Annotated in this window: 56 protein-coding genes (1 of these 56 running past the window's edge); 39 read left to right on the forward strand and 17 right to left on the reverse strand. The window is 63.9% G+C overall.

Annotation, left to right across the window (positions count from 1 at the left end; all coding sequences use genetic code 11):
- Positions 1-310 precede the first annotated feature (310 nt).
- Positions 311-1,747, reverse strand: a complete 1,437-nt coding sequence (locus BMZ69_RS15790) for an ATP-binding protein (RefSeq protein WP_092158243.1) — start codon at positions 1,745-1,747, stop codon at positions 311-313.
- A complete protein-coding gene (locus BMZ69_RS15795; protein ID WP_348272476.1) occupies positions 1,744-2,532 on the reverse strand; it encodes a response regulator in 789 nt (262 codons plus the stop codon). Before BMZ69_RS15795 ends, BMZ69_RS15790 begins: the two co-directional genes overlap by 4 nt.
- A gap of 149 nt (positions 2,533-2,681) precedes the next feature.
- Between BMZ69_RS15795 and BMZ69_RS31170 the strand changes: the two genes are divergently transcribed.
- The 8 genes from BMZ69_RS31170 to BMZ69_RS15830 all read left to right on the forward strand — a co-directional run bounded on the left by BMZ69_RS31170 (position 2,682) and on the right by BMZ69_RS15830 (position 8,984).
- Entirely contained in the window at positions 2,682-2,897 is a 216-nt protein-coding gene (locus BMZ69_RS31170; RefSeq protein ID WP_139219064.1) for a hypothetical protein, read from the forward strand.
- 53 nt (positions 2,898-2,950) lie between these two features.
- Positions 2,951-4,417, forward strand: coding sequence for a TolC family protein (locus BMZ69_RS15800; protein ID WP_244543392.1), 1,467 nt, complete (start codon positions 2,951-2,953; stop codon positions 4,415-4,417).
- Positions 4,418-4,437: 20 nt separating this feature from the next.
- Positions 4,438-5,874, forward strand: coding sequence for a multicopper oxidase family protein (locus tag BMZ69_RS15805; RefSeq protein WP_092158249.1), 1,437 nt, complete (start codon positions 4,438-4,440; stop codon positions 5,872-5,874).
- 38 nt (positions 5,875-5,912) lie between these two features.
- The gene (locus BMZ69_RS15810) at positions 5,913-6,395 is read left to right on the forward strand and encodes a cupredoxin domain-containing protein (protein WP_092158251.1); all 483 of its coding nucleotides are present in this window, start codon (positions 5,913-5,915) and stop codon (positions 6,393-6,395) included.
- 27 nt (positions 6,396-6,422) lie between these two features.
- Positions 6,423-6,701: a copper-binding protein gene (locus BMZ69_RS15815; RefSeq protein WP_044450591.1), complete on the forward strand. Its 279-nt coding sequence runs from the start codon at positions 6,423-6,425 to the stop codon at positions 6,699-6,701.
- 244 nt (positions 6,702-6,945) lie between these two features.
- Entirely contained in the window at positions 6,946-7,179 is a 234-nt protein-coding gene (locus BMZ69_RS15820) for a hypothetical protein (RefSeq protein WP_139219065.1), read from the forward strand.
- A 74-nt stretch (positions 7,180-7,253) separates the two neighbouring features.
- Complete coding sequence (locus tag BMZ69_RS15825) at positions 7,254-7,613, forward strand: hypothetical protein (protein ID WP_092158255.1); 360 nt, start codon at positions 7,254-7,256, stop codon at positions 7,611-7,613.
- Positions 7,614-7,691: 78 nt separating this feature from the next.
- Positions 7,692-8,984: a multidrug ABC transporter ATPase gene (locus BMZ69_RS15830; RefSeq protein ID WP_175506823.1), complete on the forward strand. Its 1,293-nt coding sequence runs from the start codon at positions 7,692-7,694 to the stop codon at positions 8,982-8,984.
- Positions 8,985-9,053: 69 nt separating this feature from the next.
- Here the strand turns inward: BMZ69_RS15830 and petA are convergent, their stop codons facing one another.
- The gene (gene petA / locus BMZ69_RS15835) at positions 9,054-9,686 is read right to left on the reverse strand and encodes a ubiquinol-cytochrome c reductase iron-sulfur subunit (RefSeq protein ID WP_092158527.1); all 633 of its coding nucleotides are present in this window, start codon (positions 9,684-9,686) and stop codon (positions 9,054-9,056) included.
- Here petA and BMZ69_RS15840 point away from each other — a divergent pair.
- The 10 genes from BMZ69_RS15840 to BMZ69_RS15890 all read left to right on the forward strand — a co-directional run bounded on the left by BMZ69_RS15840 (position 9,673) and on the right by BMZ69_RS15890 (position 21,852).
- Positions 9,673-10,251: an ABC transporter permease subunit gene (locus BMZ69_RS15840; RefSeq protein ID WP_244543393.1), complete on the forward strand. Its 579-nt coding sequence runs from the start codon at positions 9,673-9,675 to the stop codon at positions 10,249-10,251. The genes petA and BMZ69_RS15840 overlap by 14 nt on opposite strands.
- A 40-nt stretch (positions 10,252-10,291) precedes the next feature.
- Positions 10,292-11,359: an amino acid ABC transporter permease gene (locus BMZ69_RS15845; protein ID WP_244543394.1), complete on the forward strand. Its 1,068-nt coding sequence runs from the start codon at positions 10,292-10,294 to the stop codon at positions 11,357-11,359.
- Between the two features lie 98 nt (positions 11,360-11,457).
- A complete protein-coding gene (locus tag BMZ69_RS15850; RefSeq protein ID WP_092158529.1) occupies positions 11,458-12,174 on the forward strand; it encodes an amino acid ABC transporter ATP-binding protein in 717 nt (238 codons plus the stop codon).
- A 116-nt stretch (positions 12,175-12,290) separates the two neighbouring features.
- Entirely contained in the window at positions 12,291-12,557 is a 267-nt protein-coding gene (locus BMZ69_RS15855) for a heavy-metal-associated domain-containing protein (protein ID WP_092158259.1), read from the forward strand.
- A gap of 78 nt (positions 12,558-12,635) precedes the next feature.
- Positions 12,636-15,014: a heavy metal translocating P-type ATPase gene (locus BMZ69_RS15860; RefSeq protein ID WP_092158261.1), complete on the forward strand. Its 2,379-nt coding sequence runs from the start codon at positions 12,636-12,638 to the stop codon at positions 15,012-15,014.
- A gap of 94 nt (positions 15,015-15,108) precedes the next feature.
- Positions 15,109-15,630, forward strand: coding sequence for a cytochrome b (locus tag BMZ69_RS15865; protein ID WP_175506824.1), 522 nt, complete (start codon positions 15,109-15,111; stop codon positions 15,628-15,630).
- 570 nt (positions 15,631-16,200) lie between these two features.
- On the forward strand, positions 16,201-16,599 hold the full coding sequence (locus tag BMZ69_RS15870; protein ID WP_092158265.1) for a FixH family protein: 399 nt from the start codon (positions 16,201-16,203) through the stop codon (positions 16,597-16,599).
- Positions 16,596-18,014 (forward strand): efflux RND transporter periplasmic adaptor subunit, encoded by a 1,419-nt coding sequence (locus BMZ69_RS15875; RefSeq protein ID WP_092158267.1) that lies wholly within the window; start codon positions 16,596-16,598, stop codon positions 18,012-18,014. Before BMZ69_RS15870 ends, BMZ69_RS15875 begins: the two co-directional genes overlap by 4 nt.
- The gene (locus tag BMZ69_RS15880; protein ID WP_092158269.1) at positions 18,011-21,217 is read left to right on the forward strand and encodes an efflux RND transporter permease subunit; all 3,207 of its coding nucleotides are present in this window, start codon (positions 18,011-18,013) and stop codon (positions 21,215-21,217) included. Before BMZ69_RS15875 ends, BMZ69_RS15880 begins: the two co-directional genes overlap by 4 nt.
- 143 nt (positions 21,218-21,360) lie before the next feature.
- A complete protein-coding gene (locus tag BMZ69_RS15890) occupies positions 21,361-21,852 on the forward strand; it encodes a DUF411 domain-containing protein (RefSeq protein WP_092158273.1) in 492 nt (163 codons plus the stop codon).
- A gap of 121 nt (positions 21,853-21,973) precedes the next feature.
- Here the strand turns inward: BMZ69_RS15890 and BMZ69_RS15895 are convergent.
- Positions 21,974-23,112 (reverse strand): IS3 family transposase gene (locus BMZ69_RS15895; protein WP_092158531.1). Its coding sequence is split into 2 segments (ribosomal slippage): positions 21,974-22,854 and positions 22,854-23,112, totalling 1,140 coding nucleotides; the frame shifts between segments, so codons are not numbered across the junction.
- A gap of 95 nt (positions 23,113-23,207) precedes the next feature.
- Here BMZ69_RS15895 and BMZ69_RS15900 point away from each other — a divergent pair.
- Together BMZ69_RS15900 and BMZ69_RS15905 are read left to right on the forward strand one after the other, a co-directional pair.
- Complete coding sequence (locus BMZ69_RS15900; protein ID WP_175506825.1) at positions 23,208-23,768, forward strand: Crp/Fnr family transcriptional regulator; 561 nt, start codon at positions 23,208-23,210, stop codon at positions 23,766-23,768.
- Positions 23,769-24,105: 337 nt separating this feature from the next.
- The gene (locus BMZ69_RS15905) at positions 24,106-24,477 is read left to right on the forward strand and encodes a thiol-disulfide oxidoreductase DCC family protein (RefSeq protein WP_092158277.1); all 372 of its coding nucleotides are present in this window, start codon (positions 24,106-24,108) and stop codon (positions 24,475-24,477) included.
- A 139-nt stretch (positions 24,478-24,616) separates the two neighbouring features.
- Here BMZ69_RS15905 and BMZ69_RS15910 read toward each other — a convergent pair whose 3' ends face one another.
- From BMZ69_RS15910 to BMZ69_RS15920, 3 genes are read right to left on the reverse strand one after another with little or no spacing between them, the layout of a single operon-like run.
- Positions 24,617-25,801 carry an aminotransferase class V-fold PLP-dependent enzyme gene (locus tag BMZ69_RS15910; RefSeq protein WP_244543395.1) on the reverse strand — a complete coding sequence of 395 codons (1,185 nt, stop codon included), beginning with the start codon at positions 25,799-25,801 and terminating at the stop codon, positions 24,617-24,619.
- A 27-nt stretch (positions 25,802-25,828) separates the two neighbouring features.
- Positions 25,829-26,323 (reverse strand): Cu(I)-responsive transcriptional regulator, encoded by a 495-nt coding sequence (gene cueR, locus BMZ69_RS15915; protein WP_092158281.1) that lies wholly within the window; start codon positions 26,321-26,323, stop codon positions 25,829-25,831.
- Positions 26,324-26,350: 27 nt separating this feature from the next.
- Entirely contained in the window at positions 26,351-28,891 is a 2,541-nt protein-coding gene (locus BMZ69_RS15920) for a heavy metal translocating P-type ATPase (protein ID WP_210188036.1), read from the reverse strand.
- A 264-nt stretch (positions 28,892-29,155) separates the two neighbouring features.
- Between BMZ69_RS15920 and BMZ69_RS15925 the strand changes: the two genes are divergently transcribed.
- The 5 genes from BMZ69_RS15925 to BMZ69_RS15945 all read left to right on the forward strand — a co-directional run bounded on the left by BMZ69_RS15925 (position 29,156) and on the right by BMZ69_RS15945 (position 33,617).
- The gene (locus tag BMZ69_RS15925; RefSeq protein ID WP_244543396.1) at positions 29,156-29,362 is read left to right on the forward strand and encodes a heavy-metal-associated domain-containing protein; all 207 of its coding nucleotides are present in this window, start codon (positions 29,156-29,158) and stop codon (positions 29,360-29,362) included.
- Between the two features lie 86 nt (positions 29,363-29,448).
- A complete protein-coding gene (locus tag BMZ69_RS15930) occupies positions 29,449-30,480 on the forward strand; it encodes an amino acid ABC transporter substrate-binding protein (protein ID WP_092158285.1) in 1,032 nt (343 codons plus the stop codon).
- A gap of 55 nt (positions 30,481-30,535) precedes the next feature.
- Positions 30,536-31,735, forward strand: coding sequence for an amino acid ABC transporter permease (locus BMZ69_RS15935; RefSeq protein WP_092158287.1), 1,200 nt, complete (start codon positions 30,536-30,538; stop codon positions 31,733-31,735).
- On the forward strand, positions 31,732-32,838 hold the full coding sequence (locus tag BMZ69_RS15940; RefSeq protein WP_092158289.1) for an amino acid ABC transporter permease: 1,107 nt from the start codon (positions 31,732-31,734) through the stop codon (positions 32,836-32,838). Before BMZ69_RS15935 ends, BMZ69_RS15940 begins: the two co-directional genes overlap by 4 nt.
- Positions 32,838-33,617, forward strand: coding sequence for an amino acid ABC transporter ATP-binding protein (locus BMZ69_RS15945; RefSeq protein WP_092158291.1), 780 nt, complete (start codon positions 32,838-32,840; stop codon positions 33,615-33,617). The genes BMZ69_RS15940 and BMZ69_RS15945 overlap by 1 nt, the downstream gene beginning before the upstream one ends.
- A gap of 6 nt (positions 33,618-33,623) precedes the next feature.
- On the opposite strand, the gene BMZ69_RS15950 is transcribed toward BMZ69_RS15945, so the two are convergent.
- The 3 genes from BMZ69_RS15950 to BMZ69_RS15960 form a co-directional block, all read right to left on the reverse strand.
- A complete protein-coding gene (locus BMZ69_RS15950) occupies positions 33,624-34,013 on the reverse strand; it encodes a DUF305 domain-containing protein (RefSeq protein ID WP_244543397.1) in 390 nt (129 codons plus the stop codon).
- Between the two features lie 142 nt (positions 34,014-34,155).
- Positions 34,156-34,539, reverse strand: a complete 384-nt coding sequence (locus BMZ69_RS15955; protein WP_092158293.1) for a CopM family metallochaperone — start codon at positions 34,537-34,539, stop codon at positions 34,156-34,158.
- 35 nt (positions 34,540-34,574) lie between these two features.
- The gene (locus tag BMZ69_RS15960; protein ID WP_092158295.1) at positions 34,575-34,907 is read right to left on the reverse strand and encodes a four-helix bundle copper-binding protein; all 333 of its coding nucleotides are present in this window, start codon (positions 34,905-34,907) and stop codon (positions 34,575-34,577) included.
- A gap of 356 nt (positions 34,908-35,263) precedes the next feature.
- Between BMZ69_RS15960 and BMZ69_RS15965 the strand changes: the two genes are divergently transcribed.
- The 6 genes from BMZ69_RS15965 (at position 35,264) to BMZ69_RS15990 (ending at position 41,023) form a co-directional block, all read left to right on the forward strand.
- Positions 35,264-36,457 carry a DUF932 domain-containing protein gene (locus tag BMZ69_RS15965; protein WP_092158297.1) on the forward strand — a complete coding sequence of 398 codons (1,194 nt, stop codon included), beginning with the start codon at positions 35,264-35,266 and terminating at the stop codon, positions 36,455-36,457.
- Positions 36,458-36,634: 177 nt separating this feature from the next.
- Complete coding sequence (locus tag BMZ69_RS15970) at positions 36,635-38,794, forward strand: ParB/RepB/Spo0J family partition protein (RefSeq protein ID WP_092158299.1); 2,160 nt, start codon at positions 36,635-36,637, stop codon at positions 38,792-38,794.
- 96 nt (positions 38,795-38,890) lie between these two features.
- Positions 38,891-39,367, forward strand: a complete 477-nt coding sequence (locus BMZ69_RS15975) for a hypothetical protein (protein ID WP_092158301.1) — start codon at positions 38,891-38,893, stop codon at positions 39,365-39,367.
- Entirely contained in the window at positions 39,364-39,771 is a 408-nt protein-coding gene (locus tag BMZ69_RS15980) for an antirestriction protein (RefSeq protein WP_139219066.1), read from the forward strand. Before BMZ69_RS15975 ends, BMZ69_RS15980 begins: the two co-directional genes overlap by 4 nt.
- 151 nt (positions 39,772-39,922) lie before the next feature.
- Positions 39,923-40,486, forward strand: coding sequence for a hypothetical protein (locus tag BMZ69_RS15985; RefSeq protein WP_092158303.1), 564 nt, complete (start codon positions 39,923-39,925; stop codon positions 40,484-40,486).
- 81 nt (positions 40,487-40,567) lie between these two features.
- Complete coding sequence (locus tag BMZ69_RS15990; protein ID WP_175506826.1) at positions 40,568-41,023, forward strand: hypothetical protein; 456 nt, start codon at positions 40,568-40,570, stop codon at positions 41,021-41,023.
- Between the two features lie 2 nt (positions 41,024-41,025).
- Here BMZ69_RS15990 and BMZ69_RS15995 read toward each other — a convergent pair whose 3' ends face one another.
- Together BMZ69_RS15995 and BMZ69_RS16000 are read right to left on the reverse strand one after the other, a co-directional pair.
- Positions 41,026-41,421 carry a type II toxin-antitoxin system VapC family toxin gene (locus tag BMZ69_RS15995; protein ID WP_092158305.1) on the reverse strand — a complete coding sequence of 132 codons (396 nt, stop codon included), beginning with the start codon at positions 41,419-41,421 and terminating at the stop codon, positions 41,026-41,028.
- A complete protein-coding gene (locus BMZ69_RS16000; RefSeq protein WP_092158307.1) occupies positions 41,418-41,675 on the reverse strand; it encodes a type II toxin-antitoxin system Phd/YefM family antitoxin in 258 nt (85 codons plus the stop codon). Before BMZ69_RS16000 ends, BMZ69_RS15995 begins: the two co-directional genes overlap by 4 nt.
- 172 nt (positions 41,676-41,847) lie before the next feature.
- Between BMZ69_RS16000 and BMZ69_RS16005 the strand changes: the two genes are divergently transcribed.
- From BMZ69_RS16005 to BMZ69_RS16020, 4 genes are all read left to right on the forward strand, one after another.
- On the forward strand, positions 41,848-46,191 hold the full coding sequence (locus BMZ69_RS16005) for a strawberry notch family protein (protein ID WP_092158309.1): 4,344 nt from the start codon (positions 41,848-41,850) through the stop codon (positions 46,189-46,191).
- A complete protein-coding gene (locus BMZ69_RS16010; RefSeq protein WP_092158311.1) occupies positions 46,191-47,252 on the forward strand; it encodes a DUF7146 domain-containing protein in 1,062 nt (353 codons plus the stop codon). The genes BMZ69_RS16005 and BMZ69_RS16010 overlap by 1 nt, the downstream gene beginning before the upstream one ends.
- Before the next feature lie 319 nt (positions 47,253-47,571).
- Complete coding sequence (locus tag BMZ69_RS16015; RefSeq protein WP_092158313.1) at positions 47,572-48,504, forward strand: DUF2493 domain-containing protein; 933 nt, start codon at positions 47,572-47,574, stop codon at positions 48,502-48,504.
- Between the two features lie 149 nt (positions 48,505-48,653).
- Positions 48,654-48,998 carry a hypothetical protein gene (locus tag BMZ69_RS16020; RefSeq protein ID WP_210188037.1) on the forward strand — a complete coding sequence of 115 codons (345 nt, stop codon included), beginning with the start codon at positions 48,654-48,656 and terminating at the stop codon, positions 48,996-48,998.
- On the opposite strand, the gene BMZ69_RS16025 is transcribed toward BMZ69_RS16020, so the two are convergent.
- Complete coding sequence (locus tag BMZ69_RS16025; RefSeq protein WP_092158315.1) at positions 48,949-49,647, reverse strand: IS6 family transposase; 699 nt, start codon at positions 49,645-49,647, stop codon at positions 48,949-48,951. The two genes, BMZ69_RS16020 and BMZ69_RS16025, sit on opposite strands and share 50 nt — an antisense overlap.
- Before the next feature lie 1,199 nt (positions 49,648-50,846).
- On the opposite strand from BMZ69_RS16025, the gene BMZ69_RS16035 reads away from it, so the two are divergent.
- A complete protein-coding gene (locus BMZ69_RS16035; protein WP_092158319.1) occupies positions 50,847-51,248 on the forward strand; it encodes a single-stranded DNA-binding protein in 402 nt (133 codons plus the stop codon).
- Positions 51,249-51,386: 138 nt separating this feature from the next.
- Here the strand turns inward: BMZ69_RS16035 and BMZ69_RS16040 are convergent, their stop codons facing one another.
- On the reverse strand, positions 51,387-52,586 hold the full coding sequence (locus BMZ69_RS16040) for a DUF1173 domain-containing protein (RefSeq protein WP_092158321.1): 1,200 nt from the start codon (positions 52,584-52,586) through the stop codon (positions 51,387-51,389).
- 419 nt (positions 52,587-53,005) lie between these two features.
- Between BMZ69_RS16040 and BMZ69_RS31610 the strand changes: the two genes are divergently transcribed.
- A complete protein-coding gene (locus tag BMZ69_RS31610; protein WP_175506827.1) occupies positions 53,006-53,170 on the forward strand; it encodes a hypothetical protein in 165 nt (54 codons plus the stop codon).
- Positions 53,171-53,203: 33 nt separating this feature from the next.
- Here BMZ69_RS31610 and BMZ69_RS16045 read toward each other — a convergent pair whose 3' ends face one another.
- From BMZ69_RS16045 to BMZ69_RS16055, 3 genes are all read right to left on the reverse strand, one after another.
- The gene (locus tag BMZ69_RS16045; RefSeq protein ID WP_092158323.1) at positions 53,204-53,482 is read right to left on the reverse strand and encodes an HU family DNA-binding protein; all 279 of its coding nucleotides are present in this window, start codon (positions 53,480-53,482) and stop codon (positions 53,204-53,206) included.
- Between the two features lie 233 nt (positions 53,483-53,715).
- A complete protein-coding gene (locus BMZ69_RS16050) occupies positions 53,716-54,150 on the reverse strand; it encodes a hypothetical protein (protein ID WP_092158325.1) in 435 nt (144 codons plus the stop codon).
- Positions 54,150-54,842 (reverse strand): ParA family protein, encoded by a 693-nt coding sequence (locus BMZ69_RS16055; RefSeq protein ID WP_244543398.1) that lies wholly within the window; start codon positions 54,840-54,842, stop codon positions 54,150-54,152. Before BMZ69_RS16055 ends, BMZ69_RS16050 begins: the two co-directional genes overlap by 1 nt.
- Before the next feature lie 384 nt (positions 54,843-55,226).
- Between BMZ69_RS16055 and BMZ69_RS16060 the strand changes: the two genes are divergently transcribed.
- Together BMZ69_RS16060 and BMZ69_RS16065 are read left to right on the forward strand one after the other, a co-directional pair.
- Positions 55,227-55,634 carry a hypothetical protein gene (locus BMZ69_RS16060; RefSeq protein WP_175506828.1) on the forward strand — a complete coding sequence of 136 codons (408 nt, stop codon included), beginning with the start codon at positions 55,227-55,229 and terminating at the stop codon, positions 55,632-55,634.
- Positions 55,631-55,796, forward strand: partial view of a relaxase/mobilization nuclease domain-containing protein gene (locus BMZ69_RS16065; protein WP_092158329.1) — the 5' end (the start) only. The gene runs 2,093 nt beyond the window's last position; the window shows 166 of its 2,259 coding nt (coding positions 1-166); its start codon is at positions 55,631-55,633; the stop codon falls past the right edge of the window. The genes BMZ69_RS16060 and BMZ69_RS16065 overlap by 4 nt, the downstream gene beginning before the upstream one ends.

The following is a 55,796-nucleotide window of genomic DNA, read 5'->3' on the forward strand; positions in this document are numbered from 1 at the left end:
GTCGAAATGGCGGCCTTTGAACATCGAACGACTCCCACAATGCGGAGCAGCCATCATACCACAGCCAATCTCGTGCAGCAGTTTGCGACAGAGCCTCAACGGCTACCCTCAAAGCACCGTCGAAGACCTCATGCCATGGCGCTTCCGCAAAACCTCAACCCCAAATCCGTAGGGCACCGGCGGGGCGCTTACGGTCGACCTTCTCCAGGCGCGCCTGATCGGCGCGCAATGACCGCAAGCGTCAGCAGAAATGCGTCAGACCCGCTTTTCGTGACCGAAGCCCGCTTGTCGGCTTTTGCAGGGGGGCTAGCTAGGCAATCTGCCGCTGATGATCAGCTTGACCGACTGACTGGCCAGGCGAGGAACCACTCGGCTGGGCTCCGGTATCGCCCACTTTCGACATGGTGATCGTGACACATAGACCGCCGGTCGCGCGGTTGGCCAGTTTGATCTGTCCGCCGTGAGTTTGGATCACGGATGCTGCGATGGTGAGCCCCAAGCCGGTGCCGCCAGTCTGGCGGCCGCGGGATTCCTCAAGACGAACGAAAGGATGAAACACACGTCCCATATCGGCTTCCGGGATGCCGGGCCCTTCGTCCTCGACCGTGATGACGAGTTGATCATTGGCCTCGGCAATCATGACGCTGACTGTCTCGCCATATTTGATGGCATTGCCGATGATGTTGGAGAAGGCGCGCTTCAGGGACAGCATGCGTCCCAGAACCGGGGCGGATGTAAGCCCCGCCAGCGCGACGCAGTGCCCTTGGTCAATATGATCGTCGACGATCGTCTCGATGACCGAGGCGAGGTCAATCCGTCGGATCGCCTCGCTAGAGACCCCACCGCGCAGATATTCGAGCGTCGAATCGATCATAGCTTCCATCTCGCCGAGATCGCCATCGATGAGTACACGCGTAGGCTCATCGTCCAAGAGCTCGGAGCGGAGCCTGAGGCGCGTGATCGGCGTGCGCAGATCGTGCGAGACCGCTGCCATGGCTTGCATGCGCTCGGTGACGAGGCGCTGGATGCGTTCGCGCATGGTGTTGAAAGCGCGGGCTGCCCGGCGCACCTCAATGGGACCGTTCTCGGGAAGTGGTTGGGGCGTCTGATCAAGGCTGAAGCGCTCGGCCGCGACGGCGAGATCGCGCAGTGGTCGCGTCGCCCAGCGCAGCAGCAACAAGGCGACGACGACGATTCCGACGCCGAAGCAGATAGTGATTGCGACTACACTCCAGTCGATATGCTGGCTTGCTCCGAGGGCGGAGGACGAGAAGTTCACCCAGGAGCCGTCGGCCAGCCGGACTGAGACCAGCATCATGTGCCGGTAGGCATCAGCCTTTCCGCTTCCCAAAGCTCCGTCATCCGCAAAGCCGACCCGGAATGACTCCGTGGCGAGTTCGGGAGCCAGCTCCTTGAGCCGCGCCTCCATCATCTTGGCTCGCTCTGTCGCCTGTGCGTTGCCGAGCACCAGGCTGACCTTGCTCCAGTGCACTTCGAGGCTGGCGCTCGACAGATCATGCGCGACGCGATCGCGCTCCGGCGCGTCAGGAGTGCTCGCGATCGCTCGCTTGATCGAGACGACGCGCTCGGCAAGGCCGCGGTCGCGCGCCGCCGTCGCGAGGCTCTCGAAGCCGACACGATAGGCCCAGAAGCCGAGCAGGTGAAAAGCCAGCAGCGCCGCAACCAGGATCAGGATGGCGCGGCTGGCGACGGTGTCGGGCCAGACTCGTTGGGTGAGCGTCTTCAAGCGGAATGTCCTTCCCGCACGCGGACGTCGGACGCAAACAAATAGCCGGAGCCACGAACGGTTTTTATGAGGTGACCACCATTCGTCACGGCTTCAAGCTTGCGGCGCAGGCGGCTGATCTGGACGTCGATCGTGCGATCGAAGTGGGCACCGCTGGTCCGGGCCTTGGCGAACTGCATCAAGCTTTCTCGCGACAGGACGCGGTTGGCATGTTCAGCGAAGGCAACCAACAGGTCGAACTCACCGGTTGAGAGATCGATCAGCGTTCCCGCAGGCGACTGGAGCTCGCGCCGCCGCAGGTCCATCGTCCAGCCATCGAAGGTAATGACCTCGGTGGGTCGAGGCTCAGTCGCGCCGCGCGCCGTCCGGGACCGACGTAGGACGGCTCGAATGCGTGCCAGCAGCTCACGCGGACTGAACGGTTTGGTCACATAATCGTCAGCTCCGCCCTCAAGCCCGATGATCCGATCGCTCTCTTCGCTGCGGGCCGTCAGCATCACGATCGGCACCTGCGAGGTCGCGCGCACGTCGCGGCAGAGCTCGACGCCGGATCGGCCCGGCAGCATCAGGTCGAGGACGATCAGATCGATGGTTGTGCGAGCCAGGACATCCATCATCACGCGGCCATCCGGCGCTCCGGTGACCTCATAGCCGTGGCGCTGGAGAAAGCGGGTGACGAGGAGCCTGATCTGTGGATCGTCATCCACCACCAGAATATGCCCGTGATCATCGGCTACAGTCTTGATCGGATCCTGATCCATCTCGCGCGTGAGTTTCCTGAACAAACTTGTGTCTTCATGCTTTTGCCGTCTCGGCGATCGCAGAATAGCGCGCTTGTCGCGCCGCCGCCCGCGTTGCTTTGATACAATTTGTAACGGACACGGGCGGAAGAGCGCTGCTACCCCTATCTCGTGGAAACATAGGGAGCCGAATCGTGACGTTCGTGAAGGTGCCGTTCTTGGCAGGCATAGGATTGGCGTTGGGCGCCTGCTCCGCCACGGTCCCGGATCATCTGGCAAGACCGGCCGATCCGAACGTCCGCGTCCCCGCTGTCGCCTACCGCAGCGTGACCGCCGGCGCCGCGACTTTTCGTCCAACCGATCCGAAGGATTGGCGCGAACTCAACCGCCAGGTCGGGCCGAAATCATGACGCTGCCTGTTCGTCCAACCACTTCCCTTGCGCCATCGATCGAAAGGCCAGCCTTGACTGCTCCGACTGTGCCGAACGCCCGCCATCTGCTGCGTTGGGGCCTGCTCGCCGGCACGGCGGCCCTGCTCGGCGGCTGCGCCGGCTTCTCGCCCGATGGCGGCATGGCGCCGATCCAGGCCGCGGCGTATGCCGAAATCGGCAAGGACGTGACCAAGATCGGAGACGATCAGGCGGCGCTGACGGCCAAGGCGCGGGTCGACCAGCTCCTGCGCAAGCCGCTGACGGCTGACAGCGCCGTGCAGGTCGCGCTGCTCAACAATCGCGGCCTGCAGGCCGCCTTCAACGAGCTCGGCATCGCCGAGGCACAGATGGTCGCCGCCAGCCTGCCGCCCAATCCGCGCTTCGGGATCTCCAAGCTCTCCGGCCGTTTCGAGGTCGAGGTCGAGCGCCAGATCGTCGGCAGCCTGCTCGCGCTCATCACCTTGCCGGCCAGGGCCGAGATCGCCGGCGACCGCTTCAGGACCGCGCAGTTGCGGGCGGTCGAGGCGGTGCTGCGGCTCGCTGCCGACGCGCGGCGTCAGTATTATCGCTCGGTCGCCGCCAACGCCCAGGTCGCCTTCTATCAGGAGGCCAAGGCTTCCGCAGATGCCGCCTCCGAGCTGTTCAAGCGGCTCGGCGAATCCGGCGGCGTCAACAAGATCGACCAGGCGCGCGAGTTCGCTTTCGAGGCCGAATTGACAGTGCAGCTCGCCCAGGCGCGCCAGCAGCAATCTCAGGAACGAGAGCGCCTCGTGCGCCAGCTTGGGCTCTGGGGCGGTGACCTGAAGTTCAGGCTCGGCAGCCTGCCGCCGCTACCACGGCTGCAATCGGTGAAAGCGATCGAGGCTGAGGCTCTGCGCAAGCGCGTCGACATCCAGATCGCGCGCGCTGAGCTCGACACGCTGGCGAAATCGCTCGGCCTTGCCAATGCGACGCGCTTCGTCAACGACATAGACCTGCTCGGACGCCGTACCTATGACCGCGGCCGCAGCATCGGCGCAGATGGCCATGTCGAGCGCGAATCCAGCCGCAGCAGGACGCTGGAGCTGGAGATCGACATCCCGATCTATGATTTCGGCCAGTCCAAGGTGGCGCTCGCCGAACAGACCTACATGCAGGCCGCCAATAGGCTGGCGGAGAAGGCGGTCAATGCCCGCTCCGAGGCACGCGAGGCCTATACCGCCTACCGAGCCAATTACGACATCACCCGGCAGTACCAGAACAACGTCCTGCCGCTGCGCAAGATCATCCAGGAGCAGTCACTGCTGCAATACAGCGGCATGCTGAACGACGTCACCGATCTCATCACCGATGCGCGCAACCGCATCCTTTCGAATGTCGCGGCGATCAATGCCCGGCGCGATTTCTGGATCGCCCATACCGACTTCAAGCACGCGCTGATCGGCGGCGGCAGCGGAGGCGGCGGCTCGGCCACGGTAGCCGCAGCAGGCGGCGGCGATGCCGGCGGCGGCGGACACTGAGGGGCGGAAGGAGCGGAACAATGACCACGCTATCGCGCAGAGGCTTCATCGGCACCTCCGGCCTCGTCGTCGCCGCGGCCGGTGCCGTGTCCGGACGCACGGCCTTCGCCGCCGTGCCCGAGGCCCCGACCATGACCGAGGCGACGACGCAGGCGCCGCTGGTGCCGACGACGGGGCCCGACTACCAGCCGGTCGCGACGCTCAATGGCTGGACCTTGCCCTGGCGCATGAACGGCGACTGGAAGGAGTTCCATCTCGTCGCCGAGCCGGTGGTGCGCGAGTTCGCGCCCGGGATGAAGGGCTATCTCTGGGGCTATAACGGCCAGTCGCCGGGGCCCACGATCGAGGCGGTCGAAGGCGACAGGGTCCGCATCTTCGTCACCAACAAGCTGCCGGAGAGCACCACGATCCACTGGCACGGCCAGCGCCTGCCCAACGGCATGGATGGCGTCGGCGGCCTGAACCAGCCGCACATCCCTTCGGGCAAGACCTTCGTCTACGAATTCCAGCTGCGGCGCTCGGGCACCTACATGTACCACCCGCATTCGGACGAGATGGTGCAGATGGCGATGGGCATGATGGGCTTCTTCGTCGTCCATCCCAAGGACCCGGCCTTCCGCCGCGTCGATCGCGACTTCGTCTTCCTGCTCAACGCCTTCGACATCGAGCCCGGCTCCTATGTGCCGCGCGTCGCCGAAATGACCGAGTTCAACATGTGGTGCTGGAACAGCCGCGTGTTCCCGGGCATCGACCCGCTCGTCGTGGGCAAGAACGACAAGGTCAGGATCCGCTTCGGCAACCTGACGATGACCAACCACCCGATCCACATGCATGGCTACGAGTTCAAGGTCTCGTGCACCGATGGCGGCTGGGTCGATCCGGCCGCGGCCTGGGACGAGGTCTCGATCGACGTCGCTGTCGGCCAGATGCGCGCCTTCGACTTCGTCGCCGACGAGCTCGGCGACTGGGCGATCCATTGCCACAAATCGCACCACACCATGAATGCGATGGGGCATTCGGTGAAGAACTATATCGGTGTGAACAAGAAGGACCTGGCCAAGCGGATCGCCAGGATCGCGCCGGGCTATATGCCGATGGGCTCGAACGGCATGGGCGAGATGGGCTCGATGGAAATGCCGCTGCCGGAGAACACCTTGCCGATGATGACGGGCTTCGCCCAGTTCGGCCCCGTCGAGATGGGCGGCATGTTCTCGGTGGTGAAGGTCCGCGAGGGGCTGGCGAAGAACGACTACAAGGACCCCGGCTGGTTCAAGCATCCCGAAGGCACCGTCGCCTTCGAATACAAGGGCCAGAAGCTCGCCGAGGCGCCGCGCGGCACCTCCCCGGACAGCGGCCTCGAACCGACCGAATGGAAGGTCAAGGACCCGCGCAAGCCGAACCTCGGGCCGGACGGCAAGCCGCGCGCACCCGCAAAGAACCCGCATTCCAACCACTGAAATGGCGACGAAGTAAAAACCCACCTCTGGAGAGCTATATGAAGACTGCAACGTTCAAACTGGCTGCGATCGCACTTTTGATGTCGGCCGGAACCGTCTTGGCGGGCCCCGGCGGGGCCGGCCACGGCCATGGCGACGAGACCGCCTATGGCAAGCCCGGCGATCCCAAGAAGCCGGCCCGCCCCGTCCAGGTCGTGATGACCGAGAAGGACGGCAAAATGTCCTTCATCCCCGATCGGATCGAGGTGCGCCGCGGCGAGCAGGTGAAGTTCTCTCTGCGCAACAACGGCGAACTCGATCACGAGCTCGTCCTGGCGACGCTCGAGGAGAACCTCAAGCATGCCGTCGAGATGCAGAAGAACCCCGACATGGAGCACGACGACCCGAACGCCAAGCGCCTCGCCCCGAAGAAGACCGGCGAGATCGTCTGGGCCTTCACCAAGGTGGGGGAATTCGACTTCTCCTGCCTGATCCCCGGTCACCGCGAAGCGGGCATGACCGGCAAGATCATCGTCAAGTAAGCAACTTCTCAGCGAAAGGAGCGTCCCATGCTGAAGACTGCTGCCACCCTCGCATTCCTGATCGTCGCCCTGCCGGCCGCCGCCCAGTCGGTGAGCGGTACCGTCACCAAGGTCGACGAGCCCCAGGGCAAGCTCACCATCAATCACGGCGCGATCAAGAACCTCGACATGGACGCCATGACCATGGTGTTCCGCGCCAGCGATCCGGCCATGCTCAAGGGGCTCAAGGCCGGCGACAAGATCAAGTTCGACGCTGACCGCGTCAACGGCCAGATCACCGTCACCAAGCTCCAGAAGACCAAGTGATGCTCACATGCGGCAAGGCGCAAGTCGCCTTGCCGCATGCAGCTGCCGATGCCGATGCCGGCAAGCTGACCTAGCATAATCTCCGAGTGCCCTGTCGCAGTCGCCTCGACGCTCAAATGCCGATGAACTCGGCATGGGGCAGCGAGAGCGCGCCTTAGCCCCTGCGCCTTGTGTCCTCCTCGCCGTCACAGACTTGCCGTGGCGTGCAGACAGAATAGTTGAAAGGCGAGCCATGCGATTGGTCTTGCTGGTTGTTCTCGTCACTGTCGTTGCCGTTCACGTGCAGGCCGATGATGGCGATCTGCAGCGCGCGCTTGTCGAAGCGGCCTGTCCCAATGCCAAAGTCACGCGCCTCAAACCGATTGGCCAGAGTGAGGTCTTTGAGGCGAACTGCTTCGGCAGGCGTTTCAAGATCGTCTGCACGAACGGACGCTGCTCAGCACATCATCCACCTCATAGTCAGGATGATCCCGAATGAAGTCACACCCAGCAAAGCTCAGCAACTTCGGCAAAGGCCTTCGCAGGACCAGATTCCGCTCGAAGCGATCTCGAATGAGCACGCTATGGTCGCTTTGGGCTGTATCCGCTGCGGCGTTGTTTCTCGGCCAAGCCGAAGCTCAGACGGTCAAGATCGTCGGAATCGGCGCCTCAAGCTGTCAGTATTTCTTGCGAGAAACCAGCGGCAGGCCGGAAGTCGAAAAGAATTTCCTTGCTTGGGCACAGGGCTACATGAGCGGTTTGCTGTGGAGGGCCCCTCCGGGGAAGGATGAAGACCTGGATCTCATGCCAGAGGCTTATCCGCTTCTCAAACAGGCCGAGTTCTTGCGGAACTTCTGCGAACGCAATCCCGGTGCCGATTATAGCGATGGAGTGACCGAACTCTATCTCACCCTGCGCGCGCCCCCAAGCTAGGACGCGTAACAGCTCCAAGCGAAAGCCGGTGGCGCGGATAAGAAATTCATTGCGCCACCAAATGTTGAGTCGAAAGACGTGAACTCTACAATTCAATTTATCCATGACCTGGGTCACCGGATCATGGGCCTTGATTACCCGCATGGTCATTGGCTGATCAATATTGCGGCGGCGCTGTTGTTTGTTGTCGCGCCGGCATGGACGCTATGGATTGCTGTCCGATTTTTTCTTCGGCGCTTCTATGGCAGGCGCCGTCGTCGCGCGCGTTTGCGAGCAGCGACTGTGCGCGATGCCCATCGCCTAAACGTCGGCGATCGTGCCCGTTCGCTCGAGGCATACATCCTACGCGCTACGGCAAAGCCGCAGGCGAAACTCGTGATTATTTCGATCATGACGCTGCCAACGGCATGGCTTCTGCTCGAGATACCCAAGCACATTATCAATCACGCTCTCGCCGATGCCAGCGATAGCGGCCCCGTGGAGATGACCTTCCTGGGCATTCCGCTTGATCGCATGACGCTCCTGTTTGCGCTGTGCGCAGGCTACTTGGGAGCCCTGACGCTGAACGGGATGGTCAAGTACGCGGCTACGCGTAGCCGTGGTCGTGTCAGCGAACGCCTGGTTCGCAGGCTTCGGCTCGGAGTTTTACGTGGGGCCCGCGCCGGTATGACGGCCGAGCAGCGCGCGCACCTGTCTGCGGTGGTGGTCCAAGAGGTGGAGCCCATCGGGTATTTCGGCGGGAGCCTTGCCGTTGTTCCCGTCATTCAGGGTGGGGCTCTACTGACCAGCATCCTCTTTCTGATGATGCAGAATCCGGCCCTGGCTTTGGCGGCGCTGCTGATGCTCCCCCTGCAGCTCACCTTCTTGCCCGGCATGCAGAAACGGCTGAACGCGAAGGTGCGCGACAGGGTTCGTTCCACGCGAAGGCTTGGCGGACTTATGGTGTCAGACGGTTCCGATCCAAAATTTCTTGGCTCGCGGACTGAAGGCTGCCCATCGGACAAATCAATTTTACGTCGTCAGATGCAGATGACGGCGAGCCTGGAAAAAGTTCGGGTGGAAATCAGCGACCTGAAAGGCAGAATCAAGGGATTTTACAATTACACCTCCAACCTGACGCCGTTCTTTTTCTTCACCATCGGCGGCTATCTGGTTGTGAGGGAGCAATTGTCGCTCGGTGCGCTTGTTGCCGCTCTTGCCGCTTACCGCGAAATCTCGCCGGCTCTGCGCGAGCTGTTTGACTACATGCAGAACTGGTCTGATGCGAAGGCACGCTTCAGCGAGGTCACCAGGGCCATGGGCCAGGGTGCCGCTTCTCCGATACCGATCCGCTCCCAGATGTCCCTTCGTGGCGAGCGAATGGCGAGTTGAGCTCCGGTGACGGATCGCAGCTGTGCACGACTGAGACGAATGCGCAGCCGCCCGTGTCGCCGGCGCTCACTATCCGATCTGGACTCTGTCTTGCGTTAGAAACGTGTAGGGAGGAACGATCAGGTTCTTGGGCGCTGGCCTGCGACGCACGCGGCCCAGCGCGTCATAAACCGAGCCATGACAGGGGCAGAACCAGCCACCGTACTCGCCGCGAGGATCCCCGGTCTTCTGTCCGAGCGGTATACACCCGAGATGCGTGCACACTCCGACGACGATCAGCCAATCGGGACGCTGTAAGCGCCTCTCGACGGGTTCGGGGTCCAAAAGAGCGGCGGTGTCGTCCTTTTGGTCGCGAGCAATTTGCTCGGGCGTTCTTCGGACAATGAAAACCGGCTGACCGCGCCATTGGACGGTGATGCGCTGACCAGGCTCAATGGGCGCCAGATCAAATTCTGCGCTGGCGAGCGCGACCGTGTCGGCGCTCGGTTGGAATGAGGCAACCAGCGGCCAAAGGGAGAATCCTGCCCCCACCGCACCGGTAAAGCCGGTGGTCAGGTAGAGGAAATCTCTCCGTGTGGGTTCGGTATCCGAAACGGTCGACAATTCGCCCACCTCGATGCGCGGCTTCGTTGTTCCAGCCGCCCGCTTTGAAATCGATAGCGCAGGAGCTGCTCTGATCTTCGCCGCGATGCTGCTCGGCATCGTAGCCTGGCGTGCAGGTTCCCTTCGGCGCTTCCGGTCGGAGATCGCATGGGGAGCTGTCGCCTCACTACTGCTCGGCCTCTGGCTGGCCAATGTCGAATTCTCGATCGACTGGCCTGTCTTCACCGGCTCGAATTTCCGCGGCGGTCTCGAACTGACGCCGGAACTCAGCACGATCCTGATCGGCCTGACCATCTACACCACTGGCTTCATCGCCGAGATCGTGCGCGGCGGCGTGCTGTCGGTCGGCACCGGGCAGTGGGATGCCGGCCGCTCGCTCGGCTTGTCGCGCGCCAAGATCCTGCGCCTCATCGTGGTCCCGCAAATGCTGCGGGTGATCGTGCCGCCGCTCAATAGCCAGTACATCAACGTCGTCAAGAATTCGACGCTGGCGATCGCCGTCGGCTATCCGGATTTCCTCGCGGTGATGAACACGATCATCAGCAAGTCCAGCCATTCGATCGAAGGCGTCTTCATCATCCTGGGCGTCTATCTCGCCCTCAACCTGACCTTGTCGAGCGCGGCCAATTGGTACAATCGCCGCATCGCGATCGTGGAACGCTGAGACCGTGAAGACGATATCGCTCCCTCTCCCCGAGGCTCCTGTGCCGACGCGCGCATGGTCTGCGCTGCTCCCGGCTTCCTTGCGGCGGAGCGGCAAGCTCCTGTTCGGTTCGCCGCTGAATGCCGTCCTGACGCTGGTCTTCAGCGCATTAATCCTGGTTGCCGTGCCGCCCATGCTGCGCTGGCTCGTGCTCGACGCGGTCCTGTTCAACCCGGACCCTGCCGCCTGCCGCGCGGCGTCGGGTGCCTGCTGGAGCTTCATCTACGCCAAATCAGGGCAGCTGCTGTTTGGCATCTATCCGGTCGACGAGCGCTGGCGGCCCGCTCTGGTCTGCCTGCTGATCCTGGTGCTGCTCGGCTGGTCGGTTCGGCCGGCGAGCTGGACACCGCGGCTGGTCCGGCTGTGGGCGGTGGCGCTTGCGCTCATCGTCTGGCTGATGGGCGGTGGCCTGGGGCTCGAAGAAGTCCCGACATCGGCCTGGGGTGGCTTGCCGGTGACGTTGATCCTCACCGTCGTCGCCATCGGGATCGCCTTTCCGGTCGGCATCCTGCTGGCGCTAGCGCGCCGCTCTGCCATGCCCGTCGTCAGGATCGGGGCGGTGGTCGCAATCGAGTCGGTCCGCGGCCTGCCGCTGCTCTCGATCCTCTTCGTCGCCTCGATCATGTTGCCGCTCTTCCTTCCGGAGGCACTGCTGCCCGACAAGTTCGTGCGCGCCCTCGTCGCTCTGACGATCTTCGCGGCGGCCTATCTGGCCGAGGTCATCCGCGGCGGCCTGCAGGCGATCCCGAAAGGGCAATACGAAGCCGCCGCTGCACTCGGCTTGCCGTTCTGGCGGACGCAGTATCTCGTCATCCTGCCGCAGGCGATCAGGGTGGTGATCCCGGCCCTGGCGAACACCATCATCGTGATGATCAAGAACACCAGCCTGGTGCTCGTGGTTGGGCTGTTCGACCTGATCAGTTCGGGCAAGGCTGCTCTCGCAGATCCGGCCTGGCCGTCACCGGCGGCCGAAACCTTCCTGTTCATCGGTGCGATCTTCTTCGCGCTGTCCTTCTCCTTCGCCCGCTTCGCCGATTTCCTCGAGCGGCGCGGTCCCGCTGCTCATTAGGAGACGTCACTATGACCCTGGCCATGGCCGAAACCAGAATAGACCTTCGCCCTGCGGCGCTGAAGCCGACCTCGCTCAACACCGCGACGGCGGTGGAGATGATCGGCGTCAACAAATGGTTCGGCGAGTTCCATGTGTTGTGCGATATCAATCTCAAGGTCTCGCGCGGCGAGAAGCTGGTCATTTGCGGCCCGTCAGGTTCCGGCAAATCGACAATGATCCGCTGCATCAATCGGCTGGAGGAGCATCAGAAGGGCCAGATCATCGTCGACGGCACCGAGCTGACCAACGACCTCAAGAAGATCGACGAGATTCGCCGCGACGTCGGCATGGTGTTCCAGCACTTCAACCTGTTCCCGCATCTGACGATCCTGGAGAACCTGACGCTGGCGCCGATCTGGGTTCGCAAGATGCCCAAGAAGGACGCCGAGGAGATCGCGATGCACTATCTCAAGCGCGTCAAGATCCCCGAGCAGGCGTTGAAGTATCCGGGCCAGCTCTCGGGCGGCCAGCAGCAGCGCGTCGCCATTGCCCGCTCGCTGTGCATGAGCCCGAAGATCATGCTGTTCGACGAGCCGACCTCGGCGCTCGACCCGGAAATGGTCAAGGAGGTGCTCGACACCATGGTCTCGCTCGCCGATGAGGGCATGACCATGCTCTGCGTCACCCACGAGATGGGCTTTGCCCGCCAGGTTGCCGACCGCGTCATCTTCATGGACGCCGGCCAGATCGTCGAGATGAACGAACCCGACGAGTTCTTCAAGAACCCGCAGCACGAGCGCACCAAGCTCTTCCTCAGCCAGATCCTGCACTGAGGGCGGCGGTACTGGCCAGCGCGCGCACCTGATCGAGATCGAACGAAAGGTGCTTGACCTTCCCACGGTGGGAAGGCGCAAGTTGCGGCAACCGTCAACTATGGGACATTGCAGCTATGTGCTCCTGCCAGCAACATTCCGGAACCGCAGCCAAGGCAACCGGCGCGCCTGAGGGCGCGATCAGCTTTCGCGTCGAAGACATGACCTGCGGCCATTGCGCCGGCACGATCAAGAAGGCGATCGAGGATCAATTGCCCGGAGCCGCGGTCACCGCCGACCCGGCTTCGAAACTCGTCAGCGTCGTCGGAACGTCCGACTTCTCCGCTATCAAATCGATCGTGACGGGCGCTGGATATACGCCCAGCCCGGACCGCGTCGGCTGATCGCGGATGGCCAGCGTGAACCCGCCGGCCGCTCATGCATTGGCAAGGTAGGGGGCAAGGGGAGCAAGGCGGCGATCCATGGCAGATCATCAGCGTCACGCCGGTCATCAGCACGATGACCATTCACACCACCACGGCCATTCCCATGGAGCGGGGGAGAGTGTGAAAGACCCGGTCTGCGGCATGACCGTCGACCCCTCCACGGCCAAGCATCGCGCCTCCTATGCGGGACAGAGCTACTTCTTTTGTTCCGCCGGCTGCCACGGCAAATTCGAGGCCGACCCGAAAGCTTATGTCGGGCATGAGGCCCCATCCCCCGTGGCAGCAAAGCCGGCGCCTGAAGGCGCGATCTACACCTGCCCGATGCATCCGCAGATCCGCCAGTCTGGACCGGGCAATTGCCCGATCTGCGGCATGGCGCTCGAACCGGAGATCGCCACGGTTCAGGAGGGGCCCAGCGCCGAACTCGTCGACATGACACGCCGGTTCTGGGTGGGTGTCGTGCTCGCCCTGCCGGTGGTTGTGCTGGAGATGGGTGGCCATCTCGTCGACCTGCATAGTCTGCTCAGCCAGCAGAGCTCGAACTGGCTACAGCTCATCTTGGCGACGCCCGTCGTTCTCTGGGCCGGCTGGCCATTTTTTCAGCGAGCCTGGGCTTCGCTCGTCAATCGCAGCCTGAATATGTTCACGCTGATCGCGATGGGCACTGGCGTTGCCTGGGCTTACAGCGTCGTCGCCACCGTGGCCCCGAACCTGTTCCCGGTAACGCTCCGCTCTGCGGAAGGCGCGGTCGCGGTCTATTTCGAAGCAGCCGCCGTGATTACCGTTCTCGTGCTGCTCGGTCAGGTCCTCGAGCTGCGGGCTCGCGAGCAGACAGGCGGGGCGATACGGGCCTTGCTCGACCTGGTGCCCAAGACGGCCCGGCGGGTGAGGGATGATGGCGAGGACGAGGACATCAATCTCGACGCGGTCCATGTCGAGGATCGCCTGCGGGTTCGCCCGGGCGAGACGGTTCCGGTCGACGGCGAGCTGATCGAAGGCCGCAGCTCGATCGACGAATCCATGGTCACGGGTGAATCGATGCCGGTCACCAAGGAGGTCGGTGCGGCCCTGATCGGCGGCACGCTCAACACGACCGGTGGATTCATTATGCGCGCCGGTAAGGTTGGCAGCGATACCATGCTGGCCCGGATCGTCTCGATGGTGGCGGAAGCCCAACGCTCGCGAGCGCCGATCCAGCGCCTGGCGGACCAGGTGGCCGGATGGTTCGTACCGCTCGTTATCGTCATCGCTATCGTCGCTTTCGGCGCCTGGATGGCGTTCGGACCGGAGCCGCGCTTTGCCCACGGCCTCGTCGCCGCCGTCGCCGTGCTGATCATTGCCTGCCCCTGCGCGCTCGGCCTGGCGACGCCGATGTCGATCATGGTCGGGGTCGGGCGCGGCGCGCATCTCGGCGTGCTGATCAAGAATGCCGAGGCGCTGGAGCGCTTCGAGAAGGTCGATACCCTCGTCGTCGACAAGACCGGCACGCTGACCGAAGGCAAGCCGCGGCTGACCGGGCTGAAGCCGGTCGGCGCAATCGATGAGAACGAGCTGCTGCGGCTTGCCGCTTCGCTGGAGCGGGCGAGCGAGCATCCGCTCGCCGCCGCGATCGTCGATGCCGCCAAGGAGCGCGGCCTCGCCCTGGCCGAGGCACAGGATTTCGACAGCCCGGTCGGCAAGGGCGTCACGGGTACCGTCGAAGGTCGCGCGCTCGTAATCGGCAGCCATCGGATCATGACTGAGGCCGGCATTGATACCGCCGCTCAAGCGGCCGAAGCGGAAACGCTGCGCGCCGAGGGCGGCACGGTGATCTTCGTCGCGATCGATGGCCACGTCGCCGGCCTGCTGACCATCGCCGATCCGGTCAAGCAGACCACCCCGAAGGCAATCGAGTCCCTCAAGGCCGCCGGAATTCGGGTGGTCATGCTGACCGGCGACAACAAGACGACGGCACAGGCGGTCGCGCGCCGGCTCGGTATCGACGAGGTCGAAGCCGAGGTCCTTCCCGAGGACAAGAGCGCGGTCGTCAGCAGGTTGCGCGCGGAGGGCCGAGTGGTAGCCATGGCCGGCGACGGGGTCAACGACGCCCCTGCGCTAGCGGCGGCCGATGTCGGGATCGCGATGGGCACGGGCACCGATGTCGCGATCGAAAGCGCCGGGGTAACCCTGCTCAAGGGCGATCTGGAGGGCATCGTACGCGCGCTTCAGCTGAGCCGGGCGACAATGAGCAATATCCGGCAGAACCTGTTCTTCGCCTTCATCTACAATGCGGCGGGCGTGCCCGTCGCCGCAGGCGTGCTCTATCCAATATTCGGACTGCTGCTGTCCCCGATCATTGCAGCGGCGGCGATGGCCTTGTCCTCGGTCAGCGTGATTGCCAACGCGCTGCGCTTAAGGACAGTGTCACTCAAGTAGGGCGATATTTAATGTTTCTCGGGATCGAATGCGTTGTGTCCGGTGCCTCGGCTCGGACGATCGCAGCTGGCGTCCCCATGAACGGATCTGCATCGTGAGCTTGTTGCAAAGCGTTCTTGTTCCCAAGATCAGCTCGGGCAGGTCGTTTGGCGCCTATCAGCGCTGGATCCACTGGAGCGTGCCGGTTCTATGCATCGCCCAGGTTCCGACATCCTGGGCGATCCAGCGCACCCATTTGGCGCATGGTTTCACCAAGCCCGACCCGTTCGATCTGTTTTTGCACCAGGTCCACGCCTGGATCGGCTGGCTGATCTTGGGACTGGCATTGATCCAGATTGCGCTGCGCTACTTCTATGGCCGCCCGTCGCTCGAAGGCTTGTCGCCGCTCGAACGATGGGCTGCGACAGGCGTTCATGTCGCTCTCTATGGCCTCCTGCTGTTCTTGCCGTTCACGGGCACGGTTGCGATGTATCTCAGCTTCCGCGCAGCGCCCCTGCACCGATTGCTCAGCTGGACGCTCCTGGTGCTCGCGCTGATCCATGTTGCCGGGGCACTATGGCACCATTTCTATCGCCGCGATGACATTCTGCGCCGCATGCTGAAGAGCCAAGAGTGAGATCACGAAGCAGCGATTTGCTTGATCCCGGTCAAACAGCCGCAGTTCTCGCTCTTTTGCGAACTTCGCCGCCATGGCAGAACTGATGTCATGAGGTTTCGGCTTCTCACTCACGTCTTGGTCTTGGGCCTGTTTGTCACGGCCACGATGGTGGCTGCCCTGGTGACGCCGGCAAAGGCCGGCTATGCCCGCATTGACAATGAGACGATGGCGGCAATGTCGCCTGAGATGCCGTGCTGTCCCAATCCGATAGACAAGCAGCCCGATTGCACGACGAACTGCCCGGCCGTGAGCTTCTGCCTAGCGAAGTGCTTTGCGAGCGCGCCAGCGGTTTTCGCCACAGTCGTTCGACCTGTTGTCGCGGCGCTCGGGCTTGCCCCTAACGAGGCGCTACGCATCTCGCGACCGGGGGAACCTCCGGCCCGACCACCACGAAGCTGAGACATCGCCGGCGCTGATGTGCCGGCTGCGATCGCACGGTGATGCCGTGCGGTCGGTGAACCGTGGCTAACGCCACGTTGGGAGCTGCGCGCGCAGGTGTAGCAGCGTCACCGTCTCAGGATTTCGACAATGGGTATTAACCCAATTTTGCGCGCGCTCGTCGCCGCTCTTCCGCTTGCCGCCATCGCGTTGCCGGCTCTGGCGGAGATCAACGACTATGAATTCCAGCTCACCCAGAGCGAATTCAAGCAGGGCGACGGTGTCGTCATCACCGTCAAGCTGATCGACAAGCGATCCGGCAAGCCGGTGCCGGATGCTGTCATATTTGCCAAGCGCATCGACATGGAGCCGGAAGGCATGGCCACGATGGCCGCTCCGATCGAAGTGCTCCCAGCTCCGGAAGCAGGTGCCTACAGCTTCAAGACCAATTTGGTCATGGAGGGCGGTTGGCGCTTGTCGCTCGCTGCCAAGGTCCAGGGTGAGACCGGCACGCTTGCAAACAAGCTGGTCCTCAAGGCTCTGCCATGAAACGCGCGTTGTTCGGGATTTTTGCGCTCGCCGCTGTTCTGGCGGCGGGAGGAGCAGGCTATTGGGCCGGTCATCGCGGGATCGCGCTGCCTGCTCTGCGGAATTGGCTCGGCATCGAAGGGTCGCTCGCCGCGAACGAGCCCGCCGCAACTGGGCCCGTGGTCTACTATCAGGATCCGGATCGCAAGCCGGTCTATTCGGCCGAGCCGCGTCAATCGGCCGATGGCCGGCCATTCAGGGCCGTGCGGGCCAGCGAGGACATCGCCTTCGAGGAGAAGCCAGAGAGCAAGGAGCAGGCGGCCCAAGCGGAGAAGGGGCGCATCCTTTACTACCGCAATCCCATGGGGCTGCCGGACACCTCGCCGGTGCCGAAGAAGGACTCGATGGGGATGGACTATCTCCCCGTCTACGCAGGTGAAGCGAGCGAGGACGGGATCATCAAGCTCACGCCGGGGCGCATCCAGCGCAGTGGGGTGCGATCCGAACCGGTCCGTCGCCAAAGCATCGCTCAGATCATTCGGGTTCCGGGGGTGGTGCAGCTCGACGAGCGACGCATTTCCGTCGTGGCGATACGCGCGGACGCCTTCGTCCAGGAGGTCGCGCCGGTGACGACTGGCGATCGCGTCGCCAAGGGTACGCGGCTCGCGCGCATCTACTCGCCTGAAATCAGCACGGCTGGCGCCCAGTTCATCACCGAGCTCAATGCCGCTGCACGCGGTGTGCCCGAGGGCGGTGCAAGGCAGCGTCTCGAAAACCTCGGCGTTCCCCCTGAAATCATCGCCGAGATCGAGCGCAGCCGGAAGGTGCCACCGACGATCAACTGGTCAGCGCCGCGCGACGGTATCGTGCTGGAGCGCAATGTCAGCGACGGCATGAAGATGGCGGCTGGAACCAGCCTGTTCCGGCTCGCCGACATTTCGACGATCTGGGTCCTGGCCGACGTGCCGGAGCGCGAGCTATCCGACGTTCGTATCGGCGCGCCAACGACGGTTCGGCTGCGCGGGCGTCCCGGGGTTGCGTTCGAAGGGCGCGTCAGCGTGATCTATCCGCAGATTGCCGAGGCGACGCGCACGGCCAAGGTCCGCATTGAGCTCGCCAATCCCGATGGCGTCTTGCTGCCGAATATGTACGCCGATGTCGAAATCGGCGCGGGCGATGCAAGCGCCGCGCTCGCGGTCCCCAGCAGCGCCGTCATCGACAGCGGCACAAGGCGCATTGTGATTTTGGATCTGGGCGAAGGCCGGTTTGAGCCGCGTGAGGTCAAGCTCGGCCGCCGCGGCGACGGTCTGGTCGCGATCAGCGAGGGCGTCTCCGAGGGCGACCGCGTCGTCGTCTCGGCCAATTTCTTGATCGATGCCGAGAGCAACCTCAAGGCCGCCCTGAGCGGCTTTGCACAGCCGGAGGCCAAACCATGATCGCCCGCTTGATCGCTTGGTCGGCGCGCAACTTGGTCCTGGTGTTTGTCGGAGCGGCCTTCGCTGTGGCAGCCGGCGTCTACGCGCTCAGGACCTTGCCGCTCGACGCCATTCCGGACCTCTCCGACGTTCAGGTCATCGTCTACACCGAGTATCCCGGCCAGGCGCCGCAGGTGATCGAAGACCAGGTTACCTATCCGCTGACGACGTCAATGCTGACCGTGCCGAAGGCGCGCGTCGTGCGCGGCTTCTCCTTCTTCGGCGTCTCCTTCGTGTACGTGATCTTCGAGGATGGCACCGACCCCTATTGGGCGCGCTCGCGCGTGCTCGAATATCTCAACACGGCAGCGCGCCGTCTGCCCTCAGGTGTGACCCCAACGCTCGGGCCGGACGCGACCGGCGTCGGCTGGGTTTATCAATACGCCGTGATGGCCAAGGACATGACCCTGGCCGAATTGCGCTCGCTGCAGGATTGGAGAATCCGTTTTGCCGCGTCGCGTGCCGAGGGTGTGGCCGAGGTCGCCAGCGTCGGCGGCTTCGTCAAGCAATATGCGATCGTGGTCGATCCGGTGCGGCTGCGCGCCCAGGGCGTCTCGCTGGCGGTGCTGCGCGAGGCCGTCCGCAGCAGTAATCTCGACGTCGGCGGGCGCACTGTCGAGCTCAGCGAGTTCGAGTTCATGGTGCGCGGTCGCGGCTATCTGAAGTCGATCGCCGATATCGAGAACATCGTCCTGAAGAGCGATCGGGGCGTGCCGCTTCGCCTCTCCGATGTCGCCCGGGTCGAGATCGGGCCGGACGAGCGGCGCGGTATCACCGAGCTCAACGGCGAGGGCGAGGTCGCTAGCGGCATCATCTTGCAGCGCTTCGGGGCCAACGCGCTTGCCGTGATCGAGCGCGCCAAGGCGCGCCTCGCCGAGATCGTGCCGAGCCTGCCGGGCGGGACCGAGATCGTATCGGTCTATGATCGCTCCGGATTGATCGAGCGGGCGATCGAGACGCTGAAGGGCACGCTGATCGAAGAGAGCATCATCGTCGCCCTGGTTTGCGTCGTCTTCCTGCTGCATCTGCGCAGCGCCCTGGTGGCGATTATCATGCTACCGGTCGGTATCCTGATGGCCTTCGCGGCAATGAAGGCGCTCGGCCTCGGCTCGAACATCATGAGCCTCGGCGGCATCGCGATTGCCGTCGGCGCCATGATCGATGCCGCCATCGTCATGATCGAAAACGCCCACAAGCACCTTGAACGGGCAGCGCCCGACAAGCCGCGCATCGAGATCCTGATCGAGGCGGCAAGCGAGGTCGGGCCGGCATTATTCTTCAGCCTGCTCGTCATCACAGTGTCGTTCCTGCCGATCTTCACGCTCGAGGCGGAGGAAGGCCGATTGTTCGGGCCGCTCGCTTACACCAAGACCTTCGCCATGGCGGCGGCGGCCTGGCTCTCGGTGACGCTGGTGCCGGCGCTGATGGTCGTGTTCGTCAGAGGAAGGATCATTCCGGAGCACAAGAACCCGATCAACCGGGTCCTGATCGCACTCTACCGCCCGCTCATCCGCGGCGTGCTCAAGGCCAAGGTGCTGACGATCCTGCTGGCCCTGGCGGCCCTCGGCGTCAGCGTCTGGCCGGCGCGGCAGCTCGGCTCCGAGTTCATGCCGACGCTGAACGAGGGCACGCTGATGTACATGCCGACGACCTTGCCCGGCATCTCCGTGACCAAGGCGGCCGAGCTTCTGCAAACTCAGAACCGAATCATCCGCTCCTTCCCGGAGGTCGCCTCGGTCTACGGCAAGGCTGGCCGCGCCCAGACCGCGACCGATCCGGCGCCGACCGAGATGTTCGAAACCATCATCAACCTGAAACCCAAGACGGAATGGCGCGACGGTGTCACCCTCGACAGCCTCAAGGCTGAGATGGACAAGGCGCTCCAGTTCCCCGGCGTCTCCAATGCCTGGACGCAGCCGATCCGAGCCCGCATCGACATGTTGGCGACCGGCATCCGCACGCCGATCGGCGTCAAGGTTTTCGGCACGGATCTGGCACAGATGGAGGCGGTATCTCGACAAATCGAAACCGTCCTTAAGGCGGTGCCGGGAACGAGCAGCGCCTATGCCGAGCGTGTCATCGGCGGCTACTTCCTCGACATCGTGCCGGACAGGATCGCGCTCGGGCGCTACGGGCTTTCTGTCGGCGACGTCCAGAATGCGATCGTGATGGCGATGGGCGGCGAGACTGTGACGACGACGGTCGAGGGGCGCGAGCGCTACGGCGTCATCATCCGCTACCCCCGCGACCTGCGCTCCGATCCGCAGGCGATCGCCCGCGAGGTCCAGGTTTCGACCCCTTCCGGTGCCAGCGTGCCGCTCGGCGAGGTCGCGAGTGTCGAACGCAAGCGCGGCGCGACATCGATCCGCACCGAGAACGGCGAACTGGCGGTTTACATCTTCGTCGACACCGTCGGACGTGATCTCGGCGGCTATGTTCGCGATGCCCAGAACGCGATCACGCAAAGCATCACGCTGCCGGCAGGCTACCGCATCGCCTGGAGCGGCCAGTTCGAATACCTTGAACGGGCCGAGGCCCGCCTCAAGCTTGTCGTGCCCGTGACACTCGCGATCATCTTCCTGCTGCTCTACCTGAACTTCCGCAGGTTGACCGAGACCATCATTGTCATGCTCTCACTGCCCTTCGCCCTGGTCGGCGGCGTCTGGCTGCTCTGGTGGCAGGGCTTCAACATGTCGGTGGCGGTCGCCGTCGGGTTCATCGCGCTCGCCGGCGTTGCCGCCGAGACTGGCGTGATCATGCTGATCTATCTGGACCATGCGCTCAGCGAGGTGCGGGCGCGCTGCGTCGCGCAGGGGAGGGCCTTCACGCGTGCCGATCTGCACGAGGCGATTATGCTCGGCGCGGTCGAGCGCGTGCGGCCGAAGATCATGACGGTGGTCGCGATCATGGCCGGCCTCATGCCGATCCTGTGGAACACCGGCACCGGCTCGGAGGTGATGCAGCGCATCGCCGTGCCGATGATCGGCGGCATGGTCTCCTCGACCGTGCTGACGCTGCTGGTGATCCCGGCGATCTACGGCCTGATCAAGGGCTGGCGGCTGCCGCCGGCCCAGGAGACAGACAGCAAGGCAATCGCGCCCACGCCGGTGCACCAGCGAGCTGCGGCTGCTACTTCAATGGAGGAACCAACATGCACGACATGATGAGTATGGGCTGGAGTATGGGGGCGCTGCACTGGCTCGGTGTCGCCGTGCTGCTGTTAGCGATCGCGGCGCTTGTCAAATACGTCTTCTTTCGGTGAAGGCGCTGAAAATACGTCAAATGGGCAAGATTCAAGGAGAATACCATGCAGATCGAGATTTCACCGACCCGCCGCGGGTTGATGATCGGAGCGGCGCAAGCATGCGCCGCTTTGGCGCTGGCCGGAACGGCGGCGGCCTCGGAAACACTGCCGAAGCTGACCGTGACCCGCGATCCGAACTGCGGTTGTTGCGGCAACTGGGTGGAGCACATGAAAGCCGCGGGTTTTCCGGTCGACGTGGTCCAGGTCGATGACGTCATGCCGCTCAAGGCCAGGCTCGGGGTACCGGAGGCCTTGATGTCCTGCCACACAGCCGAGATCGGCGGTTATGTCATTGAAGGCCATGTCCCGGCCGAAGCGGTGAAGCGCTTGCTCACCGAGCGTCCGAAGGCGACGGGAATCGCGGTTGCCGACATGCCGGTCGGCTCGCCCGGGATGGAGGTGCCTGGTCAGGCGCCGCAGACCTACGATATCGCCATTTTTTCCGCTGGCAGGCAGAACATATTCGCGCGCTATCGCGGGTTGCAGCAGATCTGATGATTGAGACGGCAATTTTCGGCACGGCAGCCGAAGGTGGACGCCTTCCGCAGGTTGAATAGAGCTGGCTCGGTTGATCTGAACAGTTTTGGCGCTTTCGCTAAGTGGGTTTCAGCCTTGGTTATGCCGCGGCCGGGATTGGCAGCAGCGCGTTGAAGTAGGCTTGGTCGGGCGTCTGGCGTCCCAAGCCCTGATGAGGCCTCCGGGTGTTGAAGAAGTCGAGATACCGGCCGATCGAGGCACGGGCCTCTGACACGCTGGCATAGGCGCGCAGATAGACCTCCTCGTATTTGACCGATTTCCAGAGGCGTTCGACGAAGACGTTGTCGCGCCAGGCGCCCTTGCCGTCCATGCTGATCCTGATGTCGGCTGCGATCAGCAGGCCGGTGAACTCGCGGCTGGTGAACTGCGAGCCCTGGTCCGTATTGAAGATCTCCGGCTTGCCGAAGCGGGCCATGGCGTCCTCGACCGCCTCGATGCAGAAGGCGGTGTCCATCGTGATCGAGAGCCGCCAGGCCAGGACCTTGCGGCTGAACCAGTCGACGACGGCCGTGAGATAGACGAAGCCCCGCGCCATTGGGATGTAGGTGATATCCATCGCCCAGACCTGGTTGGGACGCGTCACCGGCAGCTTGCGCAGCAGATAGGGGAAGACCGCGTGCCCCGGAGCCCGCTTCGAGGTGTTCGGCCTGCGATAGAGCGCTTCGACCCCCATGCGCCGCATCAGCGTGGCGACATGCAGGCGCCCCGTGACATGCCCCTCGGCATTGAGAAGGCCTTGCAACATCCGGCTGCCGGCGAAGGGATATTCCAGATGCAGCGCATCGATCCGGCGCATCAGAGCCAGATCGGCAGCCGGAACCGCGCGGGGCAGATAGTAGACGCTGCCCCGGCTGATCCTCAGAACCTTCGCCTGCCGGCTGAGCGGCAGATCGTGCTGACGGTCGATCATCGCTTTGCGCTCAGAAGGCCGGCCTTCCCGAGCGCGCCGGACAAAAAATCATTCTCCAGCGTCAGTTCCCCGATCTTCGCGTGCAGCGTCTTCACGTCGACCGCAGGAGCTGGCGCTGCGGCCTTCGCCTCGCCGTCGAACACGCCCGCAGCCCCGTCGAGAAGCTGATTGCGCCATTGCGTGATCTGGTTCGGATGCACGTCGAACTGCTGCGCCAGCTCGACGATCGTCTTCTCGCCCCTCACGGCTGCAAGGGCCACCTTCGCCTTGAAGGCCGGCGTGTGGTTCCGCCGCGGTCGTTTCGCCATGGTCTCTCCTGTCGCGGCCATCATGCCGCCTTCAGGCAGAAACTCCACTTATCCGACCTGTACAGTTTTCCCGAGCCAGCTCTGAATCAATCCTCGTGGGATTGAAACCAACCATCCGGCAACTCGCGGCAGGCGAAACGCTGTTCGCGACGGGAGATGCGACCCGGGGCTTCTTCGTGGTCCGGAAGGGACAGATCCGTCTGGTCCGCTTCGGCGCGAGCGGACGCGAGACGGTCCTCTTTGTCGCCAGGCCGGGAGAGCGTTTCGCAGAGGCTTCGCTTTTTGCGGGAACCTATCACTGCGATGCGCAGGCCGTGACCGAGAGTACGGTCGCATGCTTTCCCAAGACGGAAGCGCTCGCCATGCTGCAGAACGATGCGGATGCGCGACTGGACCTGACGGCCGATTTTGCGCGGCAGGTCATGGAGCTCCGGTCTGCCCTGACCCTGCGCGACATCCGCTCGGCGCGCGAGCGTTTACTTGCCCATCTTGTGGCACAAGCCGGAGCGGATGGCCGAACTGTCGCCATCAAGGGACTGCTGAAAGATCTCGCCGCCACCATCGGCCTGACGCCCGAGGTCCTCTATCGGACGCTGGCGCAGCTCGAGGCTCAACGGGCTATCCAAAGAGGCGACGGAACGATCACGCTGACATGATTGCAATCATGTCGTGGCGTGGTCTGCCCCCATTGGGTGGCCCACTTGTAATCTAATGCATGGTCGGCTTCGCGGCGATGTCTGGCGCTTGGTTTGGGGGCGGCACAATGGCGGCCGGGGCCGGAGGCCTGTATCCGAGCGATGAGTGAGGTCGCAAGGTGTTGTACAACAAGGCTTGGGAACGCCCACGGAAAAGCAACGAGCTTGATGGCACGTTGAGCAACTCCTAAAAACTAATAGCGCTCCCGAGAGATACAAGGTGTCAGGAAAGACACGCGAGAAGATATCCATCGAGGAAGCCGCGATCTGATGCTCCCGGTGTAGGGGAGGGCTGACCATGAGTCTCGTGGTTTGGTACAACACGCGCTGTCCCCTCTGCGACGCCGGCATTGGCCGTCAGCGGAACAAGCTTCTCGACGCAGTGAAAACCGGAGTCATCGAATTCCGGGACATCAATCGGGAGCCAGAAACACTCGTAAAATTCGGCGCGACGCTCGAAGACGTGCGTCGGCGCCTTCATGCGACCAACGAAGCGGGTCAATTGTTGGTTGGCGCCGACGTCGTCATCGCGGTCTGGCGTCTCACGCCAGGTGAACGTTGGCTCGCAGCAGTGGCGGGCAACCTGATCGTCCGGCCCGCAACTCGTTTTGTCTATGATCGCTTCGCGGATCTTCTCTACGCCTGGAACAGGCGCTGCGGCCGTTGGTGATGCAGCAAAGCGTCGAGCCACGAGCATCGCATTTGATTCGCCGCGGGAATTCCGCAGGCCACGGAGCGCGCTGCCTATTCCCCAAGGTCGCCGATATGCGCGGGGGCGCCGCCCCATGGTCTTCAAGTATACATCTTGACTATCGTTCCAGTTCCTGAACGGCCTCAAAAAGCCGTTCTAGCTCCTCATCTGAGTTGTAGTAGTGCGGCGAGGCGCGGACGATGACCGGAAGATCGCGAAGGCTTGCGTCGAGGAGCGTGCTGCTGGGCTTGGAGACGCTGACGCTAATCCCTTTGGCCGTCAGCGCGGCTCGAACGGCCTCGGCCGCGTAGCCCTCGATGGAAAAGCTCACGATTGCCGCCCGATCCCGGCCGAGATCGTGAAGCGTCAGGCGTGGGATGGCGGCAAGTTCGGTTCGGATGCGGTCGGCAAGAAGCCGGCAGCGAGCCTCGATCCGCTTAAGTCCGAGCGCGAGCGCATAATCGATAGCTGCTCCCAGCCCGAGCCTCGAAGCGTAGTTCTTCTCCCAGGTCTCGAAGCGGCGCGCGTCGGGCCGCAGCACATAGCGATCGGGTTCGACCCAAGGTGCGCCGAAATGATCGATCATCGCCGGTTCGAGCTGATCGAGGAGCCCGCGCCGGACATAGAGGAAGCCGGTGCCGCGAGGACCGCGCAGGAACTTGCGGCCGGTCGCCGTGAGCAGATCGCAGCCAATCTCCGCGACATCAATCGAGATCTGGCCCACTGCCTGGCACGCATCGAGGAGATAGGTGATGCCGTGCCGGCGAGCGATCTTGCCGATGGCGGCCGCGGGGTTGATCAGTCCGCCATTGGTCGGGATCCAGGTGATGGCGATCAGTTTGACGCGCTCATCGATCATCGCGTCAAGGGCTGCGGGGTTCACGGCTCCCGTCTCGTCGTCCGGAACGACCTCGACCGTCGCGCCGGTACGCCGCGCGACTTGAAGGAAGGCTACGTAGTTGGCCGCATATTCCGCCCGCGCCGTCAGGATGCGGTCGCCGGGTCTGAAGCTTTGCGCATAGAACGCCATCTGCCAGGCGACGGTAGCGTTCTCTGTCAGGGCGATCTCGCTGATATCGGCATTGATCAGCCGGGCGACTGAGCCGTAGACCGCCGAGATGGCGTCCGCCTCGGCTTCCGCGGCCTCGTAGCCGCCTAGCATCGCCTCGCGATCGAGATGCTGCTTCATGGCGGCAATGACTGGCAAAGGCATCAGCGCGGCCCCCGCATTATTGAAGTGAGCGCGGTGGGCGGCGCCCGGTGTCTCGGCGCGCAGGGCGTCGATGTCGAGAGGCTGGTCCATTGCTTTGTGAGCCATCAGCCGGTCGTTTCAGTGCTGCACACTTGCCGACGACTTCGCGTCGTCGCAGGTGCATTCCGCATCGTGCCGCTCCTTGCGAGGGGCCTTTTTTTTGACCGCCGTATCGAGCGCTACGGCGGGGTCGGCCAAGTCGGCTAGGATGGGGCAATCGGGGCGCTCGTCGCCATGACAGGTCTGGGCCAGGTGCCGGAGCGTCTGCGACATCGCTTGAAGCTCGGCGATCTTCATCTCGAGATCGCGAACATGCTTCATGGCGAAGGCCTTCACATCGGCGCTGGCCCGGCTCTTGTCGCGCCAGAGCGCCAGCAACTCGCGCGCCTCCTCGATCGAGAACCCGAGCGTCCGGGCCCGCTTGATGAAGCGCAGCGCGTGAATGTCGTCGCTGCTGTAGACGCGATAACCTGCCTCGGTGCGGACGGGCGCTTGGATCAGACCGATGCTCTCATAGTAGCGGATCATCTTGGCGGCCACACCCGAGGTGGTGGCGGCTTGTCCTATGTTCATGGCATCGCTCCCTTCAGAGGTTCGACTTCATTCTGCCGCGGCGAGGCGCGGCAGCGGATTCGGCTTCTGGCCCTTCGGGGCCGATCCACCGAAGCGTTTCAGACGCAGGGCATTGGCGAGCACGCTGACGCTGGACAGCGCCATGGCAAGGCCTGCGAACATCGGCGACATCAGGATGCCGAAAGCTGGGTAGAGCGCGCCGGCGGCGACCGGAATCAGCACCACGTTGTAGCCGAAGGCCCAGGCCAGGTTCTGGCGGATGTTCGCGATTGTCGCCTGCGACAGGGCGATGGCTTTGGCCACGCCGTTGAGGTCGCCCGACATCAGCACGACGTCGGCGCTCTCGATGGCGATATCGGTGCCTGTGCCGATCGCGACTCCGACGTCAGCTTGCGCGAGGGCAGGGGCGTCGTTGATCCCGTCTCCGACGAAGGCGACCTTGGTCCCGCCGGCCTGCAGCGATTTGACGACCTCCGCCTTGCCCGTCGGCAGCACTTCGGCAACGACCTCGTCGATGCCGAGCCGTTTTGCAATGGCGTCCGCCGTACGCTTGTTGTCGCCCGTGATCATCACCACGCGCAATCCGAGGTCATGCAGCGCGGCGATGGCTTCGGACGTGGTCTCCTTGATTGGATCAGCCACGGCCACGATTGCGGCAAGCTTGCCATCTATGGCCGCAAAGAGCGGCGTTTTGCCGGCGTCGCCGAGATGGGCAGCGGCGTCTGCGAACAGCGCAAGGTCGAGGCCGAGGCGGCGCATCAGCCGGTCCGCGCCGATCTCAATCGTCCGGCCATCAACCTTCGCGCTGACCCCGAAGCCCGGCTCACCGGCGAAATCCGTCGGCTCGGCTAATGCGAGGCCGCGCTGGCGCGCCGCAGTCACGATTGCCTCGGCGACCGGATGCTCCGAGCGCGTCTCGACGGAAGCCATCAGGCGCAGCACCTCGGCTTCAGTGAAGCCGGCTGCGACCGTGATGTCGGTCAGTTCGGGCTTGCCCTTTGTCAGGGTGCCCGTTTTGTCCAGCGCCACGACCTTCGCATCCTTCAGCGACTGAAGCGCCTCGCCTTGACGGAAGAGAATGCCGAGCTCGGCGCCCTTGCCGGTGCCGACCATGATCGAGGTCGGCGTCGCCAGCCCCATCGCGCAGGGGCAGGCGATGATCAGGACGGCGACCGCGTTGACGAGCGCGTAGGATAGGGCTGGGCTCGGGCCGAAGGCGAGCCAAGCTGCGAAGGTGAGCAGAGCGAGCGCGATCACCGCGGGCACGAACCACATCGTCACTCTGTCGACCAGTGCCTGAATCGGCAGCTTGGTTCCCTGCGCCGCCTCGACAGTCCGAACGATCTGAGCAAGCAGCGTCTCAGTGCCGACTTTCTGCGCTGTGAAACGGAAGGCGCCGGTGCCGTTGACCGTGCCGCCGGTGACGGCCGAGCCCGGATCTTTTCGGGCGGGAATGGGCTCGCCGGTGATCATCGCCTCATCGACATAAGAGAGGCCGTCGATGACCTCGCCATCGACCGGAATGCGCTCGCCCGGTCGGACGATCACGGTGTCACCTGGGACAACGGCATCGATCGCAACATCGATCTCGCTGCCGTCGCGCAGCACGCGCGCTGATTTCGGCTGCAGGGACATTAAGCGGCGAATGGCCTCGCTGGTGCGGCCCTTGGCGCGCGCCTCGAACCAGCGGCCGGTCAGGATCAGCGTGACGATGACCGCACCAGCCTCGAAATAGGTGTAGTCCGTGCCGTCCGGCAGCAATCCAGGCGCGAAGGTCGCGACCGTCGAATAGAGGTAAGCGGCGCTCGTCCCGAGCATCACCAGTGAATTCATGTCTGGCGCGCCGCGCAGCAGCGCCGGCCAGCCTTTCTGGAGAAAGCGCAGGCCCGGCCCGAATTGCACGAAGCTGGCGAGCAAAAAGGACATGACCTTGATGTTGAACTCGCCGACCCGCCCGGCCAGAAAATGGTGCAGCGGCTCGGACAAATGCATGCCCATTTCGAAGACAAGGAGCGGGACCGTGGCGATCGCGGCAACCGCAACTGCGCGCTTCAGCTTCGCCTGTTCCTCGTCGCGTGCCTTTTGCTCGCGATCGCTCGTGTAGGCCCCGGATTGAACCAGCTCGGCTTCGTACCCGACTGTGACGACGGCGGCGATGAGGGACGACTTCAGATCACCGCTGCCCAGTGAGCGCACGGATGCGCGCTCGGTCGCCAGATTGACGCTGGCCTCCACGACGCCCGGCACCGCCTTCAGCGCCTTCTCGACCCGCCCGACACAAGACGCACAGGTCATGCCCGCGATCTTCAGTTCGATCGTGCTCTCGGCCGGCTCGTAGCCCGCATTGCGAATCGCCTCGGCGATCGGGCCAATATCGACTTTTGCGTCAGACAACGTGACCTGGGCCCTTTCGGTCGCAAGGTTGATTGCGACCGATTTAACGCCCTCCACCGCAGCCACCGCGCGCTCGACGCGGCCAACACAGGAGGCACAGGTCATTCCGGCCACAGGAATATCGAGATGGGCCGCGGGAATGCCCGCGCTTCTTGCCATCGTTGCAGTCGACATGACGTCTCTCCGAACCGTGATGGCAACGGATATGCTCCTTCCCATAATGGTAAGGTCAAGGACTTTCGCGTCGCTTAGAGCAGAAATATCGAGAGCGGTTTTGGCTATTGGCTCGCCCGCAAAAAAAGGCCCTTGACCTTACCACTGTGGAAAGCTGCAGCCTCGGTTCACTGCCAACTGAACAGGAGGGCCGCAGCGATGTGCTCGTGCCAAGAACATTCCAAGTCCACGACCGAGACTGCGGCGAAGCCGCTGGATAACGGCGTGAGTTTCCGGGTCGATGACATGACCTGCGGCCACTGCGCCGGCACCATCAAGAAGGCCATCGAGACGACCTTGCCGGGGACGGCGGTGAACGCCGATCCGGAGTCCAAGCTTGTGACCGTGGAGGGCTATGGCGACTACGCGGCGATCAAATCGATCGTGATCGGCGCCGGCTACACCCCGAGCGCGGCGCCTGCGTCAGCCTAATCGACTTCATGCGGGTGAAGGCGGCGCGGATCAGGCACTCCCTGATCCTGAAAGACCGTCCGTCCGGGCAACAGAGGGGTTCAATCATGAAGAAGCTGACGATCGTTCTGGCTGCGCTGGCTTTCGCCGGTGCGGCCACTAACACTGCCGGCGCAGCCGATGGCGATACGGTCAAGGCCATCAAGGCGCGTGGCGAATTGCTCTGCGGCGTCTCGACGGGGGTTTCGACCGGGATGTCGACGCTCGACAATCAGGGCAACTGGAAAGGCATGGAGGTCGAATTCTGCCGCGGATTGGCTGCGGCGGTGCTCGGCGATCCCAGCAAGGTCAAGTTCGTCCCGCTGGAATTCAGGGTTGCCTTCACCACGCTTCAGTCAGGCGCGGCCGATATCCTGGCGCGAACCGCAACCTGGAGCTATTCGCGCGACACGTCGCTGAACCTCGATTGGGCCGGCGTCTACATGTATGACGGCCAGGGATTCATGGTCGCCAAGAAGCTCGGCGCCAAGAGCGGCAAGGAGCTGAACGGCGCCTCGATTTGCGTCTCGGCCGGCACCACCTCGGAGCTGAACCTCGCGGACTATTTTCGCGCGAACAACCTCAAGTTCACCGCCATCACCGGCTCGACGCGAGAACAGAACCAGCAGAACCTCGAAGCCGGCCGTTGCGATGCCTATTCCAACGAGCGCGGCGGTCTCGCGGCAAGCCGCACTGCCATGAAGAACCCGGACGACTGGGTCATTCTGCCGGATGTCTTCTCGAAGGAGCCCTTGGGGCCGACGGTTCGGCAGGATGATGCGCGTTTCCGCGACATCGTCGCCTGGACCTTGAACATCATCGTGGCGGCGGAAGAGTTCGGCATCACCAGGGCCAACGTCTCCGAACTCACGAAGACATCGACGAATCCGGAAGTGCAGCGCATGCTCGGCAAGTCCGGGGAGTTCGGGAAGATGCTCGGCCTTGAACAGGACTGGGCCGCCAAGGTGATCGCGACGACGGGCAATTACGCCGAGCTCTACGATCGAAACCTCGGCAATGGCAGCCCGATCAAACTGGAGCGTGGCCTGAATTCGCTCTGGAGCAATGGCGGGCTTCTTTACAGCCCTCCTTTCCGCTGAACGGTGAAGCGGCGAGGCCCCGGCCTCGCCGGATGCCCAGCCGGGACCTTCGGCCATGACATTGACAGGCCTGTTTTCTCTAAAGGCAACCGAGCGTCCGGCAGCTCCGTCGCGGGCCCTGACCGGACGGCAACGTCGTCATCTCGCTTGTCAGGCGGTCTTCCTGCTCGCAATCGGACTACTGCTCTGGGCTGCGTGGCAGAATGTCGAGACCAATCTGGCCGCGCGCAAGCTTGCACTGGGGTTCGATTTCCTCGGGCAGGAGGCGGGCTTCGGCATTCCCTTCACCGTCATCCCTTATAGCGAGACCGACACCTATTTCAGGGTCTTTCTTGTTGGCCTCGCCAACACGATCCTGGTGTCGATCCTCGGCATCATCCTGGCGACGATCCTCGGCTTCGTCATCGGCATCGCGCGTCTGTCGCCCAACTGGGCCGTCGCCAAGGCGGCCTTGGTGTATGTTGAAACGGTTAGGAATCTGCCGCTCCTGCTGCACGTGCTGATCTGGTACAACGTTGCGATCCGATCCCTGCCGCCGGCCCGGCAGGCGATCGGCCTTTTCGACAGTATTTTCCTCAGTAACCGCGGGATCGTCGTTCCGTCGCTTCAAATCGGCCTGGGTTGGGGTCCACTCGCCCTCGTCGCGGGGGCTTCGACCCTCTCGGTGATTGCCATTCTCCGCCATGCGCGTCGCCGTCGCGACGAGACCGGGCAGGGCGCAGCTGTTGCGGTTCCTGTCTCTCTGATCTTGGCCGCGACCAGCGTCGTGCTCGCGGCATGGGGCGGCATCGGCATCAGTTGGCCGGCGCTGCAAGGCTTCAGCTTTTCCGGCGGCATGGCGCTCTCGCCGGAGCTTGCGGCCTTGGTGATCGCACTTGCGATCTACAACGCTTCCTTCATCGCCGAACTGGTGCGCGGGTCGATCGAAGCCATCGGCAAGGGCCAGCGCGAAGCGGCCGCCTCGCTCGGGCTCGACCGTGCCAAAATTTTGAAGCTAGTGATTATCCCCCAGGCCATGCGCGTGCTCGTGCCGCCGCTGACGAACCAGTACCTCCATCTCGTCAAGGCGTCGTCGCTCGCGACCGTCATCGGCTACCCCGATCTCGTAAACGTCTTCGTCGGCACGAGCCTCAACCAGACGGGCCGGGCAATCGAGATCATGACCATGACCATGCTGGTCTATCTCACCCTCAGCCTGATCATCACTGGCCTTAGCAACCTCTATGGCCATCGCATCAGGATCGTCGAACGATGAGCACGATTGCGAATTCGAATCCGACTGATGGTGGCCCTAGCCGCTATCACGCCCGTTCGCTCGTCATATGGGCGCGCACCAACCTGTTCGCCCGCCCGATCGACGTCATCCTCACGTCCGGAATTGCCCTCGCAGCCGTCGCCTTGATCTGGGCCGTCTTGCCATGGGCGATCCTCGATGCGACTTGGCAAGGATCCAGCCGGGCCGATTGCCGGCCGGACGCGGCCTGCTGGGCTTTCATCATCAATCGCTCGGGTCAATTCATCTATGGCTTCTACCCGGCCACCGAGCGCTGGCGCGTCGATCTGGTCTTTCTCGCCTTCGCAGCGGCGCTGCTGGTCCTCTTGAACCGGCGGCTAGCGGGCAAGCAGGTCGCCGCTGCATTCCTCATTCTCGTCTTCCCATTCCTGTCCTTTGTGCTGCTTCATGGCGGTATCGGCGGGCTACCGCGTGTGACGACGGAGAAATGGGGTGGGCTTTCACTGACGATCCTTCTCGGCGTCGCCGGGATCGTCGTTTCCTTCCCGATCGCCATTGTCCTGGCCCTGGGGCGTCAAAGCGAGATGCCGGTGCTGCGCTGGGCGAGCGTTGGTTATATCGAGATTTGCCGCGGCCTGCCGTTGATCGCCGTGCTGTTCATGGCGCGCATCCTGCTCCCATACGCATTCCCTCCGGGCACGGAATTCGACCCGCTGGCACTCGCCGTGGTCGGCATCATCTTGTTCGAGAGCGCCTATCTCGCCGAGGTCTTCCGCGGCGGGCTCCAGGCAATCCCGAAAGGCCAGGCCGAAGCCGCTTCGGCCATCGGCTTCGGATACTGGCGGACGGCGATCTACATCACGCTGCCCCAGATGCTGCGCATGGTTGTCCCCGGCATCGTCAACAACGCGATCGCCCTGCTCAAAAACACAACCCTGGTGGTGATCCTGGGCCTTTTCGAAGTCCTGAACATCGTGGCGGCTGGCGCAGCCGACCCGGACTGGCTCGGTCTGCATGCGGAAGGTTACATCTTCGTGGGGCTGGTCTTCTGGACGCTCTGCTTCGGGATGTCGCGGTACAGCCAGCGGCTCGAACGCGACATGAGATCGGCGGAGCGCGCGTGATGGTGTTGGCAGCGCAACGGCCGATCCTCGAGATCGCGGGCCTGAACAAGTGGTTCGGCGCTATGCATGCCCTGCGCGACATCGATCTCAGTATCACCGCCGGCGAAAAAATCGTCGTTTGCGGTCCGTCAGGGTCTGGCAAGTCGACGATAGTTCGATGCGTCAACGCGCTTGAGCGCTATCAGACGGGCGAGGTCCGGCTGGAGGGCCGCCTGGTGAATGCCGATTGCGACAGCCTGCTCTCGGTCCGCCGCGAGGTCGGGATGGTGTTCCAGTCGTTCAACCTGTTCCCGCATCTGTCCGTCATTGACAATGTGACGCTTGGTCCGCGCAAGCTTCTCAAAATCGGCCGCGAGGAGGCCGAGCATCGCGCGATGGAGCTCTTGGCGCGCGTCAGGCTCGCCGATCAGGCGCGAAAGGTCCCATCACAGCTCTCAGGCGGCCAGCAGCAGCGGGTTGCGATCGCACGGGCCCTGGCGATGAGGCCGAAGCTGATGCTCTTCGACGAGCCGACCTCAGCCCTCGATCCCGAGATGGTCAAGGAGGTACTCGACGTGATGATGTCCCTGGCGCACGAGGGCATGACCATGATCTGCGTGACCCATGAGATGGGCTTTGCGCGAGCGGTGGCCGACCGGATTGTCTTCATGGCCGACGGCGCGATCCAGGAAACGGCGCTTCCGGAGGCCTTCTTCTGCGGCGACTGCTGCGCGCGCGCCAGGCAGTTCATTTCGCATGTCATGAAGGAGCGCCTCGCGTCGCAACCCGGCGAGCCCTGATCGCCTTCAGTAGCGCGCAAGAATGGCCTTCATCTGAGCGATTTCCTTCTCCTGCGAGGTCACGATGTCGCGGCAAAGCGCGGTGATTTCCGGATCGGTTATGGACGCTTGGTTGCACATCAAGATCGCGCCCGAATGGTGGGGGATCATCGAGCGCAGGAACTCGGCGTTGCCGACGCCAGCTTGCGTGCGCATCGCGACAAAGCTGGCGAGGAATATCAACAGGGCGCCGGCTCCGATGATCATGTTGAGGCGCTGCGACGGAAACATCGAGCGCATCGAGCCGAGCATGATGATGGTCATCGGCGCGACCATCATAAGCGTCATGTAGACGTTGTTGAGATTGAAGTGGAAATGCCGAAGCGTTGCGATCATCGTGTACATGACGAGGTACATGACGATGAAATCCAGCGTCAGTTCGATCGCCAGGCGCCCGTAATGGTTCTGGCCCTTATGGTCACTGCCATGCTCCATGGCGGCCTCCTGCGAAAAGCCCAATTGGTGTCTCGAAATCTTCCAAATAATTCGGGAAGTGCCGCTACTTTCCCTTCGTTTTTAGCCATTGATCGATTGTCTCGATCTCTTTCTCTTGAGCGCTGACGATCTCGTTGGCGAGCTTCTTGACCGCCGGGTCCTTGCCGTTGGCGAGGGCTACCTTGGCCATGTTAATCGCACCTTGATGATGAGCTTTCATCTGCATCATGAAATCCACGTCGGCGTCGCCGGTGAATTTCGACGGTATCGCCTGCATCATCCGCATCATGCTCGCCTTGTATTCCTTGGTTGATGCGGAGTCGGATGCCTCCGGCATCATCATTTTCATAGGCATGTTATCGCCCATCTGCGGCTTCGGAGCTGGTTGGGCGAATGCCGCAGTCATCATAGAGGCCGCGAGACCAGCGGTCAGTGCGAGACGCATCATGTGAGTTCTCCGAGGAAGAGAGGAAGGAGGAGCGGCTACACCGCCATTTTCCGGCAGCTTTCTGCGCAGCTGCGGCAAGCTTGGACGCAATCGTCCATGTCGCCGATCCGCTCACATTCGTTGGCGCAGTCGTCGCAGATGTCGGCGCATTCGGCGCAGAGATGCTTGTGGTGCGGGGAACCGATGATCATGACCTGGGCGCTGGCGCGACAGATCTCGGCGCAGGCGAGCATCAGTTGGATGTGCTCCGGCGCGGCGTGCTTACCTCCGAGCTTGAGGCAGTGATTTGTGCTCATGCCGAGGCAGGCTTGATAACAATGCAGACATTCGTCGACGCAGGCCTGCATTTCTGGGGCGGGGCGGTGCATAGCCTATCTCCTTGGGCCCGTTACAGTCGCGGTGAGCTTTGTTGCTCCAGAGAAAGACGCGTGCGGTGAGCGGGGGTTCCTCCCCGTTACAATCTGTAACAATGTTCCGTCTTGCGGGGGCCGGGCAGCGCGGAGATAGCGCGCGGGCTAACTGCAGCCGAACGATGCTGTTCCGCTGGGCAGCGAAGATGGCGCGAGGAAGTCCCATCGGGGCGCGGATTCCCGCACTATCCACGACGCCTTCAACAGCTTGATGGCAGAGTACCGCGTCTCCGAGAGTGAGAGGAGAGCGAGGAATCCACGACGGGTTTAAGACCGAGAGAGAGTCTCCGGCGCCCGTCATGGAGACCTCAGCCATGAACACGCAAGTTCTCAATGCCACTCCCCAGCCTCGCGGGGGTTACAAGGTGGATGTATCGCGCGGCGAACGCATCGGCCGTGTCTCGTCCGAGTGGTTCTCACGGCCGGATGATGAGCGCTTCCTTTCGCTCACTGATCTCGCGCGCACGGTCGGAGCGCGGTCCGAGCGCAGCCGCACGCGGACCGTCGAGAGCGCACGTATCCATGTGGAAGCGAGCCGAAATGATCCCGAACGGCTGAGCCTGATCCTGCCAGGCGCGGAGGCTCCGGTCGCCCCAACCCATTGGAGTATCGGCCAGCTTGCCAGTCTGGTCGGTGCGCCCGCCACCTATCTGCGCCAGCTCCCTGCGCCGCTCGCCGGCATCAACCTGCAATATGGCCTCGCCAACCATCGCGCTGAGCAGGTCAAGACCTTCGAGGCCGATGATGGTCGTGTCGAGTTGCGCGCCGTGACCGGCCCCGACTACGGCCGCATCTTCGATCATGAACTCGTCGGGGCCGTGCAAAGCATCGCCGGCAACGGCACCGGAGATACCCGCTGGAAGGTGCCGGGCGTCCTCGACTGGTCAACCGGCATCTATAATCCCGGGGTCGACATCAACAAGGATACCACGACGCTCTATGCCTCTGATCGCGACGTCTTCATCTTCCTGGTCGACGACCTGAATCCGATCGAGGCTGGCAAACTTCCTGACGGCTCACCCGACCTTTATTTCCGCGGCTTCTATTGCTGGAACTCCGAGGTCGGCGCGAAAACACTTGGCCTTGCCAGCTTCTACCTTCGGGCGGTCTGCCAGAACCGCAATTTGTGGGGCGTCGAGGATTTCGAGGAGATCACGATCCGCCACTCGAAATACGCAGCCTCCCGCTTCGCGCACGAGGCCACGCCGGCTCTGCTGAACTTCGCCAACTCCTCAGCCATGCCCTTCATCAACGGCATCAAGGCCTCGCGCGAACGCATCGTCGCCCGCAATGACGAAGACCGCACCGATTTCCTGCGCCGCCGCGGCTTCTCGAAGGGCGAGACCGCGAAGATCATCGATACGGTCTTGACTGAGGAGGGACGCCCGCCGGAGTCGATATTCGATTTCGTCCAGGGCATCACCGCTCTTGCGCGTGCCAAGCCCCATCAGGACGCCCGCCTTGACCTGGAGGCGAAGGCCAAGAAGCTGCTCGATCGCGCGGCCTGATCGGCGCCGCAGGGTCCTCGACAAACCAGAGCCGCTTCCACGGCATTGCGCTGGGGGACCACTCCGGTCCGGTTGAGCGTGGCGCTGCCCTCCAGAGGAAGAGGGCGGCGCTTCGCTTCGTGACGGATTTCAGATCCGAGAGAGTGGCTCTCGGGGATCCGTCGCGGAGTAGACACCATGGCCAAGGCTTCCAGGAAGAAGATCCAGACCCCTGTCGTCGCGATGATCGAATTCTCCCGCTCGCGCGACATCCCCTTCAACCGGATCAGGCTGTCGGACAGCAATGTCCGTGAAATCGGCGTCGAAGACGGCCTCGATGAGCTGACCCACGATATCGATCGGCGCGAGGACCTGGTGATGGGCCTGAATGTCCGTGCCGTGCTTGACGCCGACGGCAATGAGACGGGCGATTTCGAGACTCCCGCCGGTGGCCGCCGCTTCCGGGCGATCTCGCGTCTGGTGGAAGCCGGCCGCTTCCCGGTCGATGGACTCGTCCCTTGCCTCGTCAAGAAGGCCAACGCCAAGACTTCAGCGATCGACGACTCGTTGGCCGAGAACACGGTGCGGCTCGCACTCCACCCGCTCGATCAATTCAAGGCGTTCAAGCGCATGATCGATGACGGCATTACCAGGGAGGAGATCGCCGACGCCTATCGCACGACGCCGCGCTACGTCACCCAGCGCCTCCGCCTCGCCTCCGTTTCCCCAGCGCTGCGCGAGCTCTATGCGGGCGACGAGATGACGCTGGCGATGCTCGAAGCCTTCACCGTCAACCCCGACCACGCGCGCCAGGAGCAGGTCTGGGAGCGCATTACCGGCTCCTGGCAGAAGGAGCCCTGGCAGATCCGACGCATGTTGACGGAGACCACGGTGCCGTCGGCCGACAAGCGTGCTCTCTTTGTCGGACTGGAGGCCTATGAGGCCGCCGGCGGCCCCGTTCTGCGCGACCTCTTCTCCGACGACGACGGCGGCTGGCTCGAGGACGTCGGCCTGCTCGATCGCCTCGTCACTGAGAAGCTCCACATGCTGGCCGACGAGCTCGCGAGCCATGGCTGGAAGTGGATCGAAGCCGCGGTCGAGCTGCCCTATGGCTACGCCAACGGCCTGCGCAAGATCGGCAGCGTCTCCCAGGAGCTCACCGAGGAAGAGCGCGCAGGCAGAGAGGCCTTGCGCAAGGAGTACGACGACCTCGAAGCTGCCTATTCCGATGCTGACGAACTGCCGGACGAGGTCGATCAGCGCTTCAGCGAGATCGAAGCAGCTCTCGCGGGCTTCGAGAACCGGCCCGCGATCTTCGAGCCGGATGAGGTCGCGCGCGCCGGCGTCTTCCTCACCATCAACCGCGACGGCGAGCTTGTCGTCGATCGCGGCTATGTCCGGCCTGAGGACGAGGCGCCGCTGGTCATCGATGGGGAAGACTCCGGTTCGGAGGGTGACGATCCTGAGTTCGTCGACGGCACTGAATCATTCCAACGTACCGCCATCTCGATCGGCGGCCAGCCGGTCGACGTGGAGGAAGAGGACGACGGCGTCATCAAGCTCCTGCCGGAGCGCCTGGTCGGCCAGCTCACGGCCCACCGCACGCTCGCCCTGCAGCAGGCCCTCGCCGAAAACGCGCATGTTGCGATGACGGCGCTGCTGCACCGGATGGTGATGGAGCGCTATTCCTACTCCGCGCCAACCGGCTGCCTCGAAATCTCGGTTCGCCACCGGTATTTAGCCTCGCAGGGATCGGATCTCGCCGAATCCCCTTCCGCGAAGGCGATCGACGAACGCTACGAGGCCTGGAAGACCGATATCCCCTCGGACGAGGGCGCCCTGTGGGACTGGATCGCTGACCTCGACGACGCCAGCCGCATGGCGCTTCTCGCCCATTGCGTCAGCTATGGCGTCAACGCGCTCTACGAGCGGCCGAACGACCACAGCGCCGCAGGACCGAGCCAGCATAGTCTGGTGCGCCGTCTCGCTGGTGCTGACCGCCTCGCGCGCGCGACCGGCCTCGACATGGTGGTCGATGCCGGCTGGCGGCCGACCGTCGCCAACTATCTGGGGATCGTCACCAAGGCGCACATCCTGGCCGCCGTCCGTGAAGGCGCCGGCGACCGTGCGGCCTCGCTCATCGAGCATCTGAAGAAGGGGGACATGGCCACGCAGGCCGAACGGCTGCTGGCCGATACCGGCTGGCTGCCCGAACCGCTGCGCACCCCCCACCTCGAAGGGGATGCCGTTTCGGCGGAGACCCATGGCGAGGACGAGGCGCTGCCGGAATTCCTGATCGGAGACGACGCGGATGCGGCGGATGAGGGCGAGGACCATCACCTCGTCGCGGCCGAATAGTCATCGGCGGGGCGGCTTCGGCCGCCCCGCCGATCGTCACCATCGCATTCCTGCCCCGGTCGTCGACCGGGGCATTTTCGTTCTGGAGACACATTCATGTCCGCATCGCTCATATTCGACATCGCTCCCCTCGGCTCGCTCATCGGCTACAGCGATGGGAGCCGAAAACCGCCGGCCCGCTTCAGCAAGAAGCTCGCGGCCTGGGAACGGCGCAATGGCGTCGGCCGACTTGTGCGCAAGGTGCCGGAGCGCGAGCGTCCGACCTACACCGCGCTGCCCTGCTTCACCTTGAACGAGGGCAGCTTCGGACAGGACGGCATCATCGTCATGACCGTGACCCGCACCTACGGGATCGACAGCGATCTGACCTTCCGCGTCGTGGAACGCCCGCGCATCGGGCAGGTCCGGATTGTCCAGACCGTCGGCGAGAGCGACGAGTTGCTGCATCTGGCCGAGGACCAGGACGCCGCGGAACTGTGGCTCGCGAAAACTGGCTACCGCAGCGCCCGTCTCGAACCAGTCTGCGCGGACGCCGTCGGCGCCGATATTGTCGAAGGGAGGGCGGCGACATGACCCAGCATCCTGCAACGCTGGTCCCCGAGGAACGCCGACCTGCATTCCTCCCCGAGCTCTTCGGCGTTCCGATGCTGATCGTCGCCGAAAACACCGTCTACGCCATGATGGATCGCCTGAGTCCGCGCGACTATGGCGGCGGCCACTGGAACTTCTACGAGGATCGTGGCCAGCCGCTCTTCCTCGCGCCGACCTCGAAGCCCCGGCTCCGGATCGAAGGCGAGATCACCTGCTTCGAAGGGGAAGTTTCGGCCGAGGCAGCCGGGATCATCGCGACCCTTTTTACTTTCTCGCATCTCTCGTTCCAGTTCCGCTCGAGCTTCCTGAGCGATGGCTACGAGCGCCTTCACGCTTACGTCGACGGCCATCCCGAAGCGTCCGAAATCTACCAGACCATCGACTGATCCACGAAAGCGCCCCGCTCGATGCGGGGCGCTTTTGTCGTGTCGGCCTCGGGCGCTGGTCGAGAGCAGAGAGGGAGAGGTCGGCCGGTCCGGCCGTGACGGGTCGTGGTGCGGGAGAGTGGCTCCTGCAGCCCGTCATGGAGAAACCGTGATGAATGCTCGTCCCTCGTTCCCGATTGCTGGCCTGAGCACCCGGACGCCTACTGCCCGCGCGAGCGCCGCGCTCACCAACGCACCGAGCTTGCCGCTGCGGATCACCTGCCTGGGCGAGGCGCACTACTGCGACGGGGATCCCGCCTCCCGCGCCTACTCCGCCCCGCGAAACGTCGCACTGGCAACAGCCGGCTCCATCGCTGGCGCGATCGCGGCCGTCGAAGTTCTGGCCGGTCAGGATCGGATCGCCATCCACGATGACAGCGCGGTCGCCTTTACGCCACGGCTCTTCGTCGTCGTCGATGACGACCAATGCCAGGTCATCGCCGGCGAACCTGACGGTCTTGGCATCAAATGGTGCGAGCCGGTCGCCTCTGACGGCGAGGCCAGGCTTGTGATCTCGCAGGCCTGCGACCTGCGCCGAGAAGCCTCGTGCGCGGCCGCTGCGGAGCATCATCGGGAAGCCCGCTCGCTTCGCTTCCGGGCCAGTGCCCTCGAAGGCCGGCTCGTCCATCCCGACTGGCGGCAGCGGGCGCGCGCGGCGCTGCTTCACGCCGCCTGACCGCTGGCCGCAACCTCCCCACGGCATCCCACCGAACCTGCCCGGCTCCGAGCCGGGCGATCTCGTTTCAGGAGAGCTTCGATGCCCGTTTTCACGATCGAAACCACCTATCACCTGCCCGTCTTTCGCCATCGCGACTATAACGCCCGGACAATCGCCGCCGCTTGCCGCCTCGCCATCGACGATGATGACTGGGACGTCGGCAGGCCGGACTACGAGTCCGCCCACGAGAGCTTCGTTTCCGGAATCTGGCCCGGTGCGAAGGCCGCTTATTCGGCGCCGTCCCTCACAGTGCCGGCCCATTTCGGGGAGACTATCCAGCGCAAGGCCCGGCATTTCGAAACGCTGCTGGGCCTTCTCAAAATGATGATGGTCGACATCCGCGCCGGCTCTACGCCCTCGAGCGAATGGGTATCGCGCGCTGCGTGGGCGGTCGCGCGGGGCGAAGCCATCCTTGCCGGAGCCAAAGATCCGAAAATGGTGGGAGTGGGTCGTGGTCGGGAGGCGCTCTCAGGCGAAGGAGGCTCCGATGCCTGAGATCATCGCCCGATCTGGAGGGCCGAGCGCACATCCGTCTGGCCGAAGTCGTCGCCGATATAGAGCAGCGGGCAATCGTGCTCGATGGCAACCGCATAGGCAAAGCAGTCGCCATAGTTCAGCGACGCCGGGTGGATGCCCTTGCCCCACCGAGCATAGGCGCCCGCAATCCGGCGGGCCGACGCCGCCGTCACCGAGACGATCTCGAAGCCCAGCCCGGAAATCAATGCACCGACCTCGTCGCTGACATTGCGCTGTCCGGCGACAATCAGCGCCTCGGCGACGGTCCCGGCCGAGATCAGCAGCTGCTCGGCTTCCTCGATCGCGGTCATGCAGGCTTCGTCCTGCGGTTCGCCGAGCACGATCGCCATGAGGGCCGAGGTATCGACGGCGATCACGCGGGCAGCCCGTCATCGCCATAGAGGAAGTCCTGGCTGTGGGCGGCATCCGCTCCCGGCAATGCCTTGCTCGCGGCCGCGGCCCTGACTTTCTCCATCAGCGCGCGCCGGCCCTTCAACCCGGGCGCGGCCGCCATGGCGACGAGCCGCACAACCTCATGTCCGCGACGGGTCAGGATGACCTCGTCGCCGGCTTCGGCCCGCTTCACCAGTTCGGTGAGCTGCCCCTTCGCATCGCTGACAGATACGCGCATCGCGCGGCTCCCTCCGCTAGGTAGAAATCCTCTCCCGAGAGATGGTCCATTGAATGGTCCAAGTCAATGACGGCCTGAGAGAAAGAGTGTGGCCGGGACGGGGTTTGAGCCCGTCCGGTCCGAGAGAGAGCGCCGCCGGGTTTGTTCCTCCCGCTCTCCCGGGGATTGCCCGATGAACGCCGTGTTTCCTCTTCCTGACGCCGCGACCGCGCCGGACGCCGCTGTCGTCGCCCCCGCCGCTGCGGTGCACGCCGCCGCCATTCTCCTGCTTCCGCAGCTCGAACGCGGCCAGCGTGTCGATGCAAGCGTTCTGCGCTCTGCCATGGAAAGCGCTTTCGGCGCGTCCGACGCCTCCGGGGCCTGGGACTGGAAGACTGCCTATGACGCCTGCGAGGCCGCGACCGTCCTGTTTATGCGGAAATATGGGAAGTCGCTTCTCCGCAGAGCCGGCTCTCCGGCCGCTCTCCTGCCGCTTCTCGGCAAGATCGTCGGCCTTCTCCCCACGCAAACCCGCCGTTCGGAGGAGAGCCAGGCATTCCAGCAGTTCTCGACACCGATCTCGCTGGGCATCGCCGCCGTTACGGCTGCTGCCATCACGCCCACTGATCGTGTCCTGGAACCCTCGGCCGGCACCGGGCTTCTGGCCATCCTCGCCGAGATCGCCGGCGGATCGCTCGTTCTGAACGAGCTCGCGGAGCTGCGCGCAGGCCTTCTTTCCCTTCTCTTTCCGGCCGAACCTGTGACGCGCTTCGATGCCGCGCAGATCAACGATCATCTCGAGCCGGCAATCGCTCCCTCCGTCGTGTTAATGAATCCGCCCTTCTCGGTCCTCGCCAATGTCGAGGGGCGTGTCACTGATGCCGCCTATCGCCATGTTGCCAGCGCCCTGGCGCGGCTGGCCGATGGCGGCCGGCTCGTGACCATCACCGGCTCAAATTTCAGCCCCGAGGCCACGGCCTGGCGGGACGCCTTCGTCCGCCTTCAGGGGTGCGCCCGCATCGTCTTCTCTGCCGCGATCGACGGCGCGGTCTATGCCAGGCACGGCACGACGATCGAGACGCGCCTCACCGTCATCGACAAATTGCCGGCGATCGATCCCACTTGCTTTCCCGCTTCGTCGGGCTTCGCCCCCGACGTCGCAACGCTCTTCGCCTGGATCGCTGCGCAAGTCCCGCCGCGGCTGCTGATCGCCGGCGCTCCGAAGGTCACGCCCGCTGCGATCGCACCGCGGACCGTGCGCAGCTATCTCGCGCGCGCCGCCACCACTGCGCCGGCGCGTCCACCGATCGGTGAGATCGAGGGCGTCGAGCTCGCGTACGAGACGGTCGACTGGACGCCCCCGGACGGCGCCCGCCTGACCGATGCCATCTACGAAGAATACGGATTGCAGGCGATCCGTATTCCCGATGCGCAGGCGCATCCGACCAAGCTGGTCCAATCCGCCGCGATGGCCTCGATCGCGCCGCCGAAGCCGTCCTATCGCCCGATGCTCCCGGCGAAGCTCGTCAGCCGTGGGCTCCTTTCGGACGCTCAGCTCGAAACCGTCATCTATGCCGGTGAAGCCCATGGCGAATTCCTCGCCGGCTCCTGGACCGTCGACGATACCTTTGACATCGTGAAGGCGGCCCCGGAGGATGCACCCGGCGCCGTCCGATTCCGCCGCGGATTCATGCTCGGCGACGGGACCGGCGCCGGCAAGGGCCGCCAATCGGCCGGCATCATTCTCGACAATTGGCTACGCGGCCACCGCAAAGCCGTCTGGATCTCGAAATCCGACAAGCTCCTGGAAGATGCGCAGCGCGACTGGTCCGCGCTCGGCATGGAGCGCCTGCTTGTCACACCTCTGTCCCGCTTCCCCCAGGGTAAGACGATCGCGCTGCCGGAAGGGGTCCTTTTTACGACCTACGCAACGCTGCGCTCCGATGATCGGGCCGAGAAGGTCTCGCGCGTCAAGCAGACCGTCGAATGGTTGGGGCCCGACTTCGATGGCGTGATCGTCTTCGACGAGAGCCACGCCATGCAGAACGCGGCCAGCGGCAAGGGCGAGCGCGGCGATGTCGCCGCCTCGCAGCAGGGGCGTGCGGGCTTGCGTCTCCAGCACGCCCTGCCGAACGCCCGCATCGTCTATGTCTCCGCGACGGGGGCGACCACAGTCCACAATCTCGCCTATGCCCAGCGGCTCGGCTTCTGGGGCGGCGACGACTTTCCCTTCGCGACCCGCGCCGACTTCGTCGAGGCGATCGAGGCTGGCGGCCTTGCCGCGATGGAGGTCCTGGCGCGCGATCTCAGGGCGCTTGGCCTCTATACGGCCCGCTCCCTCTCTTACGATGGTGTTGAATACGAACTCCTCGAACACGAGCTCACCGACGAGCAGCGGCGCATCTACGATGCCTATGCCGGAGCTTTCGCTGTCATCCACAATCACCTCGATGCTGCGATGGAGGCCGCCAATATCACCGGCTCCTCCGGTACCTTGAACAAGCAAGCGAAATCCGCAGCCCGCTCTGCCCTCGAGTCGGCCAAGCAGCGGTTCTTCGGCCATCTGCTGACATCAATGAAGACCCCCACCCTGATCCGCTCGATCGAGCGCGACCTCGAGGCGGGCCATTCGGCCGTCATCCAGATCGTCTCGACCGGGGAGGCGCTGATGGAGCGCCGCCTGGCGGAGATCCCAACTGAGGAATGGGCCGACATCCGCGTCGACATCACGCCTCGCGAATATGTGCTCGATTACCTCGCCCATTCCTTCCCGGTGCAGCTCTATGAGCCGTTCACGGACGGCGACGGCAATGTCTCATCGCGCGCTGTCTTCCGCGATGGCCAGCCTGTCGAAAGCCGCGAGGCGGTGGCACGCCGCAACGCGCTGATCGAGAAGCTCGCAAGCTTGCCGCCGGTCCCGGGTGCACTCGATCAGATCGTACAGCGCTTCGGCACGGATATGGTCGCCGAAGTGACCGGCCGCTCCCGCCGTATCGTGCGCAAGCCCAGCGCCGACGGCAGGGGCCAGCGCTTCGTCGTCGAAAGCCGCGCCGGCTCGGCCAACCTCGCAGAGACGCAAGCCTTCATGGATGACCAGAAGCGCGTGCTGATCTTCTCGGATGCCGGTGGCACCGGTCGCAGCTATCACGCCGATCTCGCCGCGAAGAACCAGCGCCTGCGCGTCCATTACCTGCTCGAACCCGGCTGGAAGGCCGACGCCGCCATTCAGGGGCTCGGCCGGACCAATCGCACCAATCAGGCTCAGCCGCCGCTCTTCCGGCCGATCGCCACCAATGTGAAGGCCGAGAAGCGCTTTCTCTCCACGATCGCCCGCCGCCTCGACACGTTGGGCGCGATCACGCGCGGCCAGCGCCAGACAGGCGGCCAGGGGCTGTTCCGGCCCGAGGACAATCTGGAATCGCACTACGCCCGCGACGCGCTACGCCAGCTCTATGTCCTCCTCGTTCGCGGCAAGGTCGAGAGCTGCTCGCTCCAGCGCTTCGAAGATACGACGGGCCTGAAGCTGATGGACGACAACAGCATCAAGGATGAATTGCCGCCTATCACGACCTTCCTCAATCGGCTCCTGGCGCTCACCATTGAGCTGCAGGACATCCTGTACTCGGCCTTCGAGCAGTTGCTGACCGCCAAGGTCGAAGGCGCGATCGCGGCCGGAATCTACGATCTCGGCCTCGAAACGCTCCAGGCGGAGAGTTTTGTCGTCAAGGATCGCCGCACCATCTACACCCATCCCGACACCGGTGCGGCAACGCAGCTCCTTACCGTGGCGCAGCGCCAGAAGAACCGGCCAGTCTCGCTAGAGACTGCGCTGGCATGGCTCAACGACCCACGCGCCGTTCTTCTCGTTAATGAGCGGTCCGGGCGGGCAGCGGTCCAGATTACGGCGCCATCGCTGATGCTCGACGATGGCGAGATCGAGCGCCGCGTCACCCTGTTGCGTCCGATGGAGCAACACTACGCGACGCTCAAGGCCATGGCTGAGAGCCATTGGCACGAAACCGACCGCGCGACCTTCGCCAAGGCATGGAACGCCGAGCTGGCCGAAATCCCGAGCTTCTCGGAATCGAACATCCATGTCGTGGCCGGCCTGCTGCTGCCGATCTGGAAGCGCCTGCCGAATGAATCCACGCGGGTCTATCGGCTCCAGACCGATGATGGCGAACGCATCATCGGCCGGAGGGTCTCGCCGGCCTGGGTCGCCGGCGCCATGGCGACCGGCACCACGATGCTGTCGGCAGACGATGCCTTCAGAACGCTGATGGACGGCCGGACCATCCTCGAACTCGTGGAGGGCCTTCAGCTTCGGCGCGTCCGCGTCATGGGTGCCCACCGCATCGAACTGTCCGGCTTCACCGATACGATGCGGGAGCGGCTGTCTGCCTATGGGCTCTTCCACGAGATCATCTCGTGGAAGCTGCGGATGTTCGTGCCAACCGATAGCAACGGCGCGGCCGTTCTCGAAAGGCTGCTTGAACGCTGGCCCGTCGAGCGCATCGGCGAGAAGGAGGCCGCATAATGGCTCGCTTCGATGCCGGCGAACTCGCAATCCGCCTCGGCCGTCAGGCCGAGGCGGTATGCCGCCACTATCTCTCATCGGGACACCGCGAGGGCCGCTACTGGCTGGTCGGCGATGTCCGCAACACGCCGGGCCGCTCGATGTTCGTGCGCCTCAAGGGCGCGGAAACCGGCAAGGGCGCGGCCGGAAAATGGACCGATGCGGCGACCGCTGAACATGGCGACCTCCTCGACGTCATCCGTGAGAGTTGCGGTCTCGTCGACTTCAAGGACGTGGCTGAGGAAGCTCGCAGTTTCCTCAGTCTTCCCCATCCTGATCCGAACCCGGATGAGCGGAAGGGAGGCGCCTCGCCCGCGTCAGCAGGTTCACCGGAAGCGGCGCGGCGGCTGTTCGCCATGTCGCAGTCCATCGCGCGGACGCGCGTGGAGACCTACCTGCGGGATCGCGCCATCACGGCCCTGCATGAAACTGGAGCCCTGCGCTTCCATCCAACCTGCTACTATCGGCCTGACGAATATTCCCCGACCGAGACCTGGCCGGCGATGATCGCCGCCGTCACCGACCTCTCCGGCAAGCTGACCGGCGCGCACCGCACCTGGCTCGATCCCGGCGGCTTCTCCGAGGCCCATCTCGGCCGTGCGCCCATCGAGACGCCCCGGCGTGCGATGGGTGATCTCCTCGGATCGGCCGTCCGGTTCGGGGGTGGCTCGGAGGTGATGGCAGCCGGCGAAGGCATCGAAACGGTGCTGTCGGTTCGGTCCGCTCTGCCCACCCTGCCGTCGATAGCAGGGCTGTCGGCGGCCCATCTTTCCGCCATCCTGTTCCCGGTGACGCTGCGGCGGCTCTATATCGCCCGCGACAACGACCCAGCAGGCGACGCTGCGATGGCGGCCCTGATCGAGCGTGCGAGCGCCGCCGGCATTGAGACCGTCGTGCTGATACCACGGCTCGGGGACTTCAACGAGGATCTCCGGCTGCTCGGTCGCGACGCATTGGCGACGGGGTTGCGGAACCAGCTCGCGCCCCAGGACATCGTCCGTTTCATGTCCCTGGTGTCATGACCGGCAGGGGGGGTGGGCTGTCGCGGTGGCGTGAGAGATCACGGTGATGACAGAGGTCTTCGGGCCTGCGAGGCCGCACCCACGGCCTTCTGAGAGGGCGATCGGGCGTCAGCCGAGACGGACAGGCAATGGCTGCGGCCGACGATTTTCCGCCGCGTCCTGCGGACGCTTTGCATCGCGAAGCAAAATCGCCGGCCTTCACCATCCTCCACTGCGTTCCGGCCTTTCGCTGCACTTCAGGTGCAGGTCCGTCCCGTCCGCCGCCTCCGCCGCCATGAAGGCCGCGATGGGCGCGGCTTCGAGCCGAAGGAAGACCGCCATGACCGACGAACACGGCACCACCTACGAGCCGCACCACGGCGCCTCCCCGACCGATCACGTCCTGCAGGAACTCGCGCTCTACGGCTATCGTCCCTTCCAGGGCGAACCCGATCCGCGGCCGCTCCCCGAAGGCAACATCGTCGCCGGCAGCATCGCCGACATCTTCGATGCCCTCGTGGTGGCGCTCTCCGACACCCGCCTCGAACCCGATCTCGAAGAGCTGCTCTGGGGCACGGTCAACCTCTTCCATCGCGCGACCGACCGGATTGAGCGCGAGCTGGACGACAACGAAGTCGCCCAACGCCGCCTTCAGCGGGAGCAGGACGGCTCCGAGGTGAAGTCCGCCGAGCTTGAGCGCCTGACGGCCGAGGGGCAGACGCTTCTCGAACGGCGCGACGCCTTCGAGCTGATGCGCGACCAGGCCGCCGAGCATTTCGAGCGCAACACCCATTCGATCTGGCGCCCCCGCACGGGCTCGATGGTCAACCATCGCAACCTCACCGCCGCGATGATCGACAGCCGGGATTTCCTCGCCGCGAAGAGGCGCGCGCAGAACGAGGTGCTGCTGCCTGCCGGACCCAAGATCGCCTTCACCGGTGGTCTCGATTTCGACGATTACCGCCTGATCTGGGCCAAGCTCGATCAGGTTCACGCCAAGCATCCCGACATGGTGTTGCTGCACGGTGGAAGCCCGAAGGGCGCCGAGCTCATCGCCGCCAAATGGGCCGACAACCGCAGGGTCACGCAGGTCGCCTTCAAGCCCGACTGGACCAAACACGCCAAGGCAGCTCCTTTCCGCCGCAACGACGCCATCCTCGACACCATGCCGATCGGCGTCATCCATTTTCCCGGTACCGGGATCCAGGACAACCTCGCGGACAAGGCCCGCAAGCTCGGCATCCCCGTTATGAAGTTCGACGGCGGCGCGTAAGCGCCGCTTTCGGACCAGACGAGTTCGCACATTGCTGTCGACACGGTCTCTCCGGTTCTTTCGGCAATAGCCTTTCGGCGCCGGCCGCGAATTTTGCCCTCCCAAGTCACCTCATTCTCTGGCAAATTCTCTATCAAGCGAGGTTGCAGATGCCGAACCGGATTCCACTCGACCCGAAACTGCCAAAGGCCTTCGACGCCACCGCGAACGAAGATCGCAGCAAGGCGCAGCTCGATCAGTGGTGGGACCGACCTTACGGCGTCACGCGAGCGGACGGCCGCATCGACGTGCGGTGCCTGAACGGAGGCACGTGGGATCGCTCGACATATCTCGGAACCGCCGCCGACTATGATGCAGCCTGCGCGCTGGCTGAGGCCAAGCAAGCCGAATGGTTCTGTCGCAAATTTTGTTTCGAGCCGGAGCGAGGGCCGGTGAAGACGGTCTTCAGGCGGCGATGGCCTCGAATTGTTCTTTCAGCGTCGGAGCCGGATTGAAGGCGAAGCGTCCTTGGCGTTTGCGCATCATCTGAACCATCTCGATGCCAGCCAGCGTGATCGCCGCCGAGCCAAAGGACTTGAACCCCAGCATTGGCCGAGCCCGTCGCTTGATCCTCCGGTGATCCTGTTCGATCCGGTTGTTGAGGTATTGGCTCTGCCGGATCCCGATCCGTTTCAGCGGTCGTCGGGGTCGATCCAGCAGCCGGCTTTCGGTGTCGCAGGCGATGATCGCCTCCCGGTTGGTCTGGCTGCCGTCAATCACGATGCGATCAGGCCGGCCATGGCGCGCAAGCGCCTTCCGCAGAAAGCGTTTGGCCGCCGGCAGGTCACGGTGCTCGCTGAACCAGAACTCCACCGTATCGCCGACACTGTCGATGGCGCGATACTGATACATCCAGCGACCCCGGACCTTGATGTAGGTCTCGTCGACATGCCATTTGCCGGTGACCGCGCGCTTGCGCCGATTGAAGCGTTCGAGCAGCCGCGGCGAAAAGTGCTCGACCCAGCGATGGATCGTCGAATGATCGACGCTGACCCCACGCTCGGTCAGCATCTCTTCCAGGTCGCGCAGGCTGAGGCTGTAGGCCAGGTACCACCGCACGCACAGCAGGATCACTGAACGGTCGAAATGGCGGCCTTTGAACATCGAACGACTCCCACAATGCGGAGCAGCCATCATACCACAGCCAATCTCGTGCAGCAGTTTGCGACAGAGCCAGCCGAATGGCTCCGGTTCCGCGAGCGGCCCGTGGTTCATCTCGGAGGCGAACAGATTTTGCTGGTTCGCCAGCCGCAGCGGCCCGACGAAGCGCAGAAGGAATTGGCCTCGTTCCCGACGCCGGAAGCTGCGAACGAGTATCTGCGCTCTAACTTTCCCGAGGCTGCGTCGCAGGGATAGCGCCGGATACGGGATGGAAGATTTGCATAAAAGGTCCATCGCGCCAGGACATCATTGGAACGCGGGATCGGAGCCGGATTGCCAGAATCCGCGAGGCGTCCTCCATCGGAATTTGGGCGAGCCCCTGGGGCAGTTCTACTCGCGCCCTGCGGGGCGCTCCCGGAGCCCGCAGGCGGTCTCCACTCATCCGCATGACGATCCTCCTGCACCGCGCGACGGCATGAGGTCCGCTCCGAACCGACCGGCTCTCCGCGATCGGTCGTTTTCGGGGAACCCTGCCAGGACATTTGCCGCCAGCCTTGCCCCCTGCTCGGTCAGGATCTCCGTTTCTTGGAGGCCTGGTCGCTGCTGTCGATCTGAAACTCTCGGTGCGCGAGGGAGCCCATCATCTGCTTGGATCTGGCTGTCCGCCCGGCGCTATGCCGGCGAGCGGCCCACTTGGTAGAGTGGATGCAGACGCAGGATTTCTGTCAGAGCCCTCCGCAATGCTCCTGCGCCGAGCGGGTATGCGTCGAGCCAGAGCGATGCCGATCCGCGCCTTGAACCCGATGACCGGCTTCGCTGCCTTCCCGGAGGACCTTGCCTTGCGACCGATCAGCTGACGTAGCTGGGAAGATCGTAGAGGTGGGAGCCGCTTCGGGTGGTGGGCGTGAAACAGGCCTGCCGCTTCATCGCTGCCGTCGAAGGCGATGGATCGGCTGAACGTCTCCGTCTGTGCGCTTTCAGAGGCACCAATCCCTCCGACTGACTGATCCCCTAAGTCCGTTCGGTTTTCTCCGGCAACCCCCGCGGCTCCGGACCGTGTTGCCGCGCACGCGCGGCTGCCCGCACCACTCCGGGCCTTAAGGGCAAGCTGCTGTCAGGCCAGCAGTTGCAGGAGTCTCCCGACGGCCTTGGCCGGGTCTCGTCGGAGGGATGGTCCCTCCGAGAAGCAACGGAGACCTACCATGCAGAACATCGTCATTCTCGCCGGCAACATCGGCCAGGACCCGGAAGCCCGCACCACCCAAGGTGGCACCCGCATCACCCACTTCACGCTGGCCACCTCGCGGCCCCGCTACGCGGAAGGCAAGGTCGTCCGCGACGCGAAAGGGTACCGGGTCCAGGACACGGAATGGCACCGGATCACCGCCTTCAACGGCCTCGGCAAGACGATCATGGAGCATTGCGGGAAGGGCATGAAGGTTCTGGTGCGCGGCCGCATCCACTACACGAAATGGACCGACCAGCAGGGCAATGACCGCTACGGATGCGAGATCATCGCCGAGACGGTCGACTTCCTGAGCCGGGCGCCCCAGACCGAGAGCGAAGCCGACCAGCCCGAGGGAAATGAAGACATCCCCTTCTGATCGGCAGGACAAAGGCCCGGCGGCGAAAGCCGCCGGGATTTTTCGTGGGAACGGGTCCCGCTGCTTGGGTCCTCGTGAAAGCGGGAGTCTTCGAAGCCGCGATTTGCTTCGGCGCGGACGGCGCACTCTTTTGGCATCTTACCGGGCCGGAAGGGCCGGCATCTCGCCCTGGCCCACATGCCAGATCCAGCTATCCATCTCGGGCCGAGCGGCGATCATCTCCTCGAGCGCGGCCGCATAGGTTTCGTCCGCGCTCGCAGGCACGACGAAAAGCGCCAGCGGCCTTGGCCGGTGCTGCATCAGCAATGCGGCCACGATCGGTTGGTCCGCGGGCGAAGCAAATCGCAGGCCCTTGATACTCTGCTCGCGCGTCTTCGCCAGCGCCTCGACCAGGCGCAACTCCTGCGCGGATTCGTAGGGGATCCAGTTCTCGGCCACGACCATCCATGCGATCTCCTCGACAATCGCGAGGCCAGCGGCATTGAGCCCGAAGGTTGCGACCGCGATCAGATGCGAGGCATCATTCGCCGCCCATAGCGCAAGCTCTGCTTCGAAGCGAGCCTGCACACGCGCCCAGGTCCTGTCGTCGAGCAGGAACGGAAAGCCGGGCCAGTGCCTGACGACGAGCCGGTGGCCGCCACGCGCCGCCTGGAATTCCTTGACCTCTCCGACCAGCACCATGAGCTTTCGCGGACCGGTCCTCTGCGGCTGGATCACGCTCAGTGCGGCGACCCGTCGTTGCTCAATCGCATCCCTGTTCTCGGCGCGGAACGGTTCCGGTACCAACAGCATCTCGCTCAACGGAGCGCCCTTCACCAGCATGGTCTTCGCCGCTTCGAGCAGGTGCCAGCGAATGTTCCACCAGTGCCGCTTGCCGGCCCAGGCGGAGGTCCATTTGGTCAGGCCAGCCTCATTCCAGAGGAGGTGCATCAGCGCGCGGAGCGATAGTCGGCGTGCCTCGCTCTTCACCGAGGTCGATTCCGATGCTCCCGGCGTCGGCGCAGCCCGGCTGCCGGTCCGCGTCAGGCTGAACTCCAATCGCAACGCGGCCATCCCGCTGTCGGGATCGAGCCGGATCGCGCTGCCTATCAGAGGGCCAAGGCCCGATAGGTCGACCGGCGGCTCATAGGAATCGCAGCCCGGATCGTGCTGGCCGCCGCTGAGCGGCATGCGTTTGATCACATGCTGCTCGCCCATCGCCGCGACATACATCGGAACGCCGGGCTGGCGGCATAGGCATAGGGGGCGGATGCGATTGCGATAAGCCGCCGCGATCGCCACGGAAAACGCCGGCTCGTCTTCGTTCAGTACGGCGCCTGCGATCTCGAACCGGCGCATCCAAATCCTCCTCGCCTCGCAAGGGAGTTTCGCCCGCCATGATCGATGCTGCAACCGTACGAGTGAGGACGCAGATTGAGCTCGCGAAAGTGCGCTTGGGAACCCGCCGAGGAGCTTTCGGCCCGGCGCCGGACCGTCATTCTGGGTGTCTCAGCCGAAGGCCGGCATCGAGCCGGCCTTCGGCTCTCTGGTGCCGACCGGAGCCCAAATAGTCTGCTCAGATCGTCCAAGAGTGTCATGGCGGTCCGGAGGCCTCAAGGACGAGCGGTGCCCCCAATTTTGCCGCCGGCCGCTCGCGCGCCCGCCGACAAAATCGGCTCCCCCACTCGCCGGCTTGGCCGGTCGCTGCGCGATCCCTGACCCCTCCGGCCCACCATGACCGCCGGCGTCGTCTTTCACACTCAATCGAGGAGACGACGATGACGATCGAACAGCACATCGAGGAACTGCGCGCCGAGCAGCGGGATGCAACCGACCGTTCTGAGCGCCGCCAGATCGAGGCGGAGCTGGTGCTGGCGCTGGCCGAGCGCGAGGTAATGCTGGCGGAAGCCGAGGGCCGTTACAGCAGCGAGCCTCCCTTCTAAGGGAGGCTTTTGCTTTGAGCGCGCTTGGCGGGCTCAGCCGTTGAGCGCGTCCTTCACGGCCTTCGCCGGGGTGAAAGTCAGCTTCTTCGAAGCGGCGACCTTGATCGTCGCACCGGTCGAGGGATTGCGGGCTTCCCGTTCCGGCATGTCCTTGATCTTGAATTTGCCGAACCCCGCGACGTTCGTCTCGCCCCCGGTCTTCGCCGCTTCCGTAATTTGCTTGAACACGCTGTCGACGATGGCCTTCGCCTGTGCCTTGGTCAGGTTCTGCTCGCTGGCAATCTTGTCGGCGATATCGGCTGCGGTCGTCATGGGAGAAATCTCCAGTCAGGTTGATAAGCTTGTCCGGTATCGCAGGTGGCTTGTGGCGATGGTAGGGCGAGGAATACGCTCCGCGCCGGAATCCACGGAATTTCGCTACTTTTCGCACGCCAGCGTCACCTTTTCGGCTGAGATTGTCATAGGCAGCTCGAAGCGGAAGTTTGGCGTCGCTAGCGTCGCAATCCTTCGGGGCACGATCCGGGCATTCCTTGTGACGCGACTGTCTAGCGTTCGGTCGGTTGGGTGGAGACCACTTGATCCACCAGCCGACGCAGTTCTTCACGAACCGTGGTCCGGTTTCTGATGCAGTGCATCTTGAAGGCCTGCGCCTTGTCGATGGGGACCGTCGTTTGCAGCACCATGTGCTCGGGCTTCTCGACCGGGGCCGATGATATGGGGGCCGTTGGTCGCTCGGGATAATGAGCCGCGTCGGATGTCGGTGGGGTGTCGGAGTTCGCATTCTTAACGGGATCGTTCGTCATCCCGCCGACATCGAGGCTGCGCGGATCGCGTTGCGCCTGAAGCCGCAGATCCTGTGGTGGGTCGCCGATCTCGGTCAGCTCCTCGAGTCTTTGGAACGGGCCGGAGCTCCGCTTCTTTGGCAACGAGGGTAGCCGGCTGCCGGTCGCGGACACCGCTTTGTCGGGCTCCTCGGCCATCAGCGCGCACTCCCCAACCGATTGATGATTTCCGCGGCGACGGCGTTCGTCTGATCCCGCGCCTCTTTAATGGGCCTGGTCTCGCCGTCGACCTCGTAAAGGGTGCCTGCCGTCGCGATCGCGCCAAAGGTAGGCCGCTGCGACAGATAGCTGTCGAACAGTTGCACCTCGGCTTTCGTCAATTGCGCGAGTGCCGTCCTGAAGGCCATGGTGTTCTTGTCGATGCCCGACACGCCGTTCATCAGCACGCCGTACGGAATCGTCCGGTGCCGCCCTCCGAGCAATTCGATTTGCCGGACCAGAGCCAGCGAGCTGTCGACATCGAAGACGTGTGGGCGGGTCGGGATAACAACGAAGTCGGCATACGCAACGGCGGCACCCATGGCCGCGCTCGCAGTCCCCTGGATATCGACGAGAATCAGGGAGTAGTGCCGCGCGTTCTTCAGTGTCTCGCCGAGAGCGGTGACATCGGTCACCGAGACCAGGTCGATATCACGTAGTGCGAAGCCAACCTTCTTGCTGTTCCGGTACCAGCGCGAGGCGGATTCCTGCGGATCGGTATCGACGACAAGGACCTTGTGTCCAGCGGCCGCGAACTCGCCGGCGAGCAGGATCGTGGTCATGGTCTTTCCCGCCCCACCTTTGGGCGAGGCGATCGTGACTTGTAGGGCTTCGCTGTCAGGTTCGCTCACCTGGCGCTTTTCCTTCAAAGAACTTGAGTCATTCCACCATTCTGCAATGACGTCATTCGCTCAATATATCAAGCAAAGATCCGAAAAGTCACGTCGTTTCAGTCCCGGCTGAGGGGATGGGAGCGTGATGCGATGAGCGAATGACACGATGAGCGGCAATGCGAATGACAGAATAGAAGAATGAGAAGTTGACGGGATGGCCAGCAAGTCGAATGATGGAATGAAGTTATCGTCGGATTGTTAGATGTATTTATGAGTGCATTGCGGGTATTTTTGAGATTTAATTGACAAGATACTCAATTTGGGTCCAAATTGATCGGCAGGTCGCGCCGCCGGCGACCTGGGCCGGCTGCGCCGGCACCTTTCCCTTCCAAGGGAGCTTTCATGTCTGCGACCAAGATCCGAGCCGACGACCGCAAGAGAGCCCGTATCGATCTCACGCCCGAGGTGAGCGCGTGCCTCGACGAAGCGTCGCGGGCCTTTGGCCTGAGCCGTTCAGAAACCCTGCGGCGTCTGATTCAGGCGAGCCTTGATGTCGGTCCGGCGCTCTCCGCTGAGAACTCTCGAACGGTCGCAGCGCTTGCATCCCAGGTCCGGATGGTGGGCCGGAACCTGTCGCAGCTCGTTCACGCGATCCATGCCGGCCGCGCCACTGCGATGGAAGCGGCATTGCCGATCTGGGAAATCCTGGATGAGCGGGTGAGCGCCATCGATCATGAGCTGACGGCGATGACCGTGGCGCACGGCCTGAAGCTCCGTCGGGCTGCGCATCTGCCGGCGATCAAGGGATGAGCCTCGACCAAGCCGTCTTGCATGGCATGGCGATGCGGATGCTCGCTCGCCTTGCGGTGGAGACGGAGAACCGCGTGCGCCGGCAGTCCAGGGCGGGGGAGGGGCATCCCGCGCCACAGCCATTCATCGCGGCGCGGCAAGCCCACGGACTCCCCGTGGGCG

The organism is Allobosea sp. CRIB-10, assembly GCF_900112185.1.
Taxonomy (GTDB): domain Bacteria; phylum Pseudomonadota; class Alphaproteobacteria; order Rhizobiales; family Beijerinckiaceae; genus Allobosea.

What these genes read in the sequence shown, in the direction of transcription:
- BMZ69_RS15805 (WP_092158249.1), top strand. Translation starts at nt 4,438, where the DNA reads ATGACCACGCTATCGCGCAGAGGCTTCATCGGCACCTCCGGCCTCGTC.
- BMZ69_RS15810 (WP_092158251.1), top strand. Translation starts at nt 5,913, where the DNA reads ATGAAGACTGCAACGTTCAAACTGGCTGCGATCGCACTTTTGATGTCG.
- BMZ69_RS15815 (WP_044450591.1), top strand. Translation starts at nt 6,423, where the DNA reads ATGCTGAAGACTGCTGCCACCCTCGCATTCCTGATCGTCGCCCTGCCG.
- BMZ69_RS15825 (WP_092158255.1), top strand. Translation starts at nt 7,254, where the DNA reads ATGAGCACGCTATGGTCGCTTTGGGCTGTATCCGCTGCGGCGTTGTTT.
- BMZ69_RS15840 (WP_244543393.1), top strand. Translation starts at nt 9,673, where the DNA reads ATGCTGCTCGGCATCGTAGCCTGGCGTGCAGGTTCCCTTCGGCGCTTC.
- petA (WP_092158527.1), bottom strand. Translation starts at nt 9,686, where the DNA reads ATGCCGAGCAGCATCGCGGCGAAGATCAGAGCAGCTCCTGCGCTATCG.
- BMZ69_RS15850 (WP_092158529.1), top strand. Translation starts at nt 11,458, where the DNA reads ATGATCGGCGTCAACAAATGGTTCGGCGAGTTCCATGTGTTGTGCGAT.
- BMZ69_RS15855 (WP_092158259.1), top strand. Translation starts at nt 12,291, where the DNA reads ATGTGCTCCTGCCAGCAACATTCCGGAACCGCAGCCAAGGCAACCGGC.
- BMZ69_RS15860 (WP_092158261.1), top strand. Translation starts at nt 12,636, where the DNA reads ATGGCAGATCATCAGCGTCACGCCGGTCATCAGCACGATGACCATTCA.
- BMZ69_RS15870 (WP_092158265.1), top strand. Translation starts at nt 16,201, where the DNA reads ATGGGTATTAACCCAATTTTGCGCGCGCTCGTCGCCGCTCTTCCGCTT.
- BMZ69_RS15875 (WP_092158267.1), top strand. Translation starts at nt 16,596, where the DNA reads ATGAAACGCGCGTTGTTCGGGATTTTTGCGCTCGCCGCTGTTCTGGCG.
- BMZ69_RS15880 (WP_092158269.1), top strand. Translation starts at nt 18,011, where the DNA reads ATGATCGCCCGCTTGATCGCTTGGTCGGCGCGCAACTTGGTCCTGGTG.
- BMZ69_RS15890 (WP_092158273.1), top strand. Translation starts at nt 21,361, where the DNA reads ATGCAGATCGAGATTTCACCGACCCGCCGCGGGTTGATGATCGGAGCG.
- BMZ69_RS15905 (WP_092158277.1), top strand. Translation starts at nt 24,106, where the DNA reads ATGAGTCTCGTGGTTTGGTACAACACGCGCTGTCCCCTCTGCGACGCC.
- BMZ69_RS15910 (WP_244543395.1), bottom strand. Translation starts at nt 25,801, where the DNA reads ATGGACCAGCCTCTCGACATCGACGCCCTGCGCGCCGAGACACCGGGC.
- cueR (WP_092158281.1), bottom strand. Translation starts at nt 26,323, where the DNA reads ATGAACATAGGACAAGCCGCCACCACCTCGGGTGTGGCCGCCAAGATG.
- BMZ69_RS15920 (WP_210188036.1), bottom strand. Translation starts at nt 28,891, where the DNA reads ATGTCGACTGCAACGATGGCAAGAAGCGCGGGCATTCCCGCGGCCCAT.
- BMZ69_RS15930 (WP_092158285.1), top strand. Translation starts at nt 29,449, where the DNA reads ATGAAGAAGCTGACGATCGTTCTGGCTGCGCTGGCTTTCGCCGGTGCG.
- BMZ69_RS15935 (WP_092158287.1), top strand. Translation starts at nt 30,536, where the DNA reads ATGACATTGACAGGCCTGTTTTCTCTAAAGGCAACCGAGCGTCCGGCA.
- BMZ69_RS15940 (WP_092158289.1), top strand. Translation starts at nt 31,732, where the DNA reads ATGAGCACGATTGCGAATTCGAATCCGACTGATGGTGGCCCTAGCCGC.
- BMZ69_RS15945 (WP_092158291.1), top strand. Translation starts at nt 32,838, where the DNA reads ATGGTGTTGGCAGCGCAACGGCCGATCCTCGAGATCGCGGGCCTGAAC.
- BMZ69_RS15950 (WP_244543397.1), bottom strand. Translation starts at nt 34,013, where the DNA reads ATGTACCTCGTCATGTACACGATGATCGCAACGCTTCGGCATTTCCAC.
- BMZ69_RS15955 (WP_092158293.1), bottom strand. Translation starts at nt 34,539, where the DNA reads ATGATGCGTCTCGCACTGACCGCTGGTCTCGCGGCCTCTATGATGACT.
- BMZ69_RS15960 (WP_092158295.1), bottom strand. Translation starts at nt 34,907, where the DNA reads ATGCACCGCCCCGCCCCAGAAATGCAGGCCTGCGTCGACGAATGTCTG.
- BMZ69_RS15965 (WP_092158297.1), top strand. Translation starts at nt 35,264, where the DNA reads ATGAACACGCAAGTTCTCAATGCCACTCCCCAGCCTCGCGGGGGTTAC.
- BMZ69_RS15970 (WP_092158299.1), top strand. Translation starts at nt 36,635, where the DNA reads ATGGCCAAGGCTTCCAGGAAGAAGATCCAGACCCCTGTCGTCGCGATG.
- BMZ69_RS15975 (WP_092158301.1), top strand. Translation starts at nt 38,891, where the DNA reads ATGTCCGCATCGCTCATATTCGACATCGCTCCCCTCGGCTCGCTCATC.
- BMZ69_RS15980 (WP_139219066.1), top strand. Translation starts at nt 39,364, where the DNA reads ATGACCCAGCATCCTGCAACGCTGGTCCCCGAGGAACGCCGACCTGCA.
- BMZ69_RS15985 (WP_092158303.1), top strand. Translation starts at nt 39,923, where the DNA reads ATGAATGCTCGTCCCTCGTTCCCGATTGCTGGCCTGAGCACCCGGACG.
- BMZ69_RS15990 (WP_175506826.1), top strand. Translation starts at nt 40,568, where the DNA reads ATGCCCGTTTTCACGATCGAAACCACCTATCACCTGCCCGTCTTTCGC.
- BMZ69_RS16000 (WP_092158307.1), bottom strand. Translation starts at nt 41,675, where the DNA reads ATGCGCGTATCTGTCAGCGATGCGAAGGGGCAGCTCACCGAACTGGTG.
- BMZ69_RS16005 (WP_092158309.1), top strand. Translation starts at nt 41,848, where the DNA reads ATGAACGCCGTGTTTCCTCTTCCTGACGCCGCGACCGCGCCGGACGCC.
- BMZ69_RS16010 (WP_092158311.1), top strand. Translation starts at nt 46,191, where the DNA reads ATGGCTCGCTTCGATGCCGGCGAACTCGCAATCCGCCTCGGCCGTCAG.
- BMZ69_RS16015 (WP_092158313.1), top strand. Translation starts at nt 47,572, where the DNA reads ATGACCGACGAACACGGCACCACCTACGAGCCGCACCACGGCGCCTCC.
- BMZ69_RS16020 (WP_210188037.1), top strand. Translation starts at nt 48,654, where the DNA reads ATGCCGAACCGGATTCCACTCGACCCGAAACTGCCAAAGGCCTTCGAC.
- BMZ69_RS16025 (WP_092158315.1), bottom strand. Translation starts at nt 49,647, where the DNA reads ATGTTCAAAGGCCGCCATTTCGACCGTTCAGTGATCCTGCTGTGCGTG.
- BMZ69_RS16035 (WP_092158319.1), top strand. Translation starts at nt 50,847, where the DNA reads ATGCAGAACATCGTCATTCTCGCCGGCAACATCGGCCAGGACCCGGAA.
- BMZ69_RS16040 (WP_092158321.1), bottom strand. Translation starts at nt 52,586, where the DNA reads ATGCGCCGGTTCGAGATCGCAGGCGCCGTACTGAACGAAGACGAGCCG.
- BMZ69_RS31610 (WP_175506827.1), top strand. Translation starts at nt 53,006, where the DNA reads ATGACGATCGAACAGCACATCGAGGAACTGCGCGCCGAGCAGCGGGAT.
- BMZ69_RS16045 (WP_092158323.1), bottom strand. Translation starts at nt 53,482, where the DNA reads ATGACGACCGCAGCCGATATCGCCGACAAGATTGCCAGCGAGCAGAAC.
- BMZ69_RS16050 (WP_092158325.1), bottom strand. Translation starts at nt 54,150, where the DNA reads ATGGCCGAGGAGCCCGACAAAGCGGTGTCCGCGACCGGCAGCCGGCTA.
- BMZ69_RS16060 (WP_175506828.1), top strand. Translation starts at nt 55,227, where the DNA reads ATGTCTGCGACCAAGATCCGAGCCGACGACCGCAAGAGAGCCCGTATC.